The following is a 57671-nucleotide window of genomic DNA, read 5'->3' on the forward strand; positions in this document are numbered from 1 at the left end:
TTGGGGGTAATCATCATAGGGGTAAGCACACTCACCAGGTCTGCCCCAGCCTCCTTGGCTGCGGCTACCATGCGAATGGCCTCCTTTGTACCGACCCCGTAGGCGCCCGCCATGACGGGTACTCTGCCATGTATATGATCCACGGTAATTTCGATGGCCCGCCGCTTCTCCCCCTCGCTCAGACCGTAAAATTCCCCTGTGCTGCTGAGAACGAAGACACCGTGGCACCCGTTGTCCACCGTGTAGTCCAACAGATGCCGCAGGGCTTTCTCGTTGACGCGTTCCGCCTCGTCAATGGGCGTAACCAGCGCGGGTATGATTCCTTTTACCGCCATGACTTCAAACCTCCTGAAACTGTATTGGGATTGAGCAAATGCCCGCAGTACCGACGCTCATACGCAGTCCTCTCCGCTGCCCAACTGGAGGAGGATCTTCTGCGCCGTGTTGCGCAAGTGGGGGAGCAAGCGCTGCATCTCATCCAAGCCAAACTCGTTGGAAGGCCCGCTGACGCTGATGGCGGCGCATACACCGCCGTCCAGTCCCAAGATGGGGACGGCCACGCAGTTGTACCCATGGATGCACTCTTCCATGTCGGTGCCGTAGCCCTGGAGGGCCGTCTTTTCCAGCTCTGCCATATAGGCCTCCCGGTCCGTGATGGTGGAGAAAGTAAAGCGCCGTGGGCCAACCCCCTCAAACATGGGCTCAGCCTGTTCCGGGGTGGCGCACAAGAGCACTTTACCCAGCGCAGTGCAGTGGGCCGGGCGGCGCATGCCGGCGTGGTAGTAGCCCCTGGAGCCCTCCTCACCTTCGGCCCTGTACAGATAAACCACCTCCGTTCTATCCAGAACGGCCAGGTTCACATTCTTGCGCAGCAGTAGGGAAAGCTGCTCCAGATAGGGCATGCTCAACCGCCGAAGCGACATGGACTGGAGCACCACTCCCTCCATCCGCAGCACCTCCTGCCAGCCCAGGCAGTAATAACCGCCCTCCTGAAGGATAAATCCCTGCTCCCGCATGGTTGCCAGGAGCCGGCTGGCAGTGGCCTGGTTGATTCCGGTACGCTGGCTGATGTCCTTCAAACGCAGGCGGGGCGTCTGCTGGGTGAAAACGCGCAGAATCTGCAGGGCCTTTGCCACGCTCTGGTTCGGACTACCTGCCAGGGCGGAATTTTTAGGCTTCAAATCTGCATCCCTCTTTTGATTTTTCAATCTGTAAAATCTAATTTTATAGATTGTGTATGCATTATAGGATTTGATGGAATAGTTGTCAAGTACCGATTTGAACTTGCACACAAAAAATATTGTGGTATGATAGTAAAAAACTTTTTCGGTACACGCCTGCGGGGGGGGATCCAGATGGTACGCATTGCTCTTTTGTTTCCGCAAAAAGGATTTTTTGAGACCGCTTTTGAGACCTTTGCCGAGCACAATCAATTCCAGCACGATTTTGAAACCGTCACGGAGGAATACGTGCTGGAGGAGGTGGCTACACCAGGGAACCGGTTCGATCCCGGCGTAATCGGCACATACGACGTAGTGATCTCCCGCGGGATTACAGCGGAGCTGTTCCGGCAGCAGTTCCAGCAACCTCCCCTGGTGGAGATTCCTGTGGCAGGGAACGATCTCGTCCGCAGCATGGAGCAGCTCCGGCGCCAGGTGGGGGATAAGCTCATCGCCATCGTAGGGGCCCACAACATGCTCTATGGCGCCGAGGAGCTGGCCGAGATCGTAGGCATGCGGGTGCGCTGCTATGAAAGGCACTCTGGCTCAGACTGGGACTCCGCGGTGGACGAGGCGATAGCCGACGGCTGCGAGGCTTTGCTGGGAGGCGTGGAGACCTGCGCCTACGCCCGGCACTGCGGGCTCCCCTATGCCCTGCTGCGCACGGGGAAGGAGGCCCTTTGGCAGGCCTATACGGAGGCCAAAAAAATGGTTCAGGTCCAGATGATCGAGCAGCATAAATCCTTGCGCCTGCGTACGATTTTCGATTACACTTACGAGGGCATCCTGGAAATCTGGGGGGACGGTACCCTCATGTCGTTCAACCGCACGGCATGTTCCACATTGGGCCTGTCCCCTTCGGCCGAAGGGAAGTCAGTTGCGGCCTGTATCCCCGCCGGCCCCTTCCAGGAGCTGCTTCTGAGTACCCGCACCTGCGAAAACGTCCTGGTGCCCTATGGCCCGCTGAAGCTCGCGGTAAGCAAATCAAAGCTGGAAAATAAAGGACATATGTGGGGTTATATTGTCACATTCCAGGATGTCACCCGGATTCAGCAGATGGAAAAGAGCATCCGGAAGCAGCTCCATGCCCAGGGGCATGAAGCCAAGCACACCTTCACCGATATTTTGGGCGGCAGCCCCCAGCTGCGCCGTGTCATCGAGCGAGCCAGGCAGTACGCCGGGACTGACCTGGACGTGCTGATCACCGGCGCATCCGGCACCGGCAAGGAACTTTTTGCCCAAAGCATCCACAACCAGAGCGCCCGGCGGAATCAGCCCTTTGTAGCCATCAACTGCGCCGCTCTCCATGAAAATCTGCTGGAGAGTGAGCTTTTCGGCTATGTGGAGGGCGCCTTCACTGGCGCGGCCAAGGGAGGAAAGACGGGCCTGTTTGAGCAGGCCCACAGGGGCACCATCTTCCTGGACGAGGTCGCTGAGATCAGCACCGCCCTGCAGTGCAAGCTGCTGAGAGTACTGCAGGAACGTGAGATCATGCGTCTGGGGGATAACCGCATCATCCCGATCGACATCCGCGTCATCGCCGCCACCAATAAAAATCTGTTTCAATACGTGAAAGAAGGCCGGTTCCGTGAGGATCTGTACTATCGGCTGGATGTGCTGCGGGTCCATCTGCCATCCCTCAACGAGCGGGCCGGAGATGTGCCCGTCCTGGCCCAGCACTTCATCGATACGTATGCCTCGCGTTATCAGCCGGGGGCCGGCCCCATGCAGCTCACCGAAGAGGCCTGCGCTCTGTTGGAGCGGGTCCGATGGCATGGGAATATCCGACAGCTGAAAAATATCTGCCTGAGGGCCGTGGTGACCTGCCGACAGCGCCGCATCGGCGCCCAGGCACTGGCGGAAGTGCTGGATGACGCCGGGTTCGGTCTGGCGCCTGCCCCCCGGCCGGCGGTCCCGAAAGAGCATAATCATGGAGCGCTCCCACCTCCGCTGGTTGCCGAAAGCGAGGCCCAGCGTATCCGTCAGGCACTGGAGCGCTGCGGCTACCGGCGGGAAGCGGCCGCCGCGTTGCTTGGCATCAGCCGCTCTACACTGTGGAAGAAAATGAAAGCCCTTCAGATAAATGAAAAATAGGACCTCCGGGAAAAACGTTTCGTTTCATTTTGAACGAAACGTTTTTTTCGAAACACTTGAACCCGGCTGCCCACATGCTTTAGGGCATGGGGGGCAGCCAGTTTTTTAACGATATTTGTTCCGGAAAATGGTCAAAATACCGGACTTTAAATCCATTTTTCCTCTGAATTCCACGGCAGGCAGAAAATTGGCACATGTTTTGCTCTGCATTAAGGCATGTCACCCGGTTACGAAAATGTGCCGGTGACCATTGCGACAAAACGAATGGAATCGAGGGAGAAAGAATGAACGACAAACCTTATCGAAGCCGGGTTGTAGTGGAGGGCCCGGAGCATGCGGGAAACCGCGCCCACCTGAAATGTGTGGGCCTGTTGGAGGACGAACTGGCCCGCCCCTTCATCGGCGTTGTCAACACGTTTAACGAGATGAATCCCGGGCATATCCATCTGCGCTCTGTGGCCCAGGCGGTCAAGGAGGGGGTCATCCGGGAGGGTGGTGTCCCCTTTGAGTTCAACACCACAGCCATCTGCGACGGCATCACCCAGGGCAATGTGGGTATGTGCAGCGTCCTGCCCAGCCGGGACGTCATCGTAGACTCTATCGAGCTCACAGTTGAAGCGCAGCAACTCGACGGCATGGTCATCATTGCCACCTGCGATAAGATCGTGCCGGCGGCCATGATGGCGGCCGGACGGCTGAACATCCCCTGCGTGATCGTGCCTGGAGGGCCCATGCTGCCCGGCAAGTACCGCGGCCAGGAGCTTGCCATCCACCAGATCCGGGAGGCCAGTGCACAGATCACCGCCGGCGGCATGAGCGAGTCTGAACTGAAGGAGATGGAGGAGGCCATCTGTCCTTCCGCCGGGGGCTGCTCCATGCTGGGGACAGCCAACACCATGTCCTGCCTGGTCGAAGCGCTGGGCCTTACGGTGCCTGGAGCCGCCACCACCCACGCTGTGTACTCCCGCAAGCTGCGGGAGGCCAAGCTCTCTGGTATCACCGTTGTAAAGCAGGTGAAGGAGGGCATCCGTCCCAGGGATATCATCAAAGAGAACAGCTTTAAAAACATGCTGCGCGTCAACATGGCCATCGGCGGCTCCACAAACACCTGCCTCCACATCCCGGCCATTGCGGCGGAGTTTGGATACAGGATCACCCCTGAGGACTTTGAGACGGCCAGCCGCACCACCCCCCACCTGGTCAATGTGAAGCCCTCCGGAAAGTACTCCATGCTTCAGTTCGATGAGGCGGGCGGCGTGCCGGCCGTCATCCGGACCCTGGGGGAGAAGTTCCTCGACATGACGGCCATGACCGTCAACGGCATTCCTATCGGCGACTACCCGGTTCACAGCCACTCGGAATATTCTGACGTCATCACCACGCCGGATCATCCCTTACACAAGCAAGGCAGTATCGCTATTTTGAAGGGCAATCTGGCTCCGGAGGGCGCGGTCTGCAAGCAGAGCGCTGTGTGTGATCAGATGCGCGTCCACACCGGTCCGGCCCGGATCTTTGATTCGCAGGAAGAGGCCATTGAGGCCATGCAGCACAACCTGATCAAGAAAGGCGACGTGGTGGTCATCCGCTATGAGGGCCCGAAGGGCGGCCCTGGAATGCGTGAAATGCATGCCGCCATGACCACTCTGGTGGGCCTGGGGCTCTCGGACTCCACCGCTCTCATCACCGATGGCCGCTTCTCCGGCGCCACCCGCGGCCCGTGTGTAGGCCACATTTCTCCGGAAGCTGCGGTGGGCGGCCCCATCGGCCTGCTGAAAGACGGCGATGTGATCCACATCGACATCAACAGCCGAGAGATCTCTGTGGATATTTCCGATGAGGAGCTGGCCCGGCGTCGGGCCGAGTGGAAGCCAAAGCCTACCCAGGGCCATGGCAAATACCTCACCCGATACAGCAACCTGGTGGGCAGCGTCTGGGAGGGCGCCCAGCTCGCCGTGGATTTTGACCGGATTGATAAAAAATAAAAGGAGGAGACATTATGTTGGGTGTAATCGGTATCGTAGTAGCGCTGGCCCTGCTTATTTTTCTCATCTTTAAGGGCTGGCACATGGGTGTTGTGGCGCTCATTTCCTCTTTGGTTATCGTACTGACAAGCAAAATGGATGTTTGGCCTGCCTTTGCCGAAAGCTTTGCCGTCTCTTTTAAAAACTTTGCAGGCACCTGGTTTCTGATGTTTACACTGGGCGCGATTTTTGGCAAGATCATGGAGGACAGCGGTGCCTCTGTCTCAATCGCCAATGCCATTGTCCGGGCTGTGGGCAAGAAGAGAGTCATCCTAATCGTCCTGCTCACCACGCTGGTTCTCTCCTATGGCGGCATCGGCGTGTTCATCATTGCCTTTACCATGTATCCTATCTGCATGGCGCTTTTTAAGGAAGCTGACCTGCCCAAGTCCATCTTTCCCGGCCTGCTACTGGCTATCCCCGCCACCATCACCATGAGCTTTGCACCCGGCGTCCCCGCAGTGCAGAACATGATTCCTACCGAGACCTTCGGCACTACGATCTATGCCGCTCCTGTCATTGGCACCGTTACCTCCATAGCAATCTTTGTGATGGACTACGCATTCTATACCTGGGCCGCCAAACGCTGCGCGGCAAGGGGAGAACACTTTGTGGCCGGGCCTGATGACCACATCATCGACCTCAATGATGCCGAAGCAGTGAAGAACCTCCCCAGTCCCCTTGCTTCTTTCCTGCCCATTATCGTGCTCATCGTGTCCATCTTTGTCTTCATGAAACTGGTCTCTGTTTCCAATTACGCCGTGGTTCTGGGAATGGTTCTGGCCATCGTCCTTGCCCTGATTCTTTTCCGCGGCCGTCTGAAAGTCCGTGACGCCATGGGTGCCGGCATGAACAGCGGTCTCAACGCTCTTATGGTCACCTCTATGATTATGGGCTTCGGCGGTGTCGTAAAGGCTTCCCCCGCCTTCCAGTCCTGTGTGAACTGGCTGCTGGGCCTCCAAATGAACCCCATCCTGATGGCCTTCTTCTCCATCAACGTGATCTGCATGATCACCGGCTCCTCCTCCGGTGGCCTGAATATTTTTCTGGACACCTTGGGAGATTACATGCTCTCCACCGGCATCAATCCTCAGATCCTGCACCGACTGTGCTGCGCGGCTTCTGCCGGCCTGGACGCCATGCCCCACGCCTCCGGTGTGGTCCTGGCCAACTCCGTGGCCAAGACTGAGATGAAGAACACCTATAAATACACCTTTGTCTCCCAGTGCATCATTCCCATCATCGCATTCTGGCTTGGCGTGCTTTTGTATTCTTTCGGCCTGTGCTGATTGATTTTCTCCCGGGTTCCGCAATATGCTTATTGCCCGGGGCCCGGGAGAATTCCATTTGGAAAGGAAGATCTTCATGACCAAACTAGATTGTGTCATCAAAAACGGCCATGTTGTGGATCCGGCCCGCGGTCTGGACTGTGTTTCCGACATCGCCATCGTAAACAACAAGATTGTGGAGCTGCCTGCGGAATATGAGGCGCTCCGGATCGTGGATGCCTCAGGCTGCTATGTCTTCCCCGGCTTGATCGACTTCCACGCCCATGTTTTCCGTGCGGGTAGCGGCGTGAGCGTCCGTCCAGATTATCTGCTGGCCACCGGGGTGACCGCCGCCGTCGATGCCGGTACCGCCGGCTGCTCCAACTTTGAGGCATTTTATTCCAGTACGGTGGTCCCCAGCCAGATCCGCATGAAAAGTTATCTCAATATGTACGGTTCCGGGCAGACCGACTACAACATCATCGAAAAATTTGACGTACCCGAATTCCGGCCCCTGGCCATCCGCCGATTGGTGGAGAAATACCGCGACAATATCCTGGGCCTCAAAATCCGGATGAGCGAGGGCGTCGCCGTCGATATGGCAGCCATGGACTATACCATGGAGCTGGCCGGAGAGCTTGGCATCGGCGTCTGTGTACACGTAAGCCGTCCCCTGGTCCCGCTGGATGAGATCGTAAGCCGGCTGCGTCCGGGAGACATCTATTGCCACATGTATCAGAACGTGGGCATTGACAACATCCTTGACAAGGCCACCGGGAAGATTAAGCGCTCCATGCTGGAGGCCCGTGAACGGGGGGTCATTTTCGATGCCGCCAACGGAAAGATGAACTTCAATATCAACACCTGTAAAGAGGCCGTCTCCCAGGGCTTTTGGCCCGATGTGATCTCCAGCGACTGGCTGAGTGATAAGTACAACTTCTCGCCCTATACCAAGAACCTCATGTTCATCGTCACCAAGTACCTCCAGTTGGGTATGCCGCTGAATCAGGCCCTGGCCGCAGTTACCTCCACTCCCGCCCGGCTGATGCATATGGAGGGCAGGATCGGGACTCTGGCCCCCGGCGCCTACGCAGATATCTCGATTTTTAAGGTGATCGACAAGAAAGCCCGGCACCTGGACTTTGACGGTGCGCCCTTTGAGACAGACAGGCTGTTCATCCCCCAGATGGTCATCAGCGACGGTGAATTTGCCTTCTGCCAGGCCGACTTCGCCCTGATTTAACCCAATACACTGATTTCCGGACATTCAGAAGCAACATTTATTATGAAGTGCGCCATCCCCCGATACAGGGTCTGCCCCCTGTATCGGGGCTTTTTACTTGGATACGCCCCGATGCAGGCGGTGGCGTTGGTCCGGATCTTCTATCGGCTTAAGGTGAAAACCTGCTTTTACTTAATGTGTCATGAATAATGGCCATTTTTCTGTGGCGTAGACATATCGCACCGACAGGCGGGCATTGATTCGTAAAGAACAGCAGTGAAAGCCTCTAAAACGGAGTCAAAAATAATTGTCGCTCCATTGTGCGATACGGCCACGCCGCTCTGCCTGCGAACACTACTGTTCTTGCTGCCCTCAAAGACAGAATCATCCTGAACGGAATATTGCCCCGTGACCCCATTTCCACATCTGCCCCGGCGGATGTGGAAATTGGATCACTTTCTTACGGGATCTCAACCGCTCCTGTTTGCGGCCGCTCATGCAGATCCGTCCCCAGCCCGGGAATCCGGTGAAGTGCGCGGCGGCAGACGGGCAAGTCCTCCCCGCGGGTGGGGACCGCTTCTTTTTTTGTGTCTGCGACGCAAGCTGCTCCGTGTTCCCGGGAGCGCCTCTGCTCCGTTAAAAAAGCCCCCATTCGTTAGACGGCAAGGTATACCGACGAACAAATGGGGGCAGTCCGATCCGCCGTCCCGGAACGCTTTTTCTCAGCCTTCCAGCTTCAGGTCGCCCTCTTTGATCCAGCCGATGTGCCGGAAAAAGAGGCCAAACAGCCAGGTGAGCAGAGCGGGGAGGACAAAGGAGATGAGGAGCAGACCCAGCCAGTCGAAAGCCCCGGGGAGGATGGCGGCGGCTCCGTTGGCAAGCGCTTTTTCGCTGGGGTTGACCCAGCCGGTCCAAACGCCCAGCTGGCCGCACAGGCCGCAGGTACCCATGCCGGAGTTGATGGGCGCGCCGTTCATCTGAAGGCGGAACAGGCAGGTGGCCAGCGGCCCGGTGATGGCCGAGGTGAGGATGGGAGGGATCCAGATGCGGGGGTTTTTCACGATGTTGCCCATCTGGAGCATGGAGGTGCCCAGACCCTGGCTCACCAGTCCGCCCCAGCGGTTTTCCCGAAAGCTCATGACGGCGAAGCCCACCATCTGGGCACAGCAGCCGGCCACGGCGGCTCCGCCGGCCAGACCGGTCAGGCCCAGCACCGAGCAGATGGCGGCGGAGGAGATGGGCAGCGTAAGCGCGATGCCCACCAGTACGGAGACCAGCATTCCCATCCAGAAGGGCTGCAGCTCGGTGGCCCGCATGATGAGCAGGCCGAAGGCGCTGGCGGCGCCGCCGATGGGGGGCGCGATGACCCAGGCCAGGCCGATGCCTACCAGAATGGTGACGATGGGAGTCACCAAAATGTCCACCTTGGTCTCCTTGCTCACAGCCTTGCCGCACTCGGCGGCCAGAATGGCCACAAAGAGAACGGCCAGGGGGCCGCCGGCACCGCCCAGAGCATTGCAGGCGTAGCCCGCCGTCACCAGGGAAAAGAGGACCAGCGGAGGGGCCTGGAGGGCGTAGCCGATGGCCACCGCCATGGCCGGGCCGGACATGAAGGAGGCCAGGCCGCCGATGGTGTAGCCCACCTCGTTGATGGTGATGACCCGGGCGGTGAGAAAGCCGATGTGGAACTGGCTGCCCAGGGTGTTGAGGATCGTGCCGATGAGCAGAGAGGCGAACAGCCCCTGTGCCATGGCCCCCAGGGCATCCACGCCGTACCGCCTGGCCGAGATCACAATGTTTTTTCGCTTCAGGAAGGCTTGAAAACCGCTCATAAAAAGACCCCGTTTCTTCATATGTAAATAGGACAAGGCATGTGTCATGACACGTGCCTTGTCCTATTATAACGACTGCTGGAGATTTGTCAATCGTTCCCGGAGATTTTTTCACACATAGCCCAGCAGGCCGCGGACGGAGACCTCACCGGCAGATATGATCTCCTCCCGGCCGTCCGGCCGCCGCACCCGGAGGGAGAAGTCGTCCTCCACGCCCAGCGCTGTGGCCCGGAGCTCGCTGCCGGGCTGCAGGATCCGCACCTCCCGGCCCACGGTGAGGCAGCGGCGGCGGTATTCCTCCAGCCAAGACTCTTTTTTCTCCGGAAAGTCGGCGCACAGCCGGTCCAGCTCGGCCAGCAGAGCGGCCGCCACCTCCGCCCGGCGGGGCGGGTGTTCCAGATACTGGCCCAGGGAGGTGGCGATGTCCGCCAGCTCCGCTCCGAAGTCCTCCGCGGTTTGGCTGACGTTGACGCCGATGCCCACCGCCACATAATCCAGAGCTCCGCTCTCCCCCTCCATGCCCAGCTCCGTGAGAATGCCGCAGAGTTTTTTCCCGTCCAGAAGAATGTCGTTGGTCCATTTGATGCCGCACTGGAGCCCGGTGAGGGCCTCCACCGCCCGGCAGACCGCCACCGCCGTCCAGGCAGTGATCTGGCTGACCTCGGCGGGTGTCACCGGGGGGCGCAAAAGGGTGGTGAGATAGAGCCCCTTCCCCGGCAGGGACTGGAAGGACCGCCCCCGGCGGCCCTTTCCTCCGGTCTGCTCTCCGGCGATCACCGCCAGACCGCCGGGGGCCCCGCTGGCAGCCCGGCGCTTAGCCTCATCGTTGGTGGAGTCCACCCGCTCCAGACAGATCACCTGATTTCCAACGCGTCCATCGGGCCGGATCAGTTCCCCCGGAGAGAGCACGTCGGGAGAGGCCATCAGCCGGTAGCCGCGGCCGGGCAGGGAGTCCACCACGTATCCCTCCTCCCGGAGCGCTTCCACTGCCTTCCACACCGCCGCCCGACTCACGGCCAGCGTGTGGCTCATAGCCTCTCCGGAGAGGGGCCGGTCAGCCTCCTTCAACAGGCGCAGGATATCGTCCTTCCGCATGCAACGCCCTCCTTTCCTTTTTCTTAGTCTACCCGGGAACAAAATAGCTGTCAACCAAAAGTAAAAAATAGTTTACATTTCTGTGAGCCTGTGCTATTCTGCTTGTAAACTAAAAACAGAAAGAGGTTTACAATATGAGAAATCAGACCCGGTTCCTGGTGCTCAGCGCCCTGTTTGCCGCGTTGACCGCCGTTGGCGCCTTCATTCGCCTTCCCCTGGGGGCGTTGTCCCTCACCCTGCAGTTCCTCTTTACCGCGTTGGCGGGCGTGATGCTGGGGCCCAGGTGGGGGGCGGTCTCCCAGGCGGTCTATGTGGCGCTGGGCCTGGCGGGCCTGCCGGTGTTTACCCAGGGCGGCGGCTTGGGCTATGTGTTTCAGCCCAGCTTCGGTTTTCTGCTGGGCCTGATCCCTGCCGCGGCGGTCATCGGCGCGCTGGCCGGGAAGGACGGCGCGGTCCGCAAGGTGGTCCCGGCCTGTCTGGCGGGACTGGCGGCGCTCTATCTGGTGGGGCTTCCCTATATGGGGCTTATTCTCAACGGGTACCTGGGGAAAGGGCTGCCGGTGTGGACGATCGTAAAGACCGGAATGCTCATTTACCTGCCCGGCGATTTTCTGAAGATCGCCGTTACGGCGGTGGTGGCTCCCGCGCTTTGCCGGGCGGTGAAGCGGGCATAACCGGCCACCCTGTCCCATATAGTATGGTATCAACGCGGCCCCGGTCTGCCCGGGGGCCGAAGAAAGGCGGGGGATACCATGCCCTATGAGGAACTGAAGCCCGAGGCGGCGCACCACCTGATCCTGGAGGACAGGGAAAAGCTGACGGTGTCCGGGGTGGAGGAAGTGGAGAGCTTCGACGAGAACACCATCGTCATGGATACGGCCCAGGGGATCCTGATCGTCCGGGGAGAGGATCTGCACATCGAGAAGCTGAGCCTGGACGGCGGGGATCTGAAGGTGGAGGGGACGGTGGAGTCCCTGACCTATGAGGATGACCGCCGGGAGAAAGGCGGTTTCTTCGCCCGGCTGCTGCACTGATATGGCGGTCTCGGTCACCGGCCAGGCCCTGGCCTTTCTGGGCGCACTGGCGCTGGGGGCTGCCCTGGGACTTTTGTACGACATCTTCCGTGTCCTGCGGGTACGGCTGCCCTGGAAGCTGTTGGGGGCGGTCCTCGATCTGCTGTTCTGGCTGGCGGTGACCGCCGCCCTGTTCGTCTACTCCGTTGCCGCGGGGGACGGAGAGGTGCGGGTGTATCTGACAGTGGGGGTCTTTGCGGGGGGCGTCCTCTATTTTCTTATCCTCAGTCGGTTTACCTTGAAAATTGGTTATGCATTGGCCGATCTTTTGGCATTTTTGGGTAAAATGTGCCTCCTTCCATTGAAATTAGCAGGAAATTTGGGCAAAAAAATTTACAAGAAAGCAAAAAAAACCTTCCATTATTGCCGGAAATGGTATAAAATAAAAGCCAGTGTAGGTGAAATGGATCGTAAGTCCCGGACCGGGGATGCGCGGGGAGGAGGCAAAGCCGCGTATGAAAATAAAAAAGGCCGGCTTTCTCACAAAGCTCGTGGTCCTGCTGCTGCTCGTGGCGGCGTCAGTGTGCCTGCTCCGGATGCGGGGTCAGATCGCGGCGGCCCAGACCGAGCGGGACGGATTGAAGACGCAGGTAGCCGAGCAGACCCAGGTCAATGCAGACCTGAAAGACGCCGTGGAAAACAGCGGCGACACCCAGCGGCAGGCCGACATCGCCCGGGATAAGCTTGGGCTGGCCGCACCGGGAGAAAAAGTCATTATTTTCACCGACTGAGGAGAACTCTGCCGCTCAGGCGGCATAGGAAATGCTTGAAGGAGGACATGTCTGTCAGTATGGAGTTTGGTGTTGGTTCTGTTATAGAGGGAAAAGTCACCGGGATCACGAAATTCGGCGCGTTTGTCTCCCTGCCCGAAGGTAAGTCTGGTTTGGTGCACATCTCCGAGATCGCGTATACTTACGTGAATGATGTCAAGGACTATCTGCAGGAGGGGCAGGATGTCAAGGTCAAGGTCATCGGCATTGATGAGAACGGCCGCATCAATCTCTCCATTAAGAAGGCTCAGGACCCTCCTCCCCGTCCGGCGGCGCCCCGGCAGGGCGGCGGACGTCCCGGCGGCGGTGGGCGTCCCATGGGCTTTACCGGGCAGCGCAAGCCTGCGGAGCCGACTACCTTTGAGGATCGACTCAAGCAGTTCATGCAGTCTTCGGACAGCAAGCTCTCTGAAATGAAGATGAATGAGCGCAAGGGCAGCCGCAGAGGCGGCAGAAAATAAAAAGCGATCCCCGGTGGAATTTTCCACCGGGGATTTTTTCTTGGGGGAGGAGACGGGTCACACCCGCTCGCCCACCACCTGCGCTTTGATGAGGTTGGTCGTGCCCCGTTCATTCATGGGCACACCGGCGGTGATGACAACGGTGTCGCCGGTATCGATGACACCCTCCTTCCGGGCGCACTCCACACACAGGGAGAACAGCCGGTCAGTGGAGTCCACAGAGCCGTAGAGGTAGGGGTGTACGCCCCAGGTAATGGCCAGCTGGCGGCGCACTTTCTCGGTGGTCGTCAGGGCAATGATGGGGCAGGCGGGCTTGAAGCGGGAGATGGCCCGGGCGGTATGGCCGGAGGTGGTGGCAGCCAAAATGGCCTTGGCTTCCAGATCCATGGCGGTCATGCAGCAGGTGTGGCTGATGGCTCGGTTGATGGAGTGGGGGATCCCGCTCTGGAAGTCATACTTGCGCAGGAACCGGCCCCAGTAATTGGTGGCGCCCTCAGCGGCCATCACGGTGGCCACCATGGTCTCCAGCGCCTCGATGGGGTACTTGCCGGAAGCGGTCTCTCCGGAGAGCATGACGCAGGAGGTGCCGTCGAAAACGGCGTTTGCCACGTCGCTCACCTCTGCGCGGGTGGGCCGGGGGTTGCGGATCATGGAGTCCAGCATCTGGGTGGCGGTGACAACGGCCTTTCCGGCGGCAATGCACTTGGAGATCATTTCCTTCTGAATGACGGGGACCTCGCAGGCGGGGATTTCCACGCCCAAGTCGCCCCGGGCTACCATGATTCCGTCCACCACGTCCAGGATCTCGTCGAAATTGTCTACGCCTTCCCGGTTTTCGATCTTGGCGATGACCCGGATCTCCTCTCCGCCCCACTTGGCCAGCTCGGCGCGGATGTCGGTGACGTCGCTGGCCTTGCGGATGAAGGAGGCGGCAATAAAGTCGTAATCGTTTTCCGCGGCGAACTTCAGGTCCTCCCGGTCTTTGTCGGTGAGTGCGGGAAGCTGAATGCTGGTATCAGGGATGTTGATGGACTTGTTGTTGGACAGGCCGCCGCCGGTGACCACGGTGCAGCGGATATCCTGCCCCTGAATGGAGTCCACGCTCAACTCGATCAGGCCGTCGTCAATCAGAATGCGGGTGCCTTTTTCCACCTCGTTGTGGAGATTGGCGTAAGTGACGGACACATGGGCGCTGTCGCCCTCCACATCCTGGGTGGTGAGAACAAACTTGTCCCCCTCAGTCAGGGTGATGGGACCGTCTTTAAACGTCTTGATGCGGATCTCGGGGCCTTTGGTGTCCAGCATGGCGGCCACCGGGCGGCCCAGCTCATCCCGGACGCGGCGCAGGCGGGTCAGGGTGGCAAGGTGGCTTTCGTGGGTGCCATGGGAGAAGTTGAAGCGGGCACAGTTCATGCCGGAGAGGATCAGCTTGCGGATCATGTCCTCGCTGTCCACCGCAGGGCCCAGAGTGCAGATGACCTTTGTCTTTCTCATGTCCATTCCGATACTACCTCCGTCGGAGTTCAGTTTGTTTTATTCTTCACGCAGTCCGGCCTTATCATACTATAATTGTGCAAAAATAGGAAGCGGCAAAACCACCAAAAAGGGGTGGGTTTGCCGCCGGTGGTCGGACAAATTTCGGCGCTTTTTCCATATGGAAGGACAGGCGGAAGAGTGTGCCTTCAGCGCTTCCGCAGGGCGGCAAACGCCAGGGCGACCCCGGTGCAGGCGGAGAGCAGGCAGAGCAGGAGCATCCAGGAGGCGCCGGCCCCCGCAGACAGACCGGCATCCAGTGCCGAGCCTGCCAGAAGGCTCCCCAGAACTCCGCCCAGACCGTTGGAGGCCACCATCATCAGGGTCTGGCCCCGCACTTCGTCGGCGGGTGGGACCGACTCGCTGACAAAGTACACCGAGGCGGGGGTGAATACCCCGTAGCCCAGCATTTGCAGCGGCTGGGCCAGGAGGATAAAGCCAACCGACGGGGCCAGGAAAAGGGCGAGTGCCTTCACCGCGGAAAAAAACAGGCTGAGCACCAGCAGACGGTCGCTGCCTGCGCCCCGCCGTTGGAGCCTGGCGAAAATGATGGAGCCCGGCAGCTCTGAGGCGGCCATGAGAAAAAGAGCCAGACCCAGCTGCTCGGCGCCGCCGCCTTTGGCCTGGAGAATGTTGATCAGGAAGTTGGACAGGGGGAGCAGGGCGGTGATGCTGAAGAGAATGGCCAGGAGCATAAAAGAAAAACGCGGATTGCTCCTCAGGATCTCTAATATGGAGTGTGGGGCTGCCCCCTCCGCGGGAGCAGTCTCGGGAGAGAGGGCGCAGACGGGGAAGGACTGCACCAGAGCGATTTCCAGCACCATGAGCCCGGCATGGATCAACAGCACGCTCTCCACCCCCAGCCGCTTGACCGTCATGCCTAAAAAGATACAGGTGACAGCATAGGCCAGAGAGCCGATGCCCCGGCCCAGGCTGTACCGAATAGGGATCCCGGCACGGATGAACTGAATGGCCATGGCGTCCATGAGCGGGTAGGAGGAGATCTCAAAACCGCCCAGTACCACAAAAACCACCGCCGTGGGGAGAAACCCCATGCCGGGAAGAAGGGTAAACGCCAGACTCACCACCAGGGAAAGGAGGAGAGAGAGGTTTACGATGGCCTTGAGGGGGACATTGGGGTGACGGTCTGCCCAGCCCCCCAAAAGAGGCTGCAGAACAATGCCTGCCAGACAGCGCACGGCGATGAGAACGCCGATCTGGCTGTTGGTAAAGCCCCGGCCCTGGAGCAGAGCGGCCTGATAGCCGCAGATGGCGGCAAACATGGCCCAGAATCCCGATTGCAGAGCGATATAGTGGAAGTCCAGCCTCCGGGTGTCCGGGGAGTTCATCGGCGTCATCGGGCCTCCTGTTTCTGCACGGCCAGAGCGGCGGCCCGGGCGGTGGGAAGATAGGGGAAGAGGGGATCCACCTGCAGAGAGCTGGCCGTGTTCATCACGATCACCAGATCGGGCTTCAGCCAGCGGAGATATTCCATCATGTCCTCCTGGTCCCCGTTGAAGTTCCGGGGGTCCACCGCCATGACTTCCCCGGAGACCAGGGAGAGGAAGGGGGTGAGGGCGCAGCCGAAGGAGTCCCGGAGGATGAGGACGCGGGGGGCGTTGGGGGCGTTGTGATTCACTGCCCGTGAGAGAAGATAATCGTCTCCGGCGTAGATAGTGTAGGGGTTGGTGTCGTAATAGCCTGTCTGGGCCAGCCGTTCGGGAAAGAGGAGGCTGGTGACAAAGGGGCCCTCCCGCTCAATGCCGCTCATGGGCACAGTGTAGGTGAAGGAGGTGGAGAAGGTGGGGGACCAGATCTCAATGCCGTCCGTTCCGGCGTAGAGCGTGCCCACCCGCTTGCCCTGGCTGCCCAAAAACACACCGTCAAAGACCGTGCGGGTAAAGGAGTCGGGATCGGTGAGCATCTCATCGTCGGCCAGGGAAAAGCCGTAGTCGGCGGCCAGTTTTTCGCAGAGGGTCTGGTAACCCAGGAAGGCTCCCGCCGGGGTCCAGTGGTGGTCGGTGTGGAAGAAAAGTTCTCCCAGGGCGTCGGGCCTCTCCGCGGCCGCAGCCCGGAAGGCCGGGCGGAGATCCAGTGTGTCCACGCCGCATCGGGAGAGAGCGGCGAGGACCTGATCGGCCTCGGCCCCGGAATAGTCGGAGATGCCGTCGGGGAGCGGGGCCATGTCCAGCTTGGAGGGGGCCTGGACGTAAAGAACAGGGGTCTGAAACTCGGCCTCCACCCGTTGGGCAAACGCCGATAGTTCGTCGGCCCGGACGGTCATGTCCCGGGGCTGGGCGTTCAGGTCCGCGAAGGTGAGCACTTCGTCGGTGAGCTTGACCACGGTGTATTTGGGGTCCGGGTCCTCCACCACCCGGTGGAGCAGAAGCCGTTGGGCCCCGCCGTAAAGCTGGATAAAAGTGTGTTCCCGGTCCAAAAGGTCGTTGATGGCGGGCTCTGCCCCGCCGATCAGGTCCTCGACCCCACCGGAAAAATCGGGCAGGGAGAGGGGACGTCCCTGCCGGATGGCGTGCGCGGCGGACCGATCCGGCCTGGCAGGGACAGCGGAGCGGCGGACGCCGTCCTTTCGGACAGCGGTCAATGCGGCGGGGGATGGTTTGACGGCGTCCCGGAACCCGGCGGGCCGGGGCAGGAGCCCCAGGCACAGGAAGATCACCGCCGCGGCCAGTCCGGTCAGGAAGAGCAGGGCAGTGTAGGTGTTGCGGCGGGCGGACATGGCGGTACCTCCTTCCTCAGGCGAGACATTGTTAAAAATGGAAATAGATAAACGGGTTGTAGGTCCCCTTCACCAGCCAGCACACAGAGAGCACGCCTACCGCGGTCAGCCCCAGCGCATACAGCAGATCCCACAGGGGGGAGAGGTCCAGACCAAAGGGACGGAGCCTGCGGAAGGCTTTGCCCAGCGCCTGGGCGGTGGGGAAGGAGAAAAAGACTGCCAGCGCCAGGATGACGGCGTTTTCCCGCAGATAAAGTCCGCTCAGCCCCCCGTCGCCGCCGCTGCCGTTCAGCCCCATCATCGCCAGAAAGAATTGACCGGCGTAGGAGAGCGTATCGGCGCGGAAGAGCATCCACAGGAAGTTGACCGCCAGGAACGTGCCGGCCCATTGAAAAGGGGCGGGCCAGTTTTTCCCCAGGCGGCGGAACTTTTCCAGATAGAGCAGGCAGAAATAGAGGAGGCCCCACAGTACGAAGGTCCAGTTGGCCCCGTGCCAGATCCCGGTGAGGAGCCAGACCAAAAAAAGGTTGCGGATGTGTTTTCCCCGCTCCACGCGGTTGCCTCCCAGGGGAATGTACACATAGTCCCGAAACCAGGTGGACAGGGAGATGTGCCATCGCCGCCAGAACTCGCTTATCGAGCGGGCGGCATAGGGGTGTTCAAAGTTTTCCCGGAACCGGAAGCCGAACATCAGACCCAGGCCGATGGCCATGTCTGAATAGCCAGAGAAGTCGTAGTAGATCTGAAAGGTGTAGCAGAGGGAGCCCAGCCAGGCCAGGGGGACGGACAGACCGGCGGGGTCCATGGCAAACACCCGGTCAGCCACCACCGCCGCTTGATTGGCGATGAGTACTTTTTTCCCCAGGCCGGTGAGGAACCGGACACACCCTTCGGAGAAGTCCGCCCAAGTCTCCTGCCGATGGGCGATCTGTCCGGCGACGTCGGCGTACTTGACGATGGGGCCTGCGATCAGCTGGGGGAAAAAGGAGATATAGAGTCCCAGATCCAGAGGGGAACGCTGGACCTCCGCCCGATCCATGGCCACATCCAGAACATAGCTGAGCGCCTGAAAGGTGAAAAAGGAGATGCCGATGGGGAGCTCAATGACCGGCACTTGGAGCCCAAGCCCCAGGGTGTTAAGGGATTCCACCGTAAAGACCAGGTACTTGAATACAAACAGCAGACCCAGGTTGCAGCCGGCGGATACCGCAATGGGGAGCGTGAGGTACCGGCATTGCCGCTTCCGGCGGTGGACCCAGCGGCCGAAGCCGTAATTCATCCAGATGGACAGCAGCATCACCAGCACGAAACGGGGTTCTCCCCAGGCGTAAAAGAACAGGGAGGAAATCAGGAGAAAGAGGTTTTGCCTCCGCCGCATGCCGCGCATGACCACATAGTAGCCCAGCAGGACGACCGGGAGAAAAGCGAAGAGAAAAACAGAACTGGAAAAGAGCACGGCGGAGACCTCCTTCCTGAAAGACAATTCAAATATCATATTTTCTGATCCCGTTTTCATTGGAGGTCAGGCCCGAACGCCCTCAAGCCACCCCGATGCAAAATCGGACGCAAAGCCTCTGTCAAAGGTTTTTCAGCTTTTTCTCTCTTTGTGCGCAAGCAAAGCCGTTGTCAAAGACTTCCCGGCTTTTTTCCTCTCCGTGAGCAATCAGAGCCGCTGTCAAGGCTCTCTTTGCCTGCTTTCTCTCTCGAGAGAAAGCAGGTCAGGTGAGCCAGCGGCCCAGGAAGGGGAGCTTGGAGAGGAGCCAGGAGACGAGAAAGGAGGCGAAAAACACCGCCGCCGCCAGCACGGGAACGGCCAGGGCCGGGGCAAAGGAGAGGGTGGTGATGCCGAAATGGCGCAGGAGCATAAGGAAGAGATCGTGGACCAGATACATCCCGAAAGAGACCCGGGCCGCCGTGTTTAGGCTCTGGCGGCGGGAGCGCTCCTCGCTCACCCCCAGCACATAGCGGAAGAGCACAAAGACAGCCACGGCGAAGCAGACCACATTGGGGGCAAAGTAACCGTACAGGGTGTCGTCCAGACCGCCGGCCCGCAGGGAGAGCGCCCGGGTGCCCCACACGGCGGCAAAAGCCCCCAGCGCGCCCAGAATGTAAATAACAGCCTCGGTCAGCCGTCCAATGGTGAATTCCTTCAGGTAATAGCCCGCCACATAGAAGCCCGCATAGCCCAGCACTGCCTGGAGGGAGAGCCTGTCATACCAGACCCGGAGGACGGCGGTGGCGTTGGGCCAGAGCCGGAAGGCGGTGGGCAGCAGGGAGGCGAAGAGAAAGCAGAGGAGGAAGAGCCAGAGAAAATCGCCCCGTCCCGCGCCCCGGACAAACGCCCGGAGCACCGGGGTGATGAGATAAAGCCCCAGGATCATGAAGAGAAACCACAGGTGGTAGTGGGTGTTTCCCCGGAGCACGCCCAGCAGGGCGGATTGAACGCTGTCCCAGTTGAGCGGCTTCCCGGCTTCCCAAAGCTCGGCCAGAGCGTAGACGCCTCCCCAGAACAGCAGGGAGATGAAAATGCGCAGGGCGTTGTGGAAGAGCAGTTTGGGCAGGGGGAGAGAGCGCTTGGGGTCCAGAAGGAACATGCCCGAGAGCATGACAAAGACTGGTACACACCAGCGTACCAGTCCGTCATAGAGATTGAACACATCCCAGGCCGGGGAACCAACCGAAACGGATCCCAGCTGACTGCCCGCCAGATGGAGCACGATGACCGCCAGGGTGGCGAAGGAGCGCAGCAGATCGGCGTAGGCCACGCGGCCGTCCAGCTTCTGGGCCATTACTTCTTTTCCGGGACGATCTCGATCCAGTAGCCGTCCGGATCCTCAATGAAGTAAATGCCCATGGCCTTGTTCTCAAAGCAGATGCAGCCCATGGCCTCGTGCCTGGCGTGGGCCTCGGCCAGATCGGATACCGTAAAGGCCAGGTGGAACTCGCCCTCCCCCAGGTCGTAAGGCTCCTTCCGCGCGGCCAGCCAGGTCAGCTCCAGGGTGAAGCTGCCGGCGTCGTCCCCCAGGTAGACCAGCCGGAAGGGCCCCAGATCGTTTTCCCCGGCCTTCTCCCGGACCACGGTCAGCCCCAGCGCCTTTTTATAAAAGGCGAGGGATTTCTCCAGGTCCAGCACGTTAAAATTCACATGGTTGAATCGAAACATGGGCGGTTGCTCCTTTTCTCACAGAAATCGGGTGTATTTTATCACAACGGCGAGGGAGATACAAGCAAAACAGGCGCCGATGTTCAGACCGGCTCCCCGGTCAGGCGCTCCCCGGAAACGCCGGTGATGCGCACCGGACGCTCCACATTGTGCAGCCCCTGCCCGGAGACGGCCACCTCCGTGTAGTTGGGGGCGTGGCCCCGCCAGAGCCCGTCCTTTTCCTCTTCAAAAAGGACGGAGAGCGTCCGGCCGACCTGTTCTTCCAGATAGAGCCGCCGCAGTTCTTCCGCGACGGCGCGGGCCCGGCGGGCCCGCTCCTCCTTCACCGCCCGGAGCACCTGCCCCGGCATTTTGGCGCCCGGGGTGCCCTCCCGGCGGGAGTAGGGGAAGATGTGCATGGCGGAAAAGGCGCACCGGCGCAGGAAGGCCAGGGTGGCCTCAAACTCTTCCTCGGTCTCCCCGGGGAAGCCGACGATGAGGTCGGTGGTGATCCCGGGCCGGTCAAAGAATTCCCGGAGTAATGAAACGCTCTCATAATACCGCGCGGAATCGTATTTCCGGTTCATCCGCTTCAGGGTGGCGTCACAGCCCGACTGCATGGACAGGTGGAAGTGGTCGCACAGGTTGGGCAGTGCGGCGGCCCGGCGGCAGAAGTCGGCGGTGATGGTCCGGGGCTCCAGGCTTCCCAGCCGCACCCGGCAGCCGGGGGCGGCGGCGCAGATGGCCTCGATGAGGTCGATGAGGGAGGTACCGTCCCGGAAGTCCTGCCCCCAGGAGGAGATCTCGATGCCGGTGAGCACCAGCTCCCGATAGCCCTCTTCCGCCAGGCGGCGGGCCTGGCCGGCGGCGTCGGCCAGGGGCAGGGAGCGCACCGGTCCCCGGGCGTAGGGGATGATGCAGTAGGAGCAGAAGTTGACGCAGCCGTCCTCCACCTTCAGCATGGCCCGGGTGCGGCCGGCCAGGCCCCCTGCGGGGAGCTCCTCAAAGCTCCGCTGGGACATGATATTGCCCACGGTGACCAGCGGTTCCGGCCCGTCGGAGGAAGCGGCGGCGCGGGCGGCGGCCAGACGCTCCAGATCGTCCAGAAAAGGGAGCCGCCCCGCGGTGCCGGAGACCAGATCCACCCCCAGAGCAGCCACCGCCTGGGGATCGGTCTGGGCGTAGCATCCGCAGACCCCCACCACGGCGGCGGGGTTGTATTTCCGGCACCGGCGGATGGCCTGCCGGGACTTGTGATCGCTGACGGCGGTGACGGTACAGGTGTTGATGATATAGGCGTCGGCGGGGCCCTCGAAGGGGACCAGTGCGTGGCCCCGAAGGGTCAGCTCGGTCTCGATGGCCTGGGTCTCGTACTGATTGACCTTACAGCCCAGGGTGTAGATGGCTATCTTCATGAAAATCGTCCTCTTGAACAACAGTCTTGATGTGGTGTATAATAACACAATATCAATTTATTATAGCGGAGAATGGGCGGCTTGTACAGAGCGAAGGCGGGCCGCGGGAGGAGAACATTTTTATGGCCAGCCATTTTTTTGCCCTCATCGCCCGGATGCGGTATATCGACCGTTGGGGGCTGATGCGCAATACCCGCCCGGAGAATCTGCAGGAGCACTCCCACATGGTGGCGGTGCTGGCCCACGCCCTGGCGGTGATCGGAAGGGACCGGTTCGCCTCGGCGGTGGATCCCAACGAGGCGGCAGTGGCAGCACTCTACCACGACGCCCCAGAGATCCTCACCGGCGACCTGCCCACCCCGGTGAAGTACGATAATCCCGCGATCCGGGACGCCTACAAGGCGGTGGAGTCGGTGGCGGCGGACAAGCTGCTCTCCCTGCTGCCGGATGAGCTGCGTCCGGCCTTTGACCCCTATGTGCGGGAGGAACTGGAGCCGGAACTGCTGCGGGTGGTGAAGGCCGCCGACAAGCTCTCGGCCTACCTGAAGTGTCTGGAGGAGCTGAAGGCGGGCAACGCCGAGTTCCGTCAGGCCGCCGGCCAGACCCGGGCCGCCCTGGAAAAGATGGAGCTGCCCGCGCTGGATTATTTTATGGAAGAATTTTTGCCCGGCTTTACCCTGACGCTGGATGAGCTGCAATAAAAGGAGGAGTTTGACATGAGAGCCATTGTAACGGTCATCGGAAAGGATCAGGTGGGCATTATCGCCCGGGTCTGCGCCCTGCTCGCTGAGCAGGGGATCAACGTGCTGGACATCAGCCAGACCATTTTACAGGAGTATTTTACCATGATCATGCTGGTGGACGCCTCGGCGTCCAAGGTTCCCTTTGCCCAGCTGGTGTCTCTGCTGGAGGCCGAGGGCAGGGAACAGGGCCTGGTCATCCACGCCCAGCGGGAAGATATCTTCAACGCCATGCATCGGATCTGAGGGCGGAGATATGGCTATGTTTAACAGTAATGAGATCCTGGATACCATCCACATGATCGACCAGCAGCACCTGGACGTGCGCACCATCACCATGGGCATCTCCCTGCTGGATTGCGCCGACCCCGACCCCAGGGCCGCCTGCCGGAAAATCTACGACAAGATCACCCGCTCGGCCAAGGATCTGGTCAGGACCGGCGAGGACATTGAGGCCGAGTTCGGCATTCCCATCGTCAACAAGCGCATCTCGGTCACGCCCATCGCCCTGGTGGCGGGGGCCTCCCGGACCGAGGACTATGTTCCCTTCGCCGTGGCCCTGGACAAGGCCCGGGCCGAGACCGGCGTCAACTTCGTGGGCGGCTTTTCCGCTCTGGTGCAGAAGGGCATGACCTCCGCCGACCGGAACCTCATCCGCTCCCTCCCCGAGGCATTGGCGGCCACCGAACTGGTGTGCGGGTCGGTGAACGTGGGTTCCACCAAGGCGGGCATCAACATGGACGCCGTCGCCCTCATGGGCCGGACCATCAAGGAGCTGGCCGCCCGCACCGCCGATCAGGACGGCTTCGGCTGCGCCAAGCTGGTGGTGTTCTGCAACGCCGTGGAGGACAACCCCTTTATGGCGGGCGCGTTCCACGGGGTGTCCGAGGGCGACCGGGTCATCAACGTGGGGGTCTCCGGCCCCGGCGTGGTGCACCACGCGCTCCAGAGCGTGAAGGGACAGCCCTTCGACGTAGTGGCCGAGACCATTAAAAAGACGGCCTTCCGCATCACCCGGATGGGACAGCTGGTGGCGCAGGAGGCCTCCCGGCGGCTGGACGTGCCCTTCGGCATCGTGGACCTGTCCCTGGCCCCCACTCCCGCCGTGGGGGATTCGGTGGCCCGCATTCTGGAGGAGATGGGCCTTGAGACCTGCGGCACCCACGGCACCACCGCCGCCCTGGCCATGCTGAACGACGCGGTGAAGAAGGGCGGCGTGATGGCCTCCTCCCACGTGGGCGGCCTGTCCGGCGCGTTTATCCCGGTCAGCGAGGACGAGGGCATGATCGCCGCCGCCTCCTCGGGTGCCCTGTGCCTGGACAAGCTGGAGGCCATGACGTGCGTGTGCTCGGTGGGCCTCGACATGATCGCCGTCCCCGGGGATACCACTGCCGAGACCCTCTCGGCCATCATCGCCGATGAGGCGGCCGTCGGCATGGTCAACTCCAAGACCACCGCCGTCCGGCTCATCCCCGCCCCCGGCAAGCGGGTGGGGGACACGGTGGAGTTCGGCGGACTGCTGGGCTCCGCCCCGGTGATGCCGGTCCACCCCGAGTCCAGCGCCGATTTTGTCCATCGGGGCGGCCGTATCCCCGCCCCCATGCAGAGCCTGAAAAACTGAGAAAGCGGCTCCTACGGGCAGAGCCCTGCTTTCAATAGATCGGAACCGCCCCTGCGGGGGCGGTTTTCTTTTTCCCGAAAGCGTCAGAAAGCGCTTTGAAAATCCTTTTGCGTGGTGTATACTAAAGCCACCAAGGACAAGCTGTTATAGGAGGCCATTGCTATGCTCAATCTTGATCTTTCCAATATTTCTTCCTTCCTTCCCGGCGGCTGGCGCACCGGTCAGGAGCCCGGGCTGAAAAAGGCCCATGACTTCGTGCTGAACGCCACCGGCGCCGGGGGAGAGTACACCGGCTGGGTCCGGCTGCCTGCCGACTATGACAAGGAGGAGTTTGCCCGGATCCAGAAGGCGGCGGAGAAGATCCGTTCCGACTCCAAGGCCCTGGTGGTCATCGGGATCGGCGGCTCCTACCTGGGAGCCAGGGCAGTCATTGAGACGCTGACCTCCAACAATTACAATCTCACCCGCAAGGACGGCCCCGCCATTTATTTCGCGGGCAACAGCCTCTCTGCCGACGCCATGAACGAGATCATCGATCTGGTAAAGGACGTGGACTTCTCCGTCAACGTCATCTCCAAGTCGGGAACCACCACCGAACCCGCCGTGGCCTTCCGCATTTTCAAGGCCCTTCTGGAGGAGAAGTACGGCAAGGAAGGGGCCAAGGGCCGCATCTACGCCACTACCGACGCCAAGCGGGGCGCTCTCAAGGGTCTGGCGGACAAGGAGGGCTACGAGGAGTTCGTGGTGCCCGACGCCGTGGGCGGGCGCTACTCCGTCCTCACCGCCGTGGGCCTTCTGCCCATCGCCGCCGCCGGCATCGACATCGACGCCCTCATGGGCGGCGCCCGGGAGGAGATGGAGCTGCTGGCCAAGCCGGGCATGGACAACCCCGCCTGGCAGTACGCCGCCGCCCGCCACGCCCTCTACCAGTCCGGGAAGAAGATCGAGATCCTGGCCGGGTATGAGCCCGCCTTCCGGTTCTTCGGGGAGTGGTGGAAGCAGCTCTTTGGCGAGAGCGAGGGCAAGCAGGGCAAGGGCCTCTTCCCCGCCAGCGTGGAGTTCACCGCCGACCTCCACTCCATGGGCCAGTATATCCAGCAGGGGGAGCGGCTCATGGTGGAGACCGTGGTCCGTTTTGACTGCGCCCACACCAAGCGCACGATCCCCGACGATCCGGAAAATGTGGACGGACTCAACTTCCTCTCCGGCCGCTCTCTGGCCTTTGTGGCCGAGCAGGCCATGCGGGGCACCATCCTGGCCCATGTGGACGGCGGTGTGCCCAACATTCTGCTCGCCGTCCCGGCCCGGGACGCCAGGAGCCTGGGCGCGCTTATCTACTTTTTCGAATTTACCTGCGGCCTGTCCGGCTATCTGCTGGAGGTCAATCCCTTCGACCAGCCCGGCGTGGAGGCCTACAAGAACAACATGTACGCCCTTCTGGGCAAGCCCGGCTACGAGAGCCAGAAGGCGGCGCTGGAAAAGCGGCTGGACAGCTGAGTTTCCCCATGGGGAAGAATTGTAAGAAAATGGACAAACCATGAAAAAGGTTTTTAGTGAACTGGCACAAAACGGTTGCAATTCTCTCGGAAAAATGGTACCATAATGCCACAGACCGGAGAACTTCTTCCGGGGGACAAATGTAAGGAGTGATTATTATGGTGAGAGTGATCATGGGGGTCAAGGGTACCGGCAAGACCAAGCAGATGATCGAGCTCATTAATTCCGCTGTACAGAGCGAGAATGGAAATGTGGTCTGCATTGAGCGCGGTCCCAAGCTGACTTACGATATCCATTATAAGATCCGTCTGGTGGAAGCCAGCCAGTACGATATGGATAACTTTGATATGCTCAAGGGTTTCATCAACGGCCTTCACGCCGGGAACTACGACATCACCCATGTGTTTATCGACAGCCTGACCAAGATCGTGGGCGTACCTGCCGAGGATGTGTCCGTGGAGCATTTCCTGGACTGGCTCAACACGTTCGGTGAGAAGAACAACATCAAGTTCACTGTCACCATCAGCGCAGATGCCTCCCTCGCCTCCGAAGGCGTGAAGAAGTACTTCTAAAAACCGGAAAAGGAAAGCCCGGCAGCGAAAGCTGCCGGGCCTTTTTGCGTTTCAAGGCGGTCAACCGACCGGACCGAAGTTCCGGAAGGGGAGCACCACGCACAGAGCGCGGCCCAGAACATACCGTTTGTCCACTGTGCCGAGCCGCTGGTCCCGGCTGTCCGAGGAGTGGTTCCGATTGTCTCCCATCACATAGATAGAACCTTCCGGCACCGTTACGTCCAGCACGGTCATATAGGGATTCAGCGTGTCCACCATAAGTTCGTTGATGTACGGCTCATCCAGAACCTGACCGTCTACGGAGACGGTCCCGGCACCGTAGTCCACCGTCACATGCTGGCCTTCCACGGCAATGACCCGTTTCACAATGGGTTCTGTCATGAAGGAGGGCTTGCGGAGCACCACCACATCCCCCTGCTTCGGCGTATAGCCGATACTCTGGAGAAGGAGCAGATCGCTTTGGTGAAGAGTGGGGACCATGGAGGAGCCCACCACCCCAATGACACGGCCCACCAGTGTGAATACCAGAATGAGGGACACCAGAGCCATGACCAGGGCCTGCATCCAGAAATAGAGATCCAGCTTAACGGAACCCTTTTCCTCGGCGGGCTGGCCCTCTGGGGAAATTACGTTTTCATCTGCCACAGGATCAGCTCCAAATTTTCAGAATGGGAAGTGCCCTGCCGTGAAAAGCGCGGCGCAGGGCGCTCAACAGACCTTATTATAGCCTGATAGAGTGGAAAAAGCAACCGGTTCTGAAAACTCAGACAGATATGACTGCCGCCTCCCCAAGGACCCCAAGCCGGGCCGCTTCCCGGCCGTGGCAGGAGAAGAGAAGGATCTGGCGGGTCTTGGCCGCAGACAGGAGGCAGTCCAGGGCCAGGTTGGCCCGATCGTCGTCAAAGGCGTCCAGAGCGTCGTCCAGCAGGATGGGGCAGGGTTCCTCCTGAGGGAGGGCCAGATCGCACATGGCCAGCCGCACCGCCAGATAGAGCTGCTGGGCGGTGCCGCCGGAGAGGACCAGGTCCTGCCGGGGGGCCGGAGCTCCGGCCTCCTGGGCCAGTGCCTGGAACTGGCGGGTAAGCGCGGCCCTGTCGTACCTTCCGCCGGTGAGGGCGGCCAGATATTCTCCCGCCCGCCGGTTGACAGCGGGGGAGAAGCGTTCCCGCAAAAGGCTGTCAGCCTGGCGCAGGCTGTCCAATGCGGCGGTGAGCGCGTCAAACTCCCCCCGACGGCGGGTCAGTTCCTCGGTGAGCGCATCTCTGCGGGCGCTCAGTTCAGACGGGTCACCCACGGAGCTCAGCTCCCCCCGCAGCCGGGCGGCATCGTCGCTGACCCGGTTCAGTTCTCCTGTGACGGCGGAGAGGCGTGCGGCGAGAGCGGCGGCGTCCTCATCGGGGAGGGACGCGGGGACACTGGATGGGGTCTCCACGGCGGGGAGAGCGGCCAAAAGCTGCTCTGCCGCCGCCAGGCGGGCCTCGGCCAGGCGGCAGCGCTCCCCCTGCTGAAGCGCCCGGGAGAGGGCGGCGGAGACCCCGAAGAGGTCGGTCACCTCGGGAGCAAAGGCGTGAACCAGATGGAGCAGACGGCCGGTGAGTTCCAGCTTCTGAGCGGCCAGCCGGTCCCGCTCTTCCTCGGCGGCCTGCGCCTGACGCTGAGCCTCCTGGGCGGCGGAGACCTTCTCACCGTAATCGGCGGCACGGGACAGGATGCCTTCGGCGTCTTCGGCCTGATAACGCTCCAGGATTTTCTGGGCCCGTTTGCGGCGGCGGGAGCGGAGGAGAGACATAGGAAGAGCCACAAGGCCCCAGCCCAGAAAGGCCCCCAGCAGCAGAAGGAGGAGAGAGGAGACGGAGACGGGCGCGCCCTTCAGGTTCCGCCCCAGGACCATGCCCAGCACGGCACCGACGGGGGCGCCGAGCAAAGCAAGGGCGGTGGGACGATGTTTCATCAGCCGCTCTGCCTCGTCGTGATCCGCCTGCGCTTTGGCGGCGGCCTGAGCGGGGTCCTGACCGCTGAAGAAGGGGTCGGCCGCGGCGGCGGATCGGGCTTCCTCAGCGGCCTGCCGGGCGATTGGGATGGCCCTGTCCGCCTGACGGATGGAGGAGGTCAGGGTGTTGGCGTAGCTCAGGTCCCCCTGGGCCCGGCGGAGCGCGTCGGCGGCCGGGAGCCCCTCCGCCGTGCGGCGGGCCTCCTCCCAGGCGGTCCGGGCGCGGTCGGCGTCGTCCTGAGCCTGACGGCGGCGCTGAGCCTGCTCAGCCCGATGGGCGTCGCCCAACGTTTGGAGCTGTCCCTCCAGGCGGGCTTTTTGGATTTCCAGGGCTTCCTTTTCCTGCTGCGCGGCCTGGGCACGGCGGAGAAGGCCCGCCTGCCGGGCCTGGGTGTCGGCCACCTCCTCCAGCTCGGCTTCCAGTCTGGGGATCAGACCATTGCGGCTGTTGGAGCGGCGGCGGTTGAGCCAGTCCTTCAGGCGGCGCTCCACCTGGGAGAAGGAGACCTCCTCCTCCCCGGAGGTGGCCAGTGCGGCGATCCGTTTTTCCAGATCGCCGCTGGGAGAAAGGGCGGCGTTTCCCTGCCCCACAAAGGCGGTGCGCTCAAAGACCTCCCGGGAGACCCCCAGCAGAGCCTCTCCGCAGTTCTCCGCAGTCAGAAAGCCCACCGGCTCTCGGGTGGCGGTCCACACCGCGGAGAAGGCCCCCCAGGGGACGGAGCCTTTTGGCCCCCGGTAGAGGGTCAGCTCCCGCCCCTGCCAGGTGAGGTCGACGCTGCCCTCCATGGGGGCGCCCGACCAGGGCTGCCAGCGGTTTTTTTCCGCGATGTATCCGGCCTTGTCCCGGTCCCGGGGGGGAAAGCCGTAGAACATGGCCCGCAGGAAGGCGCACCAGGTGGATTTGCCCCCCTCGTTGGGGGCCTCGATGAGGGTGAGCCCCGGGCCCGGGATCAGTTCGGCGTGATCCAGACGGCCGAAGGTGGCGGTGAGTTTGTTCAGCTTCATGGCGTGTCCTCCCCGTTTTCCAGCGCGGCCAGACCAAAGCGGACGGCCTGTTCCAAAACAGACCGCTCCCCGTCGTCTCCCGCGGCGTCGATGCGCCGGCGCATGTCCCGGAGAAAGAGCCCGGTCAGGCTGTCCTCCCGCTCCCGTGCCCACAGATCCCGGGGAACGCGGGTGCGGTCCCGGAGGGTGACCGACCACCGGAGGGGGGCGGCAGTCCGGGTGAGGGCGGCCAGGTCGGGGGCGTCGCTCTCGCCGGTGAGGATTAGGCGGCAGATGTCCTCCCGGGAGCCGGGGGCCAGGGAATCGGCCACCGCCTGCACAGGGGCCTTCCCGGTGAGGTCGCAGGTCAGGACCTCATAGCGCCGGGCGCACAGGGGGAGAAACTCCGCTGTGACGGCGGGGCCGTCCACCGTGACCCAGAGGGCCCCCTTGTCTCCCGGTTCGTCAAAGCCCCGGCCCTCGGGACAGCCGGGGTAGGCCCAGTAGGTGTCTCCCGCCCTTTGAAGGCCGGAGCAGGCGTGGATGTGGCCCAGGGCCAGATAGGTGAGGCCGCTGGCGGCGATCTCCTCCCGGGAGATGGAGGCGTAACGGCCCGTTCCCTCCACATCGGCGTGGAGGACCATGATCCCGGGCTTGCCCGTGTCCGGGGCGCGGAAGCCCGCCAGGGGGGAGTCGTCCCGGGCCGGGCCGGTAAAGGCACAGCCGTAGACGGTGCAGCCGGGGAGCTCCACGGAACGGACGGCCCCCTCCCGGAAGATACGCACATTTTCCGGCCAGATGGGGGCGGAATAGAGGGAGGATGCCTGATAGAAGTCGTGGTTGCCCGGGGCGATGAGCACCGGCGCGGGGATCCGGCCCAGGGCGGCGGCCAGCGCCTGGGCGGTCTCCCGGTAGGTCTGCCGGTCATCCAGCAGATCGCCGGAGAGAAGGACCAGGTCGGCCCCCCGCTCGCTGGCTGTGTCGGCCAGCTTCTCCAGCAGAAGCCGCTGCTCGGCCCGCCGCTGGCGGGCCTGATCCGCCGTCAGCGCCGCGAAGGGGGCGTCCAGATGGAGGTCGGCGGCGTGAAGGATGTGAAGCATGGAAAACTCCTTTCCAGAGAGAAAGTGAAGGGAAAACGGGCTGGCTTACTCCCGGATGTCCAGACGTTCCGCCGAGACGCATTTCCGGGTGGAGGTGTCGATGGTGAAGAGCACGCTCTCCAGTTTGCAGGGGCCCTCCGCCTGTTCAAACCGGGCGGGGAGGCCGCCCAGAAAGCGGTTGATGGCCTGCTGGGGCTTGATGCCCAGCACCGACTGGGCCGGACCGGTCATCCCCAGGTCGGTGACAAAGCCGGTCCCCTTGGGAAGGATCTGCACGTCGGCGGTGGGGACGTGGGTGTGGGTGCCCCACACCGCCTGGACCCGCCCGTCCAGATACCAGCCCATGGCCCCCTTCTCGCTGGTGGCCTCGGCATGGAGATCCACCACGGTGAGGTCGGCGTCCATCTCCTTCAGGGCGGCCGAGGCCACGGTGAAGGGATTTTCAAAGTTGGAGTCCATCTCGCACCGGCCGATGAGGTTCATCACCCCGATCCGCAGGCCCCTGGGGCCGTCAAAGACCCCCCAGCCCCGGCCGGGGACCCGGCTGGTGTAGTTGGCGGGGCGGAGGATGTAGGGGTTGTCCTCCAGAAAGTCGGCGATCTGGATCCGGTTCCAGGTGTGGTTGCCCAGGGTGATGACGTCGGCCCCGGCGTTGAAAATATCCTTGGCCTGCCGGGGGGTGATGCCCACGCCGGAGGCGTTTTCTCCGTTGACGACGGTGAAATCCACGGCATGGAGCTTTTTCAGGCTCCGCAGGTGCCGGTCCAAAAATGAGAGGCCCTGGTCGCCCACCACGTCGCCCACGGCCAGAAGATGAAACAGCATAGCTTGTCCTCCATTCTCAATGGTTTCATTATAAGAGATTTTGTCCCAAAGCGCAATCGTTACCGCTCGTCACCAAAGTGTCATTTTCCCGTAAGGACAGGACCGTTCCAATCTGCTAATATCATGGTAAAGGAGTGAAAAGCATGAAAAAATGTCTGTCGGTCCTGGTCTGCGCGCTGGTCCTGCTGGCAGGATGCCGGAGCGCCCCGGGGGACGGTCCAGCACCCTCTTCCGCCCCTGCGGAGACCCCGGAGGCGGCGAGAGCCCTGACCCGGGATGAGGTGGAGCGGGTCAACAAGGCCTTTGCTTCCATGGAAGACGGGGGATCCGGGACCCGCGCCACTCCGGTGAGCGGCTTTTTTACCAGCCGGTATGAGGCACCGGAGGATTTGGACTTTGCGGAATTTTTGCGCTATTTTCCTGATGACGGGACCCTGAGCGCCGAAAACCGGGCGGAGTCCGACGCGCTGGCCGCCCTGCCCGGCTATCCCTGGGGAGATTCGGTGGGCGACATGCCCATCCACCGCATTCCGCGCGCCTCGGTGGACGAGGCCCTCTCCCGCTACGCCGGCATCACCGCGGCGGAGCTGGCCGACACCTCCGGCGTGCCCTATCTGGAGGAATACGACGCCTGGTACACCTTCACCAGCGACTTCGGCCCAGGCACCTTCCACTGCGTGGGGGGCGAGGCGGAGGGAGACACGGCCCGCCTGTGGGCCGCGCCCGGAGAGGACGGCAGCCGGGCGGAGCTGACGCTCCGAAAAGAGGGAGAGAACTGGTTCATCCGCTCCTTTCTGGACAGTGGACCGGACCCGGGGCGGACGCTGAAGGGGTTCCTCTCGGAATGGAAGGCCGAGGAGATTGGATCTGTTTCCTGGGGAGGACCCAACGAAGACCCTGCCGCGGAGGTGCTGGCCCCCATGGTGCGCGCTTCAATGGAGCGCACTGTGGACCACAATGCGCTTACTTTGAACGGCTCGGACACCGATGTGGTGTGGAGTCTGGATGTTTATCTGGGGGACAAGGACGCGGGGGGCTGGTCCGGGGAGGACGCGGTGCACCTGTGGGCGGGTCTGGAGGAGAACCTGGTGGAGATCTTTGCCGGAGAAAACCTCCCCAGAGGGCGGCTCTTTGTGGAAGATGAGGCCCTCTATCAGTTCCTCCGTACCCAGAACGACAGACCCGATCACATTGACCGGGCGGCCTATGCGTCATACAGGGACACGGTGGACGCCTACTTCGACGCCCGGCGGACAGAGGCCTGGGACGGGGGTTTTTCCTCCTGGGAGCTGACGGATTTTTTCCCGGTGGCCGAGAATGAGGGCCGGAACGCACAGATCTATGCGATGGCGGCGGCCTACCGCGCCGATCCCCCGGAGAAAGCCGCCCGAATGCTGGCGGGCGGGATGTATGTGGACAGCACCCTCCGGGCCCACGGCCTGGACTGGCGCCCGGTTTATCTGCTGGCGGTGGACGGAAGGGCGGTTCATGTCACCGGCGACGGTCGGGCCGAGGATGTCGACCTGACCGATGACGGCGAGGCGGAGATCGTGGCCTATCTTCCGGGGAATGTCAGGGGCGTGGTGATCTATGACCTGTCCGGCGGAAAGCTGACAGGGCTGGACGTCAATCAGACGCTGGGCTGCCGAGGCTCCGACTATGCGGGGAACATCGGCAACATCCGGGGGGAATATTCCAACTGTATAGAGGCCTTTTTTGGAGAAGACGGGGCGGGCGTCTCCAAGATCTATCGCTATACCGCCGCCCGCACACTGGAATATGTCTGCGGCCTGGACGAGGCCCTGCGGAGGTAAGATGCGGAAATTGTAAATTTTCTTTGAACCCCCTTGAAAATTATGACACGAAGGACTATCATAGCGTTAGCACTCTTGGGAAAAGAGTGCTAACGCTATGTTTTTACAAAATAGCTTTGATATAGGAGGAGTCACCCATGGCAAAGAAACAGTTTAAGGCGGAGTCGAAGCGGCTGCTGGATCTGATGATCAACTCCATCTACACCCACAAGGAGATCTTTCTCCGGGAGCTGATCTCCAACGCCAGCGACGCGGTGGACAAGCTGGCCTACAAGGCCCTCACCGACGACAAGGTGGGGCTGAACCGGTCGGAGTTCCGCATCCTTCTGACCGCCGACAAGGAAAACCGCACCCTCACCGTCTCCGACAACGGCATCGGCATGACCAAGGAGGAGCTGGAGCAGAATCTGGGCACCATCGCCCGCAGCGGCTCCTTCCAGTTCAAGCAGGAGATGGACAAGGCCGAAGCGGGCAAGGACGTGGACATCATCGGCCAGTTCGGCGTGGGCTTCTATTCGGCCTTCATGGTGGCCGACACCGTCACGGTCCGCAGCCGGGCCTACGGCGCCGAAGAGGCCTGGGAGTGGAAGTCCGACGGGGCGGACGGGTACACCGTGGAGCCCTGCGACAAGGCCGGCGTGGGCAGCGAGGTCATCCTCCACATCAAGGCGGACACCGAGGAGGAGGACTACGGTCAGTATCTGGAGCAGTACCGCATCGAGGGCCTGGTGAAGAAATATTCCGACTATGTCCACACCCCCATCCGCATGGAGGTCACCAAGTCCCGCCAGAAGGAGAAGCCCGCCGACGCACCCGAGGATTATAAGCCCGAGTACGAGAGCTACACCGAGATGGAGACCCTCAACTCCATGGTGCCCCTGTGGCAGCGGCCCAAGAGCGAGGTGACCCGGGAGGAGTACAACCAGTTCTACAAGGAGAAGTTCGGCGACTGGGAGGATCCCCTGGCGGTGATCCACATCGCGGCCGAGGGTCAGATCGAGTACAAGGCCCTGCTGTTCATCCCCGCCCACGCCCCCTTCGATTATTACAGCAAGGACTATGAGAAGGGCCTGCAGCTCTATTCCTCCGGCGTGCTCATCATGGACAAGTGCGCCGACGTGGTCCCCGATCACTTCAGCTTTGTCAAGGGCATCGTGGACTCCCCCGACCTGCCCCTGAACATCTCCCGTGAGACCCTTCAGCACACCCGGGCCCTCCATATCATGGAGAGCAGCGTGGAGAAGAAGGTCAAGGCCGAGCTGCTCAAGCTCCAGAAGGAGGACAAGGAGAAATACCTCACCTTCTGGAAGGGCTTCTCCCGCCAGCTCAAGTACGGCACAGTGAATCAGTACGGCGCCCACAAGGACGTGCTCCAGGACCTGCTGCTCTTCCCCTCCTCCGCTGGGGATGAGCTGACCACCCTGGCCCAGTACAAGGAGCGGATGAAGGAGGACCAGGCGTCCATCTTCTATTTGTGCGCCGAGAGCCTGGATATGGCCAGGAAGCTGCCCCAGGCCGAGCGGGTGCTGGACAAGGGCTACGAGATCCTCTACTTCATCGACGAGGTGGACGAGTTTGTGGCCCAGACCCTGGTCAAATATGGGGAGAAGCCCTTCAAGGACGCCGGGGCGGCCGACGCCCTCCCCGAGAGCGACGAGGAGAAGGAGGCCAACGAGAAGAAGGCCGAGGCCAACAAGCCGGTGCTGGACTTTGTGAAAGAAGTTTTGGGCGACAAGGTCTCCGCCGTGCGGATCTCCAAGGTGCTCAAGTCCGCCCCTGTATGCATGACCGCCGAGGGCGGCGTGTCTCTGGAGATGGAGAAGTACTTCAGCCGCATGGAGGCCGGCGGCGGGGCCATCAAGGCCGAGCGGGTGCTGGAACTCAACGCCGACAGCGCCGTCTACGGCGCGCTGGCCCAGGCTGTGGCCCAGGAGCCGGAGAAGGCCAAAAAGTACGCCGAGCTCCTCTATGACCAGGCCCTCATCATCGCGGGACTGCCCGTGGAGGACACCGCCCGCTACACCGAGCTGGTCTGCTCCCTGATGAACTGACCCATTTTCTCTTAAAAGAGAAAGTGGGCAAAGAGAACTTTCATTCCATGTGGTTCTTTCGAATTGGGAGATGGAATACCGGGTAATCGGTTCAGAACGATGGAACCACGATCGAGATTTCGGTACAGAAAAGGCTTGCCGCCCGCAGAGCGCGGGCGGCAAGCCTTTTTTCTTCAGGGCGGGGGCGCTTATCGTCTGCGGCCCCGGTAATTGGAGCGGTAGACCCGGGGGGCTCTGCCGCCCCGGCGATTGCGGCGGGAGGGCCCCAGAAACAGGCGGCGCAGGAAGAAGATCAGAATGAGCAGTACCAGGACCAGCAGGAGGAGTTTCACCCACAGATGACTGAAAAAGCGCTGGATCTGGTCTATCACAAAGAGAAACTGGGAACGCTCCAGAGAAGAAGTGGCCACCAGCTCTATGGTGCCGTACTCTTTGCCCTCGTAGGAGAGGGTGATGGTGCCCAGAGGCTGCCCCTTTTCGATGGGGGCGTCCAGACGCTCGGGCAGGTCGATCTGCCGCTGGAAGGAGGCGGGGTCCAGATCGTTGGGGAGAGAGGCCTCCAGACTGCTGGCGGGCTGCACCGTCACATAGTCCTGATCTGCGCAAAGCTTGACGGGAATGGTGCCGATAGGGTCGATCCCGCTGAGTATGGTCTTGCGGGAAAAGTGGTTAAAGCCGTATTCCAGCAGGTTTTTGCTCTCTCGGAAATAGTTGTTTTCCACTGCGTTTCCTGCGGAGTCCTTCCAGTTGACGCCGCCCAGGATCACCCCGATCATCGTGCGGCCGTTCTTTTCCGCGGCGGATGCCAGACAATAGCCTGCCTCCGGAGTGGAGCCGGTTTTGATGCCGATGGCATACTGATAGAGGAAGCCCCGGACCCTGAAGTTGGACACCAGAGCGTTGGTGTCGTGGAGGACCCGTTCCGCATGGAGGTTGGTGGCGGGAACAGTGTAGCTCACCGAGGAGACGATCTGGCGGAAGTCGGGGTGCTTCATGGCCTCCAGACACATCCGGGACACGTCCCGGGCGGTGGTGTAGTGGTCGTCGTCGTGGTAGCCGTGGGGATTCACAAAGTGCGTGCCCGTCATGCCCAATTCGGCGGCGCGCTGATTCATCAGGTCCACAAAGGCAGGGATGCTTCCGGCAACCAGAGAGGCCAGGGCGTTACAGGCCTCATTGGCCGAGGGGATGAGGGCGCAGTTCAGCAGGTCCCGGACGGTGAGGACCTCCCCCGGCTTCAGATCCTGGGTGGAGCCGCCCTCCCCGATGCCGGTGTAGAGGTCATCTCCCAGGGTGACCTGGGTGTCCAGGGACAGCTCGCCCCGGTCTATCGCCTCCGCAGTCAGAAGGCCGGTCATCACCTTGGTGATGCTGGCGGGGAAGCGGCGCTCGTCGGCGTTCTGTTCGTAGAGGACCTCGTCGTGGTCGGCGTCCAGCAGCAGGGCGGAGGCGGCGTTGACGGTAAAGCTGTCGCTTTCCTCTGTGGCGAGGGCCGGGGTCAAAAGGGTGGTCAGCAGGCTCAGCAGCAGAAAAAAAGCGGGGATAGAACGGTATTTTTTCATAGGAAACTCCTGTCCGGTGTGTTATACTGATAACATATGATATTATAGCAGAGGAGACCGAGGGGCGCAATGGGGGAGCAGGGGAAGAAAATGAAACTTTCCGGGCCGGAGCATGCTGTCATCCTGCTGGCCGCCGTCTTTCTGGCCTTCACCGCCGGATGGTTTCTGCGGGGGGAGCGGGCGGCGGAGCCGCTGCGGGTGGAGACGCAGCGGAAACTGGAGGTCACGGTCACCGCGCTGCCCGCGCCCACAGCCGTACCTGAGCGGGGGCTGGTGAACATCAATACCGCCGACGCTGAGACGCTGCAGACGCTGCCCGGGATCGGAGAAAAGCGGGCGGCGGACATCGTGGCGGATCGGGCGGCCAACGGCCCTTACCGCTATCCGGAGGATCTCACCCGGGTGAGCGGGATCGGAGAGGAGACGCTGGCCGGGCTGCTCGGCCAGATTACAACGGGGGAGGAGAACGGATGAAGATCCTGGTGGTGGACGACGAAAAGGTGCTGGTCAAGGGCATCAAATTCAACCTGGAGAGCGAGGGCTATCAGGTGGAGGTGGGCTACGACGGGCAGGCCGCCGTGGACCTGGCCCGGGGCGGAGCCTTTGACCTCATCATTCTGGATCTGATGATGCCCCGCATCGACGGACTCCAGGCCTGCATGCGGATCCGGGAGTTTTCCAACGTGCCCATCATTATCCTCACAGCCAAGGGAGAGGACGCCGACAAGCTGATGGGCTTTGAGTGCGGGGCGGACGATTACATCACCAAGCCCTTCAATATCCTGGAGCTGAAGGCCCGCATCAGGGCCCTGCTGCGCAGGGCGGGCATGGCTCATCAGCAGGGGGGCGGGGGGCGGCTGTCCATGGGGCACATCGCCCTTGACGCCGACGAGCGTTCGGCCTGGAAAGACGGAAAGCCGGTGGAGCTCACCGCCAAGGAATTCGACCTCATGGAGCTGCTCATGCGCAACCCCGGCCGGGTGTACAGCCGGGAGAACCTGCTCAATGTGGTGTGGGGGTATGAATATGCCGGAGATTACCGCACGGTGGACGTCCACGTCCGGCGCCTCCGGGAGAAGCTGGAACTGGACCCGGCCAACCCGGAGTACATTCTCACCAAGTGGGGCGTGGGCTATTATCTGAAGAGCGGCGGCTGAGGCGGTATCCAGGTGCGGCTCCTTGGGGAGTGGGAAGAAGGTGACGGCCATGGAGACGGAAGAATCGAAAAAGGTCCCGCTGTGGCGGTCGCTCCAGACCAAGTATGCCCTGACCTATATCGTGGTCATCGCCGCCGTGCTGATCCTGCTCAACACATATCCGGTGATGGCCTCCCAGCAGCTGGTGTTTCAGTCCAAGCAGACCTCGCTGCAAAGCCAGGCCACTGTGATCGCCTCCGCCCTGGCCGGGCCGGACGGGCTGAGCCGGGACGGAGTGATCCGGGTCATGGAGGTGCTGGGAGACACGGGCCTGAGCCGGGTTTTGGTCACCGACCCCGCCGGAGTGGTGCTCTATGACAGCTCTGCCGCCTCCGGGGCGGTGGGGCGGTATGCTCTGCTGCGGGAGGTGACTTCCGCTCTGCGGGGGAACGACGCGTTTCGCTCTGACTATGCGGGAGGGGCCTTTCACAGCCGGGCTGCCACGCCGGTGGTCTATCGGGGCATGACGGCGGGCGCGGTATATGTGGATGAGTATGATGCCGAGCAGGGAAAGCTGTTGGTGGGGATCCAAAAGACGCTGCGCACCATCTCGCTGGTCATTGCCCTGGTGGCGCTGGTGCTCTCAGCCGTATTCTCCAGGGCACTGGCCCGGCGGATCGCCGAGCTGCTGCGGGCCGTCCGGATCGTCCGGGCCGGAGAATACAGCCACCGCGTCCAGATGGGGGGCGGGGATGAGCTCAGTCAGCTGGCCGGGGAGTTCAATGCCCTCACCGGACGGCTCCAGACCACGGAGGAAGTCCGCAGGCGCTTTGTCTCCGACGCCTCTCATGAACTCAAAACCCCCCTGGCCTCCATTCGCCTGCTCACCGACTCTATTTTGCAGACCGACAACATCGATCCGGATACGGTCCGGGAGTTTGTAGGGGACATTGGAGAAGAGGCCGAGCGGCTTCAGCGCATCACGGAGAAGCTGCTCACGCTCACCCGGCTGGACGCGGCGGTCACCGTGGCCACGGTGGCCGTGGACATGGAAGAGGTGATCCGCCGGGTGGCCCATATGCTGGAACCCCTGGCCCAGGCGGTGGAGGTGTCTATCGCGTTGGAGCTGGAAAAGGGACTGACCATCCGCTGCACCCGGGACGACCTCTATCAGATCGTGTTCAACCTGGTGGAAAACGGCGTGAAATACAATCTGCCGGGGGGAACTGTCCGGGTGGCGACCCGCACCGAGATGGACCGTGCGGTGCTCGTGGTGGAGGACACCGGCGTGGGGATCCCCCAAGAGGACATCACCAAGGTGTTCGACCGGTTTTACCGGGTGGACAAGGCCCGCTCCCGGGCGGCCGGGGGGACCGGCCTGGGGCTGTCCATCGTGCAGGATACGGCCCGGCGATACGGGGGCACGGTGCGGGCCCAGCGCCGGGAGACGGAGGGCACCCGCTTTCTGGTCACCTTTCCCCTGTACCGGGAGGGGGAGAGAGGATGAGAAGAAACGGACGGAGGGAGCGGACCCTGGCGGCGCTGATCCTGGCGGCGGCGCTGGTGTGTGCCGGCTGTGGAGAGAAACAGGCTTCCGGCGCACCGCCAGAGGGACAGTACAGCGTCTATTTCATCACCAATCAGAACAGTCCGGGCAGCGGAGCACTGGCGTACGAATTTCGTGCGCTGCCCCCCGGCAGAGGCGCGGTGGACGGGCTGCTGCGCCTGCTGCTGGCCGGACCCGAGAGCAACGGGCTCACCTCTCCTTTCCCACGGGGGACCGCTTTGCGCAGCTGGCGGGTGGACGGGGATCAGGCGGTGGTGGATCTGTCTGAGGCATATGGGGGCCTGTCCGGGGTGGATCTCTCCCTTGCCGACGGGTGTATCGCGCTGACCCTGTGCCAGCTGGAGGGGATCCATTCCGTTTACCTGACGGTGGAAGGCCGGCCCAGACCCTTCCGGGACAAGGTCCTCCATGCCTCCGATCTGCTTTTGGAGAACAGCCGGGAGGGGCCGTCGGAGCAGGAGGTCACCCTGTGGTTCCCCAGCGAAGCGGGGCTGACCCGGGAGACCCGGGTCCTGCGTCTGTCCATGGGGGATGACCCTGCTGTGGCCGCGCTCCAGGCTCTCTTGGGGGGGCCGGAGACCCCGGGGCTGGGGAAGGCGTGCCCGGAGGGGACCAAGCTCCTCTCGCTGGACCGGGATGGGACTGAATTCAGGGTCGATCTGAGCGGACAGTGGCTGGAGGGAAAAGAGGATCCGGCGTATCTCTGCGCCGTGGTGGACACGCTCTCCGAGTTGGAGCCCGGGGCAGCGGTGATGTTTCTGGTGGAGGGCGAGCCTCTGGAGCGCTTTGGGGGCGTTGATCTGACGCAGCCCATGCGTGCGCGGCCGCCGGAATCGGAAAGTGAGGCCCCCCAGGATTGAGACCGGCGCAGCGGCGGAGCCTGCGCCGGTCTCCGTGCGCTCAGGGCTTTTTTCTCGGCTTGAGGAGATTTTTCTTGACAATCCCACCGCCGCCGTCTACAATAAACCAAATTTCCCGGAAGAAAGGATGACCGCCCATGTCAGACTATAAGATGAATACCGACTGCATCCACGCCGGCTATATGCCCGCCAATGGAGAGCCCCGCAATATTCCCATCGTCCAGTCCACCACCTTCCGCTATGCCACCGGCGAGGCGATGGGCGCTCTTTTCGATCTGGAAGCCGAGGGCTATTTCTATACCCGTCTGGCGAATCCGACCTGCGATGCCGTGGCTGCCAAAATCGCCGCACTGGAGGGCGGCACCGCGGCCATGCTCACTTCCTCCGGTCAGGCGGCCAACTTCTTCGCCGTGTTTAACATTGCCGCCCAGGGGGACCATGTGGTGGCCTCTACCGCCATCTACGGCGGGACCTTCAACCTCTTTTCGGTCACCATGCGCCGCATGGGGGTCGAGTTCACCTTCGTGGACCCCGACTGCTCCGAGGAGGAGCTGGCGGCCGCCTTCCGGTCGAACACCAAGGCGGTGTTCGGCGAGACCATTGCCAACCCCGCCCTCACCGTGCTGGACATTGAGAAGTTTGCCCGGGCGGCCCACGCCCACGGGGTGCCCCTTATCGTGGACAACACCTTCCCCACTCCGGTGAATTGCCGCCCCTTCCAGTGGGGCGCGGACATTGTGACCCACTCCACCACCAAGTACATGGACGGCCACGCCAACGCCGTGGGCGGCGCCATTGTGGATTCCGGCCGCTTTGACTGGAAAGCCCACGCCGACAAGTTCCCCGGCCTCACCACGCCCGACGAGAGTTATCACGGGGTCAACTACACCGAGCGGTTCGGGCTGGCGGGGGCCTTCATCACCAAGGCGACCGCCCAGCTCATGCGGGACTTCGGCTCCTCTCCCGCCCCCATGAACGCCTATCTGCTGAACGTGGGACTGGAGACGCTGCCTCTGCGGATGGAGCGCCACTGCGCCAACGCCCGGAAAGCGGCGGAATTCCTGACCGCCCATCCCAAGGTGGCCTGGGTGAAGTATCCGGGCCTGCCTGGGGACGCCCACTACGCTCTGGCGCAGAAGTATATGCCCTCGGGTACCTGCGGCGTAGTTTCCTTCGGGGTGAAGGGCGGCCGTGAGGCGGCATCCAAATTTATGGCGGGGCTGCGTCTGGCCTCCATCGCCACCCATGTGGCCGACGCCAAGACCTGTGTGCTCCATCCCGCCTCCACGACCCACCGCCAGATGAGCGACGCAGAGCTGGCCGCCGCCGGAGTCGCCCCCGACCTGGTGCGTCTGAGCGTGGGCATTGAGGATGCGGAGGATATCCTCCGGGATCTGGAGGGCGCGTTGGCGGCGGTGTAAGAATATCGGAGAGAGTAGAATCCTGTAAGAATAATTTGTAGTTCAGGCCGGGGAGTGGTAAACTGGAAAGTACCCCCAAGGGAAAACATGAAGAGGAAAGGTGAATGCTCATGAACTGGAAGAGGCCGCTTTCTCTGACGCTGTCCGCTGCACTGAGCCTGTCCCTGGCAGCCCCCGCGCTGGCTGCCGACGAGGCCGGGCCTTGGTATGCCGGGGCCCAGGCCTATGTGACGGAAAAGGGGCTGATGGCCGGCACCGACGCCGGGTTTGCCCCCGATGCCGCCGTTACCCGTGCCATGGTGTTCCAGACCCTCTACAATATGGAGGGCAAGCCCGCACCCCAAAATTCTGCCGTACTGACCGGCGGGGGCTGGGCGGTGGACGCCGCCAGCGCCTACTTTACCGACACCACCGGAACCTGGTACTCCAACGCCGCCAACTGGGCGGTGGATGCCGGACTGGCCCAGGTGCCCGGGGAGAAGCTGTTCTACGGGGATCGGGAGGTGACCCGGCAAGAGACGGTCACCATCCTATACCGTTATGCCCAGCTTAAAAATCTGGATACCTCGGTGGGGGAGGACACCAACATCCTCTCTTACCATGATGCCGCCGCACTCCAGGAGTGGTCCATCCCCGCCTTCCAGTGGGCCTGCGGAGCCGGACTGGTTTCCGGAAAATATCAGGGGCTTCTGGCCCCTGAGGAGGGAGCCCTCCGCGCAGAGCTGGCCACCCTGCTCATGAAGTTTGACGCACTCTGCCCCGCCTATACCGAGCAGGCCGTCGTTTATCCCAGCGGTGAGCGCACCGTCCACGCCGTGGTGACCCTCCCCGCCGGGGAGGGGCCCTTCCCCGCAGTGGTCATCAACCATGGCCATGGCGGCAGCAAGGACGAGAACGTGGGCTTCATCGGCATCGCCCGCGCGCTGGCCAGGGCCGGATTCGCCTCCATCCGCATGGATTTCCCCGGCTGCGGCGAGTCTGACGCCTCCTTCCGGGAGAACACCATGACCAACATGATCGCCGACTCCAACGCCGGACTGGCCTATCTGCTGGCCAATTACCAGATCGACGCGGACCGTCTGGGCATTCTGGGCTACTCCATGGGCGGCCGGATCGCCAGCGAGATCGTGGGCGCCAAGGACAATCCCTATCAGGCCGCCGTGCTGCTCTCCGCCGCCGACGTATCCGTCGGGGAGATGGCCGCCAATCTCTTCGGCAGCGTGGAGACCTACAACACCCTGAAGGCCACCGCCCAGAAGGACGGCTACGCCGCCTTCACCACCATCTACGGCCAGACCCAGGAGCTTTCCAAAGCCTGGTTCGCGGACATGGAAGGCGGTAAGCCCCTGGAGTCCCTGGCCAAGTTTACCGGCCCCGTGCTGGTGCTCCACGGCGACAAGGACACCATGATCACCGACGAGATGAACAAAGCCATCCTGAAGGCATATCCCGCCGCCCAGGAGATCATCGTGCCTGACGCCGACCACGGCTACGGCTTCTATTCCGACCAGCCCGACGTCACCGCCGCGGTGGAGGGGAGCATCTGCCGTTTCTTCGGCCGCAGCCTCTCCGACAGCCTGGCCGTCTCCGCCAAGGTGACTGAGATCGAGAAGTACGGCCACGCCGTGCTGGACGAGACCATCGCTGACTTCAACGCCAAAGGTTTTGAACTGGGCGACATCGTAACCGTCACCGCCGGAGATTACTCCGCCGACATGCCCTATCTGGATGGATATTATGTCGACTCCGGCGAACCGATGCTCCGGGCCTATCCCGGCAAGGAGTATCTGGCGGTGTGCATCAACTACGGCAAGTTCAACGTGGCGGCCAATGCGGCCGCGGGCAGCCCTGTGACCGTCACCCTGAAGGAGAAGGGCGGAGCGGCCGCCCTCCAGGCCACCTACTCCCTGAAGTACACCAACGACCGGGCCGATTACGCCAGCGACGAGATCTTCGCCAACTTCCGCGCCGTGAAGGCCGGGGACATCGCCGAGGGGAAACTCTATCGCTCCGCCTCCCCGATCAGCAACGAGATCGGCCGGGCCGCCGCCGCCGACAAGCTCATTGAGTCCGCCGGGGTCAAGACCGTGCTGAATCTGGCCGACACCGATGAGGAGATCGCGGAATTCATCGCCGCCGAGGACTTTGCCAGCCCCTATTACAAGAGCCTGGTGGACGCCAAGAGCGTCGTCGCCCTGGGCATGCCCGTGAACTACGCCTCCGACGAGTTCGCCGCCGGCATTGTCAAGGGTCTGACCTTCCTGTCCCAGCACGAGGGCCCCTATCTGGTCCACTGTACCGAGGGCAAGGACCGGGCCGGGTTCACCTCCGCCCTGCTGGAAGCCCTGATGGGAGCTTCCCTGGATGAGATCGTGGCCGATTACATGGCCAGCTACTCCAACTATTACGGCATCACTGCCGCCGACAGCAAGTACGGCCTCATTGCCCAGGGCAACGTGATGGAGATGCTCCGGACCGTGGCCGGGCTGGACAAGGGGGCCGACCTGTCCAAGACGGATCTGGCCAAGGCCGCCGAGACCTATCTCACCGCCCACGGCATGAAGGCCGAGGATGTGGCCGCGCTGAAGGCCAACCTGAAGGGCTGATCCCGACCCACCATACAAACAGAAGAGCCGCGGGGCCGCTTTTCAAAAGCGGCCCCGCGGCTTTGTTGCTGGAAGAACGGCGAGGTCATTCGCCCCGGTGAGTTTTGGCGGCGGCAATAAAGTCCCGGAAGAGGGGATGCGCCTTGTTGGGGCGGCTTTTGAATTCCGGATGGAACTGCACGCCCACGAACCAGGGGTGGTCGGCCAGTTCCACGGTCTCCACCAGCCGCCCGTCGGGGGAGAGACCGGTGAGTTTCAGACCGGCGCCGGTGAGGGTCTGGCGGTAGTCGTTGGAGAACTCGTAGCGGTGGCGGTGGCGCTCCTGGATGACCTCGGCGGCATAGGCGGCGCGGATCTTGGAATCAGCGTCGGCCAGACGGCAGGGATAGGCGCCCAGCCGCATGGTGCCGCCTTTGTCCGTGATGTTCCGTTGGTCGGGCATCAGGTCGATCACCGGGTGAGTGGTGGTCTCGGAGAGCTCGCTGGAGTGGGCGTCGGCCAGCCCGGCCACATGGCGGGCAAACTCCACCACGGCCATCTGCATGCCCAGGCAGATGCCAAAGTAGGGAACCCGCTGCTCTCTGGCCCAGCGCACGGCGGAGATCATGCCCTCGATCCCCCGTTCGCCGAATCCGCCCGGGACCAGTACCCCGTCGCAGTCGGCCAGCCGCTGGGCGACGGTATCATCGGTGACCTGTTCGGAGTCCACCCAGTCGATGTCCACCTTCACGTCGTTTTCGATGCCGCCGTGAGTGAGGGCCTCCGCCACCGAGAGATAGGCGTCGTGGAGCCCCATATATTTGCCCACCATAGCGATCTTCACGTGGGTCTTGGCGCCCTTGGCCCGACGCACCATGTCCCGCCAGCCGTTCAGATCGGGGACGCGGTCGGCCAGTCCAAGCCGTTTGCAGGCCGCCCGGGCCAGACCGGCCTCCTCCAGCATGAGGGGCACTTCGTAGAGGATGGGAGCGGTGAGGTTGGGGATGACGTTCTCAGGGGGGATGTTGCAGAAGAGGGAGATCTTGTTTCGAATGTCCTGAGGGACTTCGCGGTCCGACCGGCAGAGAATGACGTCGGGCTGGATGCCCAGGGAGAGCAGCTCCTTGGCGGAGTGCTGGGTGGGCTTGGACTTCAGTTCCCCCGAACCGGGGATGGCCACGATGAGGGAGACATGGAGGAACATGCAGTTCTCCCGCCCCAGCTCCACAGCGGCCTGGCGGATGGCCTCCAGGAAGGGCTGGGACTCAATGTCTCCCACGGTGCCGCCCACCTCGGTGATGACCACGTCGGCCGAGCCGTCCTGCCCCATCCGGTAGACCCGCTGCTTGATCTCATCAGTGATGTGGGGGATGACCTGGACGGTGCCGCCCAGGTAGTCGCCGCTGCGCTCCCGGCTGAGGACCGTCCAGTAGACCTTGCCCGAGGTCACCGAGGAGTGACCGGTGAGGTTTTCGTCGATAAAACGCTCATAATGCCCCAGGTCCAGATCGGTCTCGGCCCCGTCCTCGGTGACAAAGACCTCTCCGTGCTGATAGGGGCTCATGGTGCCCGGGTCCACGTTCAGGTACGGATCAAACTTCTGGATGGTCACCCGGTACCCCCGGGCCTTCAGCAGACGGCCCAGCGAGGCCGCCGCGATCCCCTTGCCCAGACCGGACACCACGCCGCCGGTGACGAAAATATACTTGGTTGCCATGCGTTCTCCCTCCCGCGCGACCCCATTGCCGACGCTTTCCTTTCTGCTTTATCACGTTAACAGATGGATTTTACTCGGGTCGGGCTCTCCCGTCAACCATTCAATTCCCCAAAAATCCGTTTTGTTCCATTTCCTACAAATGGAACAAAACGGATTAAAATGGAGGGGGAAATTTCGGTAGTTTACGTCTGGCGCACGGAAAAACCGTGTGATAGAATAAAATTAATCCCCCTCTTTTCGCGGTTTTACGGGATCAGCCGTGATAGAGCTTATTGGTTTCATACTGGGCCTCGCAGGTCATCTGCAGGCCCAGTTTTTTGTAGATCCCGGCATCGGCCGCGGAGAGGATGACGGTAGAGTGGGCCTGGCAGCCCTGCAGCTCGGCCAGCTTGTCCAGCGCCCGGGCGGCCATGGGATTTGTGGTGGCGCTGATGGCCAGAGCGATGAGGATCTCGTCGCTGTGGAGCCGGGGATTGACGCTGCCCAGATGCTCCACCTTGACCCGCTGGATGGGAGTAATGGCCTCCGGGGAGATGAGATGGATCTTCTTTTCAATGTCCGCCAGAGCCTTCAGGGCGTTGAGGAGCGCGCCCGAGGAGGGGCCCATCAGGTCGGTGGTCTTGCCGGTGACCACCCGCCCGTCACACAGTTCGATGGCTGCGGCAGGCAGGCCGGTGGACTCGGCCACCGCCAGGGAGGCCGCCACCACCGGGCGGATGGAGGCATCCACCTTGGCCTGCTTCATGAGAAGCTCCAGCTTGTACACCGCCTCGTCGCTGCCCCGGCCCTCCCGGCGCTCGCACAGGCCGTCATAGTACCGGCGGACGATCTCCTGCCGGGCGGCCTCCCGCACTGCGTCGTCGTCTACGATGCAGTTGCCCGCCATGTTCACGCCCATGTCGGTGGGAGACTTGTAGGGACAGGAGCCGGTGATGTTTTCAAAGAGGGCGGAGAGGACGGGGAATACCTCCACATCCCGGTTGTAGTTCACCGTGGTCACCCCGTAGGCGGCCAGGTGGAAGGGGTCGATCATGTTCACGTCGTTGAGGTCGGCGGTGGCTGCCTCGTAGGCCAGGTTTACCGGGTGGTTCAGAGGCAGGTTCCAGATGGGGAAGGTCTCAAACTTGGCGTAGCCCGCTTGGACGCCCCGGCGGTACTCGTGGTAGAGCTGGGACAGACACACCGCCATCTTGCCGCTGCCCGGACCGGGGGCGGTGACCACCACCAGGGGTCGCTCGGTCTCGATGAACTGATTTTTGCCGTAGCCCTCGTCGCTGACGATCAGGGGGATGTTGTGGGGGTAGCCCTGAATGGGGTAGTGGCGGTAGACCTTGATCCCAAGATCCTCCAGTCGGCGCTGAAAGACGTCGGCGGCGGACTGGCCGGCGTAGCGGGTGATGACCACGCTGTCCACCAGCAGCCCCATGCCCCGGAAGGCGTCGATGAGACGGAGAACGTCTACATCATAGGTGATGCCCAGGTCGCCCCGGACCTTGTTTTTTTCAATATCAGAGGCGTTGATGGCGATGACGATCTCCGCCGAGTCCTTAAGCTGGGTGAGCATCCGGATCTTGCTGTCGGGTGCGAAGCCGGGCAGCACCCGGGCCGCATGGTGGTCGTCGAAGAGCTTGCCGCCGAATTCCAGATAGAGCTTCCCGCCGAACTGGGAAATGCGCTCCCGGATATGGAGGGACTGTGTCTCCAGATATTTTTTGTTGTCAAAGCCTACTCTCATCGTCTTTGATGGTCCCCTTCCTTCAATACATTCTTTGATATTGTACCATCTTTCCCCCGGGATACAAAGATAAATTTTTGCTTTTGGAGGTTTTTATGGAAGTCACTGGGAAGATGCTCCTGATTGTCTGCCCCATGGTTTTTCTCTCCGGCCTGGTAGATGCGGTGGCGGGCGGCGGGGGTCTCATTTCCCTGCCTGCCTACCTGGTGGCCGGACTGCCTCCCCACGTTGCCTCGGCCACCAACAAGTGCGGCTCGGTTTTTGGAACCGCAGTCTCAACCTTTCGCTTCCTGAGGGAGGGGCGCTTTCACCGGCAGGCCGCCATCGTCTCGGCAGCCGCTGCCCTTCTGGGATCCGCGCTGGGGACCCGGCTCAATCTCCTGCTGCCCGAGGCCATCCTCCATTATGTGCTGGTGGTTCTGCTGCCTGTTATTGCAGTTTTTCTGCTGGTGAACCGGGACTTTGGCCTGAAGAGCCGGGTGGATGAGCTCTCCCCCGAGGCGCTGCTCGTTTTGTCGGGAGGAGTGGGGCTGGTACTGGGGGCCTACGACGGTTTTTTCGGGCCTGGTTCCGGGACCTTTCTCATTCTGGCCTTCACCGCCCTGTGCGGCTTTGATCTGGTGACCGCCTCCGGCAACGCCAAGGTGGTCAATCTCTGTTCCAACCTGGCCGCTTTTGTCACTTTCGCAGCGGCGGGGAAGATCGCCTGGGCGGTGGGACTGCCCGCGGCCTGCTTCTCCATCGTGGGGCACTATGTGGGTTCCACGATGGCGCTCAAAAAGGGGAGCAAAGTCATCCGCCCCATGTTTTTTGTGGTGCTGACGCTCCTCCTGGTGCGGATCGTCGCCGATTTGACGGTGGCCTGAGCAGAAATAAAGATCCGGACCCGCTTTTGTGCCCCGCCAACCAGGATATTTTGAGGGCATCACCGTTGAAAAACGGTGATGCCCTCATTTTTGGTATGCTCGTAACCTCGGCAAATCCCTGTTTGTCGGAGGGGAGGATCATGCTCATTGGCTTTTGTGTGCTGTAATAATGGTGTAACTGTGGGCATTTACTGTAATTTTAACATTTTCAATATATACATACCAGTTTTTTCCTTTTTGCTGAATAAAAGCTTTGGGATTTAAAATCATACCATAACAATATTTCACTACATCTGCTTCATCGATTTTAAGATTCCTTTTCATTCGATCAATACCCATTTCGGTAGTATGAAGTTTATCTAAATTAGCAAGCAAATCATTATCCATCAAATTCCTCACTTTCGTGTTATATAAATAATCTTGCCATACAACTTCCGGCTTATCATTGGGTTAGATAAATCATCCAACAATACCCCTATTGTAACAGTGATAAATGGTTGTGGCAGCCATACAATCGCTGGGGCAAGACACAGGCGTGTTTGGGACCCTCTAAAGGTGAAAGGCGGCAGTCATGATGGTGATTCATGACTGCCGCCTTTGAAAACATCCTGATCCCCAGGGAACATTTGCGGTCCGGGTTTTCTGCTAACCGCAGGGAACGGCGGTCACCGTCCCAGCCAGACAAGGTTCGTATCGCTGACGAAGTTGGGCACCGAATAGAGCACCAGCGCGGTGTCGATGCCGTTGTCCTGGATATACTGCGCGGCAGACTGTTTGTAGTACCGCAGGTCGATGAGATGGATCTCGGAGAAGTGCGGGGTGAGGAAGGGCACCAGAGAGTCGGAGTAGCTGTCCCGAATGAGGAGGAGTTTGGGCTTGTCGGTGTGGCCGGTGCGCACTACCCCCAGGGCCTGCTGGCCGCCCAAAAACATGGCGTATTTGTCCTTCTTGGCCAAAAAGCTCTCATCATAGAGCTGCCGGGCCACCTCCACCGGGTTGCCCTGGGCGTCGTAGGTGTAGGAGGTGACGGTGACGCCGTCTTCTGGGACGTAGGTATCCATGGAATCGGGGCGCACCCACCGCACACCGGAGGAGGAAAACACCGTGCCGTAAAAGTCGGTGCTCACGGTGGTTTTGACATAATCGGTGAGAGGGACGGGGGTCAGGCCCAGCGCTCCGGCCACGCCGGTATAGCCGTAGTAGGCACCCAGACTGGTCCAGTGGTGGTCGGTGCGGTAGAAAATTTCCTCTCCCTTGTGCTCCATAAGAGGCGTGTAAAGATCGATGAACTGGGCCGCGGTGGACTGGGCGGCGCGGTCGATCACCAGCTTCTGGTCATAGTTGGGCGCTCCCTCAGGCAGACGGTCGGCCCACACCGTGGCCGCGCCGGGGATGAGGCCGAAATACACCGGCACGGAGGAGAGCCCCGCAAACTTGTTGATGTAGGTGAGATTCTTTTCCACCTTTTCGGCGTCCGGGGCGTCGAAGCGGGTGATGAGGGTGGAGCCGCCGCAGAAGTAGACTCCGTTGTTCTCCTGCTTGCCCGAGGCCAGCTCAATCGCGGCCTTGGCCGCCGTCCAGCCGTCCCGGCCGGCAAACTGGTCGGTGACGTAGCTCTCGTATTCCGACATGAACTTGCCGGTGAGCAGCCCGTTGAGGGAGACCACGGGCTTCTGGGCCAGGTTGCGGTTTTCCATCTCGGAGAAAGACTTGTCCGGAGTGAGGGCGTTGGCCGCCACCACGACCCCCAGAAAGCCGCAGAAGAGGGTAGTGACGAATTTGGAGTAGTTTTTCAACATACAGAGGCCTCCTTAAAAACGGAAATAGAGGAAGGGATTGTAAGTGGCATCCACCAGATAGCAGGTGGAGATCAGCAGACCAAGGAGCAGCAGAACGGGGAGAACCAGCTTTTTGGACGTCTCCTCCAGACGAGTCCACACACCCTTCCCCGCCGGGGTGGAGGCCAGGACGGCCACCAGCAGCATGGGGAGATAGGCGCGGAAATAGTAGAGGAACCCGCTGTCCCAAAGCCCGCCGCCGGCAAAGCCGAACAGGGCCGCCAGATAGGGCCCCATCTGGGCGAAATCCTCCAGAGCGAAGATGGCCCAGCCCAGCAGGATGAAGAAGAGGGCGTAGACGTGCTGGAACCACACCGGCCGCCGCTCCAGCCACCGGCCCAGAAAAAACTTTTCCGCCGCCAGCAGAAGCCCGTAATAGAGGCCCCAGAGGAGGAAGTTCCAGCTGGCCCCGTGCCAGATGCCCGTGGCGGCCCACACCACCATCAGATTCAGGAAGAGCCGTCCCCTGCCCACCCGGTTGCCGCCCAGGGGGATATACAGATACTCCCGGAACCAGGAGCCCAGGGAGATGTGCCACCGCCGCCAGAACTCGGTGAGGGAGCGGGAGATATAGGGGTAGTTGAAGTTGGGGCCGAATTCGAAGCCCAGCATCCGCCCCAGGCCCACCGCCATGTCGGAGTAGCCGGAGAAGTCGAAGTAGAGCTGGAGGGAGAAGGCCACAACGCCCAGCCAGGCTCCGGCGGTGGTGAGGCTCCCCGCGGGCAGGGCCTTGTAGGTGTCCCACAGCATGCCCAGGTTGTTGGCCAGGAGTACCTTTTTGGCCAGTCCCACCACAAAGACCTGCACGCCGGAGGCAAAGCGCCCGGCAGTGTGCGTGCGGCGGTCGATCTGGTCCCCCAGATCCTTGTACTTGATGATGGGGCCGGCGATGAGCTGGGGAAAAAGAGTGACAAAGGTGCCGAAGTTGACGATGCTCCGCTGGGCCCGGGCGTCCCCCCGGTAGACGTCGATGGTGTAGCTCATGGTCTGGAAGGTGTAGAAGGAGATGCCGATGGGCAGGCTCAGGCCCAGCCGGGGCATAAAGGTGAGGCCCATCCCCGCCAGAGAACCGGCGATGAAGTCCCAGTATTTGAAGAAGAACAGCAGCGCCAGGTTGAAAAAGACAGAGGAGGCCACCACCCACCGGGCTTTCCGATCCTCGCCCCGCCCCTTGAATTTTTCCACCAGCAGGCCGTGGGTGTAGTCGATGGCAATGGAGAGGAACATGATGAGGATATACACCGGCTCTCCCCAGGCGTAAAAGACCAAGTTCACCGCCAACAGCACCAGATTGCGTAATTTTAATGGTGTAATATAGTAAAGCAATAATACAATGGGGAGATAGGTAAAGAGGAAAAATACACTGGAAAAGACCATGGGGCACCCCCGCGTTGACAAAATAATTTCAGAGGACGAAATGTGAGGAAAAAATTGGAGCAGTGCCGAAGAGTGAATCAGGGGCGCCCGGCGAGCGGGCGCCCCTGGCATGATAGCACGAAATGTTTACTTTGTACAGCTGTTGAAAGCGGTTACGGCGCTGTCCACACCGTCGGCGATGGCGAACATGACGTAGTCGCCGCTGGTGACCAGCTTGTAGTTCTCCACCAGCTCCAACTGGGCGGGGAGATACTGCTTCCACTGCGCCACCAGGTCGGCCTGCCGCTTGGCGATCCCGGCCTTCACGGTGTCCATCTTGCCGGCCTTGACCTTGGCGATGAAGAACTCGGTGGACTGGACGTTCATCATGGGCGTCTTGGCCACGTACTCCTCCAGGTCGGCGGCAGAGATGCCGTAGAGAGAGGAGAGCAGATCATCGTCCAGATCCATCAGCCCGGGAAGCTCCAGCTCAGCGGAGACCTTGTCCCAAATGGTGGAGACGCTCACGTTCTGGGCTGCGCCGCTGTCGGGAGCGGCGGAGGGCTTCTGGGTGGCGGAGGGCTTTTGAGTTTCAGCGGGCTTGTCGGTGGCGGCGGGGGCGTTGGTGTCAGGGGTCTGGGTGTCCACCGCCGGAGTCTCGCTGGGCTCGGGGGAGGGGGTGACGCTTTCAGTCACGGCGGGGGGATCGGTGGCCTCCGGCGTGGGGGTGGCGTCGGTGTCCTTGCCGCCGCAGGCGGCGAGAAGAGAAAGGGTCAGGGCGCCGGAGAGGACCAGCGCGGAGAGACGAATGTACTTCATAGGGGAAAACTCCTTTGTTTTTTGATTTCGTTTCTCTTAGACGGAGAGGCGGCAAAAGAGTTCCCGGAAATTTTTTGTTTTTTAAGAGAGGGCCTAGGGGAGGATGGCGGAGATCTCTTCGTTGAGGGCGTCCACGTCGGGAGCCGGGGTGGGGAGATCCGAGACGCCGAAGGCCGCTTTCATGGAGAGGATCCGATACACGCTCTCGTCCAGCCGGGCCTGACTGATTTCCCCCGAATCCGCCGCATTCATCAGAGCGTCGTGGGCGGCGCGGAGATTTTCCGTCTTGTGGCACACCAGCAGCAGATCACACCCGGCCTGGACGGCCAGCAAGGCGGCCTGGCCCATGCCGTAGGTCTGGGAGACGGCCCCCATGGTGAGGTCGTCGGTGCATACCACGCCCTGGAACCCCATCTGCTCCCGCAGAAGTCCGGTGACCACTGCCGGAGAGAGGGAGGAGGGGAGGTCGGGATCCAAGGTTTCCACCAGAATATGACCCACCATCACGGCGGGGACGGGAGAGATTCCCACTTCAGGGTCTCCTGTGATGGCGGCTTGAAAGGGCGGGAGTTCCCGCTCCAGCAGTTCGTCCAGCGTCCGCGTCACCACGGGGAGCGCCTTGTGGGAGTCCGCCAGGGTGTCTCCGTGGCCGGGGAAATGCTTGACCACCGGGATGACTCCTGCGTCCGCCATGCCCTGGACGCAGGCAAGGCCCGAGCGGCGGACCTCTTCCCAGTCGCTGCTGAACGCCCGCTTTCCAATGACGGTGTTTTCCGGGTTGCTCCACACGTCCAGGGAAGGGGCAAAGTCCAGGTGAAAGCCGAAAGCGGCGCACTCCGCCCCCAGTACCCGGCCCCGGGCGTAGGCGTCGCCGCCCGCGGCGATGTAGTCGTAGGAGGAGGGGAGATCAGTCACCTCCGGAGGCATTCGGGAGACCGTTCCCCCTTCTTCATCCACGCAGAGGAGAAGGGGGAGGTTCCCGGCGTTGCGCTCTTTCAGCGCGTTGTTGAGGCTCGCCAGCTGTTCGGCGCTCTGCACGTTGGAGCCAAACAGAATGACTCCTCCGACTTTGACGGTTTGCAGGGCGTATTCGGCGTCGCTGCCGGGGACGGCCCCCTCAATACCCGCCACCAGCAGCTGCCCCACCTTCTCTTCCGTGGAGAGAGCGGCCACCTGCTGGGCGATGGGGTCCGGCGTGGGGGTGGGTTCCGGAGTAGCGAGCGGTTCCGGCGCGGCTTGAACGGTGGGCTCCGGGGTGGGGGCGGGGGTCGCCGCCGGCTGCCTGGGGCCGCAGCCGGTGGTAAAAAGAAATACAAACAGCAATAATGAGACTGCAATATTCCGTTTTGTCATTTTTTCTTCCCCTTTTTCCGCGGCTTGGGCACATGCATGGCGGGTTTGCCGCCCCGGCGCTTGCCGGACCTGCCGGAATTCCGCCGGTCTGAGCGGGAACGCTCCGGCCGTGCCTGGGGCTGGGGGCGTGGGGCCGGCTCACTCCGACCGGGGGCGTTTTCCTGGCCGGGGAGGCGGAAGTCGATCCGGCCGGTGGAGGCATCGGCAGCCACGCATACAACCGTCAGTTCCATGCCGAAGGTGAAGCTCCGGCCGGTGTGTTCCCCGGTGAGGGTCATGCGGGTCTCGTCATAGGCGTAGTGGTCGTCGGGCAGGCTCTCCACGGGGATGAGACCCTCCACCCCGGAAGGCAGGGCGGCGAAGAGGCCGAATTTGGTGACGCCGGAGACGGCGGCCTGGAAGGACTCACCCAGATGTCCCTCCATATACTCGGCAAAGTAGAGCTTGTCGATGTCCCGCTCCGCGGTCTGGGCGGCCAGCTCCCGCTGGGAGGACTGGACGGCCGCCTTTTCGCAGCTCTTGGCCAGCTTCTTCTCGGACCGGGGGCCCAGCTTTCCCGCCAGCAGGGCGTGGAGGCAGCGGTGGACCATGAGGTCGGGGTAGCGGCGGATGGGGGAGGTGAAGTGGCAGTAGTAGGGGGCGGCCAGGCCGAAGTGGCCCAGATTTTCAGTGTCGTACCGGGCCTTCATCAGGGAGCGGAGCACCATTGTAGACACCGCGGGGGCCTCTGGTTTGTCCCTGGAGGCCTCCAGCACCTTCTGAAGGGAGAAGTTGTCCGCCTCCCGGAGGGCGTAGCCCAGGGGGGAGAGCATGGCTTTCAGGGTCTCGGTCTTGTCCGGAGAGGGCTTTTCATGGACCCGGTAGACGGCGGGCTTTTTCAGGTCGAAGAGGTGGCGGGCCACCGTCTCGTTGGCGGCCAGCATGAAGGACTCAATGAGTCCCTCGCTCTCTCCCTGGGTCCGGGCCTCAATGTCCACGGGGCGGCCCTCCCCGTCGCAGTGGATATAGCTCTCCGAGCTGTCCAGATCCAGACTGCCCCGGGCCTTCCGGCGCTTTTCCAGCGCCCGGGCCAGGGCGGCCATGTCCCGGAGCATGGGGAGAATGTGGGCGTAGCGCGCCTCCAGAGCGGCGTCTCCTCCCGCCAGAAGGACGTTGCAGTCCTCGTAGGTCATCCGCTCGGCGGAGCGGATGACGCTCTGGGCGATGGAGTGATCCAGCATGGCACCGTCGGGGGAGAGAGTCATGAGACAGGAGAGGGTGAGGCGGTCCACCTGGGGATTCAGAGAGCAGATGCCGTTGGACAGGGCCACCGGCAGCATGGGCACCACCTGGTCGGCAAAGTACACGGAGGTGCCCCGGGTGAAGGCCTCCTCGTCCAGGGGGGTGCCCGGCTGGACGTAATGGCTCACGTCGGCAATGTGGACGCCCAGCAGCCAGTTTGCCCCGTCCCGTTCCAGAGACACAGCGTCGTCCAGATCCTTGGAAGAGGCGCCGTCGATGGTGATGACGCACTTCTCCCGCAGATCCAGCCGGTTTCGGCGGGCGGCGGCGGGGACGCTCTGGCGGATGGCGGAGGCCTCGTCCAGCACGGGCTGGGGGAAGTCCCGCTGAATGTTCTGCTGATAGAGGATGGACTCCACGGCGGCGGCGCGGGTTCCCGCGGGGCCGAAAGTCTCGACGACAGTGCCCAGGGGAGGCCGGGTGTCCGAGCCGTAGCTGGTCACCGCCACGGCCGCCTTTTCCCCGTTTCGGACCCTGGTCTTTCCCACCACCTTGATGGGAAGGGGAAGCCGGTCGCTGTCTGGCTGGAGCCAGACTTCCCGGTCAGCCTTGCGGATGGTGCCCACCACCTTCTGGTTGCCCCGGGAGAGGATCTTGGTGATCCGGGCGGTGGAGCGGTCCGGGCGGGTCGGGTCGGCAGGCAGAAGCTCGCCCTCCACGGTGTCGCCGTCCCAGGCGCCGTTTTCCCGGCGGGGCGGGACGAAGCAGTCGTCGCTCCTGCCCTGCCCGTCCTCGGGGATGAGAAAGCCGAAGCCCCGGCCCGAACCCTGGTAGCGGCCTTTGATCTTGTTTTCTCCTGTCATGGATATGACCTCATTTCTTAGGGGGCTGACCTCAGTATACCCACTTTTCCCCTGCCCCTTCCGGGGGTCGGCGGATAAGAAAAAGCGCCCTCCCATGTTGTGGGAGGGCGTTTCGACCTTGTTACACCAAAGACAGAACCAGAGTCAGCACCACAAAGGCGATGGCTACCCACTTGGTCCAGCGGGCCAGCTTGGCGTCCCAGCTCTTGGCCTTATTCTTGGACAGGAAGGTGTCCGCACCGCCGGAGATCGCGCCGGACAGACCCGCGGTCTTGCCCTCCTGGAGGAGCACTACCACCACCAGAAACACGCCCAGAAGGACCTGGAGGATGGTGAGAATCAGCTTGAGGATATCCACAGTTCATCGTTCCTTTCCACCCGTCGTCGGGCGAGGTGATATTGAAATGCAGGGCAAAATAAGCCCTTTCTTCTACAGGAATTCTATCTTAGCACATTTTTGGGCAAAATGCAAGATAATTTTGCGGGTTTATCCCCGCGCCGCGCCGGTGCGCCGGGCGGCTTCCGCCACTGCCGCGGCCACCGCGGGCGCGACCCGGGGATCCAGGGCGGCGGGGAGAATGTAGTCGGCGGAGAGGCGGTCTTCCACCAAGCCGGCCAGGGCGTTCGCCGCCGCCAGCTCCATCTCCCGGTTGATCTCCCGGGCCCCGGCGTCCAGCGTGCCCCGGAACACTCCCGGGAAGGCCAGCACATTGTTGATCTGGTTGGGGAAGTCGCTGCGGCCGGTCCCCACCACCGCCGCTCCGGCCGCCCGGGCCAGATCGGGCATGATCTCCGGAGTGGGGTTGGCCATGGGGAAGAGGATGGGACGGTCGGCCATGGAACGGACCATGTCCTCCGTTACCAGTCCGGGGGCGGAGACACCCACGAACACGTCGGCTCCCCGGAGGGCGGCGGCCAGCCCGCCCTGAACAGCCACGGGCTCGCTGAGCCCGGCCAGCTCGGCCAGGTAGGGATCGCCCTCCAGATCAGGGCGTCCGGGGTAGACGACACCCCGGATGTCACAGAGGGTGGCATGGCGGAGCCCCATGTGGTGGAGGAGCTTGAAAATGGCGGTGCCCGCCGCCCCCGCGCCGGAAAAGACAGCCCGGATTTCGCCCAGATCCTTGCCCACCACCCGCAGGGCGTTTTTCAGCGCGGCGGCCACCACGATGGCGGTGCCGTGCTGGTCGTCGTGAAAGACCGGGATGTCGCACACCTGCCGCAGCCGGCGCTCCACCTCAAAACACCGGGGGGCGGAGATGTCCTCCAGATTGATGCCGCCGAAGGAGGGGGCGATGAGCCGCACGGCCTCCACGATGTCCTCCACTTTCTGGGAGCCGATGCACAGGGGAACGGCATCCACCCCGCCGAACTCCTTGAACAGGACGCATTTGCCCTCCATCACCGGCATCCCCGCCTGGGGGCCGATGTTGCCCAGGCCCAAGACGGCGGAGCCGTCGGTGACCACCGCCACGGTGTTGGCCCGGCCGGTGAGTTTCCAGACCTCCTCGGGGCGGTCCCGGATGGCCAGGCAGGGGGCGGCCACCCCGGGCGTGTAGGCCAGGGAGAGGGCCTCCCGGCTCCCCACATTCATTTTGGGCTGCGTGCTCAGTTTTCCATTCCACTCATAGTGAAGCTCCAGTGATCGGGCGGCATAATCCATAGAGATCCTCGGCTCCTTTTTTCAGATGAAAC

General features: G+C 62.1%; 48 protein-coding genes and 1 pseudogene (1 of these 49 cut by a window edge). 23 read left to right on the forward strand and 26 right to left on the reverse strand.

What is annotated here, in order from left to right:
* Together dapA and ACQRD3_RS01795 are read right to left on the reverse strand one after the other, a co-directional pair.
* Positions 1-335, reverse strand: partial view of a 4-hydroxy-tetrahydrodipicolinate synthase gene (dapA, locus tag ACQRD3_RS01790; protein ID WP_080907218.1) — the 5' portion only. 556 nt of this gene lie to the left of the window's left edge; only the first 335 of its 891 coding nucleotides appear in the window; it begins with the start codon at positions 333-335; the stop codon falls past the left edge of the window.
* Positions 336-392: 57 nt separating this feature from the next.
* Positions 393-1181: an IclR family transcriptional regulator gene (locus tag ACQRD3_RS01795; RefSeq protein ID WP_158082929.1), complete on the reverse strand. Its 789-nt coding sequence runs from the start codon at positions 1179-1181 to the stop codon at positions 393-395.
* Positions 1182-1355: 174 nt separating this feature from the next.
* Here ACQRD3_RS01795 and ACQRD3_RS01800 point away from each other — a divergent pair, with 174 nt between their 5' ends.
* The 4 genes from ACQRD3_RS01800 (at position 1356) to ACQRD3_RS01815 (ending at position 7846) form a co-directional block, all read left to right on the forward strand.
* Positions 1356-3314 (forward strand): sigma 54-interacting transcriptional regulator, encoded by a 1959-nt coding sequence (locus ACQRD3_RS01800; RefSeq protein WP_427779453.1) that lies wholly within the window; start codon positions 1356-1358, stop codon positions 3312-3314.
* Between the two features lie 284 nt (positions 3315-3598).
* Positions 3599-5296 (forward strand): dihydroxy-acid dehydratase, encoded by a 1698-nt coding sequence (ilvD, locus tag ACQRD3_RS01805; RefSeq protein WP_427779455.1) that lies wholly within the window; start codon positions 3599-3601, stop codon positions 5294-5296.
* A gap of 14 nt (positions 5297-5310) precedes the next feature.
* A complete protein-coding gene (locus ACQRD3_RS01810) occupies positions 5311-6624 on the forward strand; it encodes a GntP family permease (RefSeq protein WP_080907222.1) in 1314 nt (437 codons plus the stop codon).
* 76 nt (positions 6625-6700) lie between these two features.
* Complete coding sequence (locus ACQRD3_RS01815; RefSeq protein WP_427779457.1) at positions 6701-7846, forward strand: amidohydrolase family protein; 1146 nt, start codon at positions 6701-6703, stop codon at positions 7844-7846.
* 701 nt (positions 7847-8547) lie between these two features.
* Here the strand turns inward: ACQRD3_RS01815 and ACQRD3_RS01820 are convergent.
* Positions 8548-9657, reverse strand: coding sequence for a PTS sugar transporter subunit IIC (locus ACQRD3_RS01820; protein WP_080907224.1), 1110 nt, complete (start codon positions 9655-9657; stop codon positions 8548-8550).
* A 111-nt stretch (positions 9658-9768) separates the two neighbouring features.
* Positions 9769-10752, reverse strand: coding sequence for a biotin--[acetyl-CoA-carboxylase] ligase (locus ACQRD3_RS01825; RefSeq protein WP_080907225.1), 984 nt, complete (start codon positions 10750-10752; stop codon positions 9769-9771).
* 134 nt (positions 10753-10886) lie between these two features.
* Here ACQRD3_RS01825 and ACQRD3_RS01830 point away from each other — a divergent pair, with 134 nt between their 5' ends.
* From ACQRD3_RS01830 to ACQRD3_RS01850, 5 genes and pseudogenes are all read left to right on the forward strand, one after another.
* Positions 10887-11426, forward strand: a complete 540-nt coding sequence (locus ACQRD3_RS01830; protein ID WP_427779460.1) for a biotin transporter BioY — start codon at positions 10887-10889, stop codon at positions 11424-11426.
* Positions 11427-11504: 78 nt separating this feature from the next.
* Positions 11505-11786 carry a sporulation protein YabP gene (gene yabP, locus ACQRD3_RS01835; protein ID WP_080907227.1) on the forward strand — a complete coding sequence of 94 codons (282 nt, stop codon included), beginning with the start codon at positions 11505-11507 and terminating at the stop codon, positions 11784-11786.
* Between the two features lies 1 nt (position 11787).
* Positions 11788-12048 (forward strand): annotated as a pseudogene (gene yabQ, locus ACQRD3_RS01840) (spore cortex biosynthesis protein YabQ); the annotation flags it as partial.
* A 232-nt stretch (positions 12049-12280) separates the two neighbouring features.
* Positions 12281-12556 (forward strand): septum formation initiator family protein, encoded by a 276-nt coding sequence (locus ACQRD3_RS01845; protein ID WP_080907228.1) that lies wholly within the window; start codon positions 12281-12283, stop codon positions 12554-12556.
* A 59-nt stretch (positions 12557-12615) separates the two neighbouring features.
* Positions 12616-13056, forward strand: a complete 441-nt coding sequence (locus ACQRD3_RS01850; protein ID WP_427779462.1) for a S1 RNA-binding domain-containing protein — start codon at positions 12616-12618, stop codon at positions 13054-13056.
* Between the two features lie 57 nt (positions 13057-13113).
* Here ACQRD3_RS01850 and pyk read toward each other — a convergent pair whose 3' ends face one another.
* The 7 genes from pyk to mtaB all read right to left on the reverse strand — a co-directional run bounded on the left by pyk (position 13114) and on the right by mtaB (position 21883).
* Positions 13114-14556 (reverse strand): pyruvate kinase, encoded by a 1443-nt coding sequence (gene pyk / locus ACQRD3_RS01855; RefSeq protein ID WP_427779464.1) that lies wholly within the window; start codon positions 14554-14556, stop codon positions 13114-13116.
* A gap of 182 nt (positions 14557-14738) precedes the next feature.
* Positions 14739-15947, reverse strand: coding sequence for an MFS transporter (locus ACQRD3_RS01860; RefSeq protein WP_427779466.1), 1209 nt, complete (start codon positions 15945-15947; stop codon positions 14739-14741).
* Positions 15944-17326 carry a DHHW family protein gene (locus tag ACQRD3_RS01865; RefSeq protein ID WP_427779468.1) on the reverse strand — a complete coding sequence of 461 codons (1383 nt, stop codon included), beginning with the start codon at positions 17324-17326 and terminating at the stop codon, positions 15944-15946. Before ACQRD3_RS01865 ends, ACQRD3_RS01860 begins: the two co-directional genes overlap by 4 nt.
* A gap of 31 nt (positions 17327-17357) precedes the next feature.
* Complete coding sequence (locus tag ACQRD3_RS01870) at positions 17358-18782, reverse strand: MBOAT family O-acyltransferase (RefSeq protein ID WP_427779470.1); 1425 nt, start codon at positions 18780-18782, stop codon at positions 17358-17360.
* A 262-nt stretch (positions 18783-19044) separates the two neighbouring features.
* Complete coding sequence (locus tag ACQRD3_RS01875) at positions 19045-20115, reverse strand: acyltransferase (RefSeq protein WP_427779472.1); 1071 nt, start codon at positions 20113-20115, stop codon at positions 19045-19047.
* Positions 20115-20489, reverse strand: a complete 375-nt coding sequence (locus ACQRD3_RS01880) for a VOC family protein (RefSeq protein WP_080907235.1) — start codon at positions 20487-20489, stop codon at positions 20115-20117. The genes ACQRD3_RS01875 and ACQRD3_RS01880 overlap by 1 nt, the downstream gene beginning before the upstream one ends.
* Before the next feature lie 83 nt (positions 20490-20572).
* Positions 20573-21883 carry a tRNA (N(6)-L-threonylcarbamoyladenosine(37)-C(2))-methylthiotransferase MtaB gene (gene mtaB / locus ACQRD3_RS01885; protein WP_427779474.1) on the reverse strand — a complete coding sequence of 437 codons (1311 nt, stop codon included), beginning with the start codon at positions 21881-21883 and terminating at the stop codon, positions 20573-20575.
* A gap of 122 nt (positions 21884-22005) precedes the next feature.
* Here mtaB and yfbR point away from each other — a divergent pair, with 122 nt between their 5' ends.
* The 5 genes from yfbR (at position 22006) to ACQRD3_RS01910 (ending at position 26313) form a co-directional block, all read left to right on the forward strand.
* On the forward strand, positions 22006-22584 hold the full coding sequence (gene yfbR / locus ACQRD3_RS01890; protein WP_080907237.1) for a 5'-deoxynucleotidase: 579 nt from the start codon (positions 22006-22008) through the stop codon (positions 22582-22584).
* A gap of 15 nt (positions 22585-22599) precedes the next feature.
* Positions 22600-22869 carry an ACT domain-containing protein gene (locus tag ACQRD3_RS01895; protein WP_080907238.1) on the forward strand — a complete coding sequence of 90 codons (270 nt, stop codon included), beginning with the start codon at positions 22600-22602 and terminating at the stop codon, positions 22867-22869.
* Positions 22870-22885: 16 nt separating this feature from the next.
* Positions 22886-24244, forward strand: coding sequence for a PFL family protein (locus tag ACQRD3_RS01900; RefSeq protein WP_427779477.1), 1359 nt, complete (start codon positions 22886-22888; stop codon positions 24242-24244).
* 162 nt (positions 24245-24406) lie between these two features.
* A complete protein-coding gene (locus ACQRD3_RS01905; protein ID WP_427779479.1) occupies positions 24407-25741 on the forward strand; it encodes a glucose-6-phosphate isomerase in 1335 nt (444 codons plus the stop codon).
* A 158-nt stretch (positions 25742-25899) separates the two neighbouring features.
* Positions 25900-26313: a hypothetical protein gene (locus ACQRD3_RS01910; protein ID WP_427779481.1), complete on the forward strand. Its 414-nt coding sequence runs from the start codon at positions 25900-25902 to the stop codon at positions 26311-26313.
* Between the two features lie 60 nt (positions 26314-26373).
* On the opposite strand, the gene lepB is transcribed toward ACQRD3_RS01910, so the two are convergent.
* The 4 genes from lepB to ACQRD3_RS01930 form a co-directional block, all read right to left on the reverse strand.
* The gene (lepB, locus tag ACQRD3_RS01915) at positions 26374-26958 is read right to left on the reverse strand and encodes a signal peptidase I (RefSeq protein WP_427779483.1); all 585 of its coding nucleotides are present in this window, start codon (positions 26956-26958) and stop codon (positions 26374-26376) included.
* 118 nt (positions 26959-27076) lie between these two features.
* Positions 27077-29308: an ATP-binding protein gene (locus ACQRD3_RS01920; RefSeq protein WP_427779485.1), complete on the reverse strand. Its 2232-nt coding sequence runs from the start codon at positions 29306-29308 to the stop codon at positions 27077-27079.
* The gene (locus tag ACQRD3_RS01925; protein ID WP_427779487.1) at positions 29305-30387 is read right to left on the reverse strand and encodes a metallophosphoesterase family protein; all 1083 of its coding nucleotides are present in this window, start codon (positions 30385-30387) and stop codon (positions 29305-29307) included. The genes ACQRD3_RS01920 and ACQRD3_RS01925 overlap by 4 nt, the downstream gene beginning before the upstream one ends.
* Positions 30388-30432: 45 nt before the next feature.
* Entirely contained in the window at positions 30433-31212 is a 780-nt protein-coding gene (locus ACQRD3_RS01930; protein WP_427779489.1) for a TIGR00282 family metallophosphoesterase, read from the reverse strand.
* Positions 31213-31355: 143 nt separating this feature from the next.
* On the opposite strand from ACQRD3_RS01930, the gene ACQRD3_RS01935 reads away from it, so the two are divergent.
* Positions 31356-33026, forward strand: a complete 1671-nt coding sequence (locus ACQRD3_RS01935; protein WP_427779491.1) for a hypothetical protein — start codon at positions 31356-31358, stop codon at positions 33024-33026.
* A gap of 137 nt (positions 33027-33163) precedes the next feature.
* The gene (htpG, locus tag ACQRD3_RS01940) at positions 33164-35077 is read left to right on the forward strand and encodes a molecular chaperone HtpG (RefSeq protein WP_080907246.1); all 1914 of its coding nucleotides are present in this window, start codon (positions 33164-33166) and stop codon (positions 35075-35077) included.
* Between the two features lie 188 nt (positions 35078-35265).
* On the opposite strand, the gene ACQRD3_RS01945 is transcribed toward htpG, so the two are convergent.
* Positions 35266-36639, reverse strand: coding sequence for a D-alanyl-D-alanine carboxypeptidase family protein (locus tag ACQRD3_RS01945; protein WP_080907247.1), 1374 nt, complete (start codon positions 36637-36639; stop codon positions 35266-35268).
* Between the two features lie 90 nt (positions 36640-36729).
* Here ACQRD3_RS01945 and ACQRD3_RS01950 point away from each other — a divergent pair, with 90 nt between their 5' ends.
* The 6 genes from ACQRD3_RS01950 (at position 36730) to ACQRD3_RS01975 (ending at position 44229) form a co-directional block, all read left to right on the forward strand.
* Entirely contained in the window at positions 36730-37113 is a 384-nt protein-coding gene (locus ACQRD3_RS01950; RefSeq protein WP_080907480.1) for a ComEA family DNA-binding protein, read from the forward strand.
* A complete protein-coding gene (locus tag ACQRD3_RS01955) occupies positions 37110-37796 on the forward strand; it encodes a response regulator transcription factor (RefSeq protein ID WP_080907248.1) in 687 nt (228 codons plus the stop codon). Before ACQRD3_RS01950 ends, ACQRD3_RS01955 begins: the two co-directional genes overlap by 4 nt.
* A 49-nt stretch (positions 37797-37845) precedes the next feature.
* Positions 37846-39282, forward strand: coding sequence for a sensor histidine kinase (locus ACQRD3_RS01960; RefSeq protein ID WP_080907249.1), 1437 nt, complete (start codon positions 37846-37848; stop codon positions 39280-39282).
* On the forward strand, positions 39279-40202 hold the full coding sequence (locus ACQRD3_RS01965) for a GerMN domain-containing protein (RefSeq protein WP_427779495.1): 924 nt from the start codon (positions 39279-39281) through the stop codon (positions 40200-40202). The genes ACQRD3_RS01960 and ACQRD3_RS01965 overlap by 4 nt, the downstream gene beginning before the upstream one ends.
* A 137-nt stretch (positions 40203-40339) precedes the next feature.
* Complete coding sequence (locus ACQRD3_RS01970) at positions 40340-41623, forward strand: O-acetylhomoserine aminocarboxypropyltransferase/cysteine synthase family protein (protein WP_427779497.1); 1284 nt, start codon at positions 40340-40342, stop codon at positions 41621-41623.
* A gap of 104 nt (positions 41624-41727) precedes the next feature.
* Positions 41728-44229 (forward strand): alpha/beta fold hydrolase, encoded by a 2502-nt coding sequence (locus ACQRD3_RS01975; RefSeq protein WP_427779499.1) that lies wholly within the window; start codon positions 41728-41730, stop codon positions 44227-44229.
* A gap of 85 nt (positions 44230-44314) precedes the next feature.
* On the opposite strand, the gene ACQRD3_RS01980 is transcribed toward ACQRD3_RS01975, so the two are convergent.
* Positions 44315-45925, reverse strand: a complete 1611-nt coding sequence (locus tag ACQRD3_RS01980; protein WP_427779501.1) for a CTP synthase — start codon at positions 45923-45925, stop codon at positions 44315-44317.
* A 253-nt stretch (positions 45926-46178) separates the two neighbouring features.
* Positions 46179-47660, reverse strand: a complete 1482-nt coding sequence (locus ACQRD3_RS01985) for a DUF1846 domain-containing protein (protein WP_080907254.1) — start codon at positions 47658-47660, stop codon at positions 46179-46181.
* A 95-nt stretch (positions 47661-47755) separates the two neighbouring features.
* On the opposite strand from ACQRD3_RS01985, the gene ACQRD3_RS01990 reads away from it, so the two are divergent.
* Complete coding sequence (locus ACQRD3_RS01990) at positions 47756-48526, forward strand: TSUP family transporter (protein WP_427779503.1); 771 nt, start codon at positions 47756-47758, stop codon at positions 48524-48526.
* Positions 48527-48670: 144 nt separating this feature from the next.
* Here ACQRD3_RS01990 and ACQRD3_RS01995 read toward each other — a convergent pair whose 3' ends face one another.
* From ACQRD3_RS01995 to ACQRD3_RS02030, 8 genes are all read right to left on the reverse strand, one after another.
* Positions 48671-48913 carry a DUF3781 domain-containing protein gene (locus ACQRD3_RS01995; RefSeq protein ID WP_080907256.1) on the reverse strand — a complete coding sequence of 81 codons (243 nt, stop codon included), beginning with the start codon at positions 48911-48913 and terminating at the stop codon, positions 48671-48673.
* 278 nt (positions 48914-49191) lie between these two features.
* Complete coding sequence (locus ACQRD3_RS02000) at positions 49192-50325, reverse strand: DHHW family protein (RefSeq protein ID WP_080907257.1); 1134 nt, start codon at positions 50323-50325, stop codon at positions 49192-49194.
* Between the two features lie 12 nt (positions 50326-50337).
* The gene (locus tag ACQRD3_RS02005) at positions 50338-51741 is read right to left on the reverse strand and encodes an MBOAT family O-acyltransferase (RefSeq protein ID WP_427779506.1); all 1404 of its coding nucleotides are present in this window, start codon (positions 51739-51741) and stop codon (positions 50338-50340) included.
* A gap of 126 nt (positions 51742-51867) precedes the next feature.
* Entirely contained in the window at positions 51868-52539 is a 672-nt protein-coding gene (locus ACQRD3_RS02010) for a DUF4358 domain-containing protein (protein ID WP_427779508.1), read from the reverse strand.
* A 93-nt stretch (positions 52540-52632) separates the two neighbouring features.
* A complete protein-coding gene (gene nagZ, locus ACQRD3_RS02015; RefSeq protein ID WP_427779510.1) occupies positions 52633-53862 on the reverse strand; it encodes a beta-N-acetylhexosaminidase in 1230 nt (409 codons plus the stop codon).
* Between the two features lie 26 nt (positions 53863-53888).
* The gene (gene rnr, locus ACQRD3_RS02020) at positions 53889-55982 is read right to left on the reverse strand and encodes a ribonuclease R (protein ID WP_427779561.1); all 2094 of its coding nucleotides are present in this window, start codon (positions 55980-55982) and stop codon (positions 53889-53891) included.
* Positions 55983-56097: 115 nt separating this feature from the next.
* Complete coding sequence (gene secG, locus ACQRD3_RS02025) at positions 56098-56328, reverse strand: preprotein translocase subunit SecG (RefSeq protein WP_080907481.1); 231 nt, start codon at positions 56326-56328, stop codon at positions 56098-56100.
* Between the two features lie 135 nt (positions 56329-56463).
* Positions 56464-57639: an NAD(P)-dependent malic enzyme gene (locus tag ACQRD3_RS02030; protein WP_427779512.1), complete on the reverse strand. Its 1176-nt coding sequence runs from the start codon at positions 57637-57639 to the stop codon at positions 56464-56466.
* Positions 57640-57671 lie beyond the last annotated feature (32 nt).

The sequence above is a fragment of the Candidatus Pseudoscillospira sp. SGI.172 genome (assembly GCF_050313575.1).
In the GTDB taxonomy this organism is placed as follows: Bacteria; Bacillota; Clostridia; order Oscillospirales; family Oscillospiraceae; genus Vermiculatibacterium.

What these genes read in the sequence shown, in the direction of transcription:
- ACQRD3_RS02030 (WP_427779512.1), bottom strand. Translation starts at nt 57,639, where the DNA reads ATGGATTATGCCGCCCGATCACTGGAGCTTCACTATGAGTGGAATGGA.
- yabP (WP_080907227.1), top strand. Translation starts at nt 11,505, where the DNA reads ATGCCCTATGAGGAACTGAAGCCCGAGGCGGCGCACCACCTGATCCTG.
- ACQRD3_RS01875 (WP_427779472.1), bottom strand. Translation starts at nt 20,115, where the DNA reads ATGGCCCAGAAGCTGGACGGCCGCGTGGCCTACGCCGATCTGCTGCGC.
- ACQRD3_RS01945 (WP_080907247.1), bottom strand. Translation starts at nt 36,639, where the DNA reads ATGAAAAAATACCGTTCTATCCCCGCTTTTTTTCTGCTGCTGAGCCTG.
- ACQRD3_RS01810 (WP_080907222.1), top strand. Translation starts at nt 5,311, where the DNA reads ATGTTGGGTGTAATCGGTATCGTAGTAGCGCTGGCCCTGCTTATTTTT.
- ACQRD3_RS01955 (WP_080907248.1), top strand. Translation starts at nt 37,110, where the DNA reads ATGAAGATCCTGGTGGTGGACGACGAAAAGGTGCTGGTCAAGGGCATC.
- pyk (WP_427779464.1), bottom strand. Translation starts at nt 14,556, where the DNA reads ATGGACATGAGAAAGACAAAGGTCATCTGCACTCTGGGCCCTGCGGTG.
- ACQRD3_RS01985 (WP_080907254.1), bottom strand. Translation starts at nt 47,660, where the DNA reads ATGAGAGTAGGCTTTGACAACAAAAAATATCTGGAGACACAGTCCCTC.
- ACQRD3_RS01950 (WP_080907480.1), top strand. Translation starts at nt 36,730, where the DNA reads ATGAAACTTTCCGGGCCGGAGCATGCTGTCATCCTGCTGGCCGCCGTC.
- ACQRD3_RS01900 (WP_427779477.1), top strand. Translation starts at nt 22,886, where the DNA reads ATGTTTAACAGTAATGAGATCCTGGATACCATCCACATGATCGACCAG.
- mtaB (WP_427779474.1), bottom strand. Translation starts at nt 21,883, where the DNA reads ATGAAGATAGCCATCTACACCCTGGGCTGTAAGGTCAATCAGTACGAG.
- ACQRD3_RS01820 (WP_080907224.1), bottom strand. Translation starts at nt 9,657, where the DNA reads ATGAGCGGTTTTCAAGCCTTCCTGAAGCGAAAAAACATTGTGATCTCG.
- ACQRD3_RS01865 (WP_427779468.1), bottom strand. Translation starts at nt 17,326, where the DNA reads ATGTCCGCCCGCCGCAACACCTACACTGCCCTGCTCTTCCTGACCGGA.
- ACQRD3_RS02005 (WP_427779506.1), bottom strand. Translation starts at nt 51,741, where the DNA reads ATGGTCTTTTCCAGTGTATTTTTCCTCTTTACCTATCTCCCCATTGTA.
- ACQRD3_RS01990 (WP_427779503.1), top strand. Translation starts at nt 47,756, where the DNA reads ATGGAAGTCACTGGGAAGATGCTCCTGATTGTCTGCCCCATGGTTTTT.
- ACQRD3_RS01930 (WP_427779489.1), bottom strand. Translation starts at nt 31,212, where the DNA reads ATGCTGTTTCATCTTCTGGCCGTGGGCGACGTGGTGGGCGACCAGGGC.
- ilvD (WP_427779455.1), top strand. Translation starts at nt 3,599, where the DNA reads ATGAACGACAAACCTTATCGAAGCCGGGTTGTAGTGGAGGGCCCGGAG.
- ACQRD3_RS01920 (WP_427779485.1), bottom strand. Translation starts at nt 29,308, where the DNA reads ATGAAGCTGAACAAACTCACCGCCACCTTCGGCCGTCTGGATCACGCC.
- ACQRD3_RS01970 (WP_427779497.1), top strand. Translation starts at nt 40,340, where the DNA reads ATGTCAGACTATAAGATGAATACCGACTGCATCCACGCCGGCTATATG.
- ACQRD3_RS01960 (WP_080907249.1), top strand. Translation starts at nt 37,846, where the DNA reads ATGGAGACGGAAGAATCGAAAAAGGTCCCGCTGTGGCGGTCGCTCCAG.
- ACQRD3_RS01800 (WP_427779453.1), top strand. Translation starts at nt 1,356, where the DNA reads ATGGTACGCATTGCTCTTTTGTTTCCGCAAAAAGGATTTTTTGAGACC.
- ACQRD3_RS01830 (WP_427779460.1), top strand. Translation starts at nt 10,887, where the DNA reads ATGAGAAATCAGACCCGGTTCCTGGTGCTCAGCGCCCTGTTTGCCGCG.
- ACQRD3_RS01905 (WP_427779479.1), top strand. Translation starts at nt 24,407, where the DNA reads ATGCTCAATCTTGATCTTTCCAATATTTCTTCCTTCCTTCCCGGCGGC.
- ACQRD3_RS02010 (WP_427779508.1), bottom strand. Translation starts at nt 52,539, where the DNA reads ATGAAGTACATTCGTCTCTCCGCGCTGGTCCTCTCCGGCGCCCTGACC.
- ACQRD3_RS01825 (WP_080907225.1), bottom strand. Translation starts at nt 10,752, where the DNA reads ATGCGGAAGGACGATATCCTGCGCCTGTTGAAGGAGGCTGACCGGCCC.
- yfbR (WP_080907237.1), top strand. Translation starts at nt 22,006, where the DNA reads ATGGCCAGCCATTTTTTTGCCCTCATCGCCCGGATGCGGTATATCGAC.
- ACQRD3_RS01910 (WP_427779481.1), top strand. Translation starts at nt 25,900, where the DNA reads ATGGTGAGAGTGATCATGGGGGTCAAGGGTACCGGCAAGACCAAGCAG.
- ACQRD3_RS01975 (WP_427779499.1), top strand. Translation starts at nt 41,728, where the DNA reads ATGCTCATGAACTGGAAGAGGCCGCTTTCTCTGACGCTGTCCGCTGCA.
- ACQRD3_RS01965 (WP_427779495.1), top strand. Translation starts at nt 39,279, where the DNA reads ATGAGAAGAAACGGACGGAGGGAGCGGACCCTGGCGGCGCTGATCCTG.
- ACQRD3_RS01995 (WP_080907256.1), bottom strand. Translation starts at nt 48,913, where the DNA reads ATGGATAATGATTTGCTTGCTAATTTAGATAAACTTCATACTACCGAA.
- htpG (WP_080907246.1), top strand. Translation starts at nt 33,164, where the DNA reads ATGGCAAAGAAACAGTTTAAGGCGGAGTCGAAGCGGCTGCTGGATCTG.
- ACQRD3_RS01860 (WP_427779466.1), bottom strand. Translation starts at nt 15,947, where the DNA reads ATGACGCCGATGAACTCCCCGGACACCCGGAGGCTGGACTTCCACTAT.
- ACQRD3_RS01850 (WP_427779462.1), top strand. Translation starts at nt 12,616, where the DNA reads ATGGAGTTTGGTGTTGGTTCTGTTATAGAGGGAAAAGTCACCGGGATC.
- ACQRD3_RS01880 (WP_080907235.1), bottom strand. Translation starts at nt 20,489, where the DNA reads ATGTTTCGATTCAACCATGTGAATTTTAACGTGCTGGACCTGGAGAAA.
- ACQRD3_RS01935 (WP_427779491.1), top strand. Translation starts at nt 31,356, where the DNA reads ATGAAAAAATGTCTGTCGGTCCTGGTCTGCGCGCTGGTCCTGCTGGCA.
- ACQRD3_RS01895 (WP_080907238.1), top strand. Translation starts at nt 22,600, where the DNA reads ATGAGAGCCATTGTAACGGTCATCGGAAAGGATCAGGTGGGCATTATC.
- ACQRD3_RS02000 (WP_080907257.1), bottom strand. Translation starts at nt 50,325, where the DNA reads ATGTTGAAAAACTACTCCAAATTCGTCACTACCCTCTTCTGCGGCTTT.
- ACQRD3_RS01845 (WP_080907228.1), top strand. Translation starts at nt 12,281, where the DNA reads ATGAAAATAAAAAAGGCCGGCTTTCTCACAAAGCTCGTGGTCCTGCTG.
- ACQRD3_RS01815 (WP_427779457.1), top strand. Translation starts at nt 6,701, where the DNA reads ATGACCAAACTAGATTGTGTCATCAAAAACGGCCATGTTGTGGATCCG.
- ACQRD3_RS01925 (WP_427779487.1), bottom strand. Translation starts at nt 30,387, where the DNA reads ATGCTTCACATCCTTCACGCCGCCGACCTCCATCTGGACGCCCCCTTC.
- ACQRD3_RS01980 (WP_427779501.1), bottom strand. Translation starts at nt 45,925, where the DNA reads ATGGCAACCAAGTATATTTTCGTCACCGGCGGCGTGGTGTCCGGTCTG.